Annotated in this window: 52 protein-coding genes (2 of these 52 cut by a window edge); 22 read left to right on the forward strand and 30 right to left on the reverse strand. The window is 69.5% G+C overall.

Features of this window, described 5'->3' with window-relative positions; all coding sequences use genetic code 11:
* From U9J39_RS13140 to U9J39_RS13175, 8 genes are all read right to left on the reverse strand, one after another.
* Window positions 1–553, reverse strand: the 5' portion of a protein-coding gene (locus U9J39_RS13140; RefSeq protein ID WP_326347242.1) for an enoyl-CoA hydratase/isomerase family protein. The gene continues 251 nt to the left of window position 1, outside the view; the window shows 553 of its 804 coding nt (coding positions 1–553); the start codon lies at window positions 551–553; its stop codon lies beyond the left edge, outside the window.
* A 10-nt stretch (window positions 554–563) separates the two neighbouring features.
* Window positions 564–1328 carry an SDR family oxidoreductase gene (locus U9J39_RS13145; RefSeq protein ID WP_115712931.1) on the reverse strand — a complete coding sequence of 255 codons (765 nt, stop codon included), beginning with the start codon at window positions 1326–1328 and terminating at the stop codon, window positions 564–566.
* Between the two features lies 1 nt (window position 1329).
* Window positions 1330–2475, reverse strand: coding sequence for a thiolase family protein (locus tag U9J39_RS13150; RefSeq protein ID WP_326347243.1), 1146 nt, complete (start codon window positions 2473–2475; stop codon window positions 1330–1332).
* Between the two features lie 29 nt (window positions 2476–2504).
* On the reverse strand, window positions 2505–2858 hold the full coding sequence (locus U9J39_RS13155) for a Zn-ribbon domain-containing OB-fold protein (protein WP_116314634.1): 354 nt from the start codon (window positions 2856–2858) through the stop codon (window positions 2505–2507).
* 231 nt (window positions 2859–3089) lie between these two features.
* A complete protein-coding gene (locus U9J39_RS13160; RefSeq protein ID WP_326347244.1) occupies window positions 3090–4019 on the reverse strand; it encodes a LysR family transcriptional regulator in 930 nt (309 codons plus the stop codon).
* Window positions 4020–4088: 69 nt separating this feature from the next.
* On the reverse strand, window positions 4089–6200 hold the full coding sequence (locus U9J39_RS13165) for a xanthine dehydrogenase family protein molybdopterin-binding subunit (RefSeq protein WP_326347245.1): 2112 nt from the start codon (window positions 6198–6200) through the stop codon (window positions 4089–4091).
* The gene (locus tag U9J39_RS13170; RefSeq protein ID WP_116314631.1) at window positions 6197–7174 is read right to left on the reverse strand and encodes an FAD binding domain-containing protein; all 978 of its coding nucleotides are present in this window, start codon (window positions 7172–7174) and stop codon (window positions 6197–6199) included. Before U9J39_RS13170 ends, U9J39_RS13165 begins: the two co-directional genes overlap by 4 nt.
* On the reverse strand, window positions 7171–7704 hold the full coding sequence (locus U9J39_RS13175; RefSeq protein WP_326347246.1) for a (2Fe-2S)-binding protein: 534 nt from the start codon (window positions 7702–7704) through the stop codon (window positions 7171–7173). Before U9J39_RS13175 ends, U9J39_RS13170 begins: the two co-directional genes overlap by 4 nt.
* Window positions 7705–8103: 399 nt before the next feature.
* On the opposite strand from U9J39_RS13175, the gene U9J39_RS13180 reads away from it, so the two are divergent.
* Both U9J39_RS13180 and U9J39_RS13185 read left to right on the forward strand, forming a co-directional pair.
* A complete protein-coding gene (locus tag U9J39_RS13180; protein ID WP_326347247.1) occupies window positions 8104–9057 on the forward strand; it encodes a helix-turn-helix transcriptional regulator in 954 nt (317 codons plus the stop codon).
* A gap of 541 nt (window positions 9058–9598) precedes the next feature.
* Entirely contained in the window at window positions 9599–10372 is a 774-nt protein-coding gene (locus U9J39_RS13185) for an SDR family NAD(P)-dependent oxidoreductase (RefSeq protein ID WP_326347248.1), read from the forward strand.
* On the opposite strand, the gene pdeM is transcribed toward U9J39_RS13185, so the two are convergent.
* The 8 genes from pdeM to U9J39_RS13225 form a co-directional block, all read right to left on the reverse strand.
* Window positions 10357–11064 carry a ligase-associated DNA damage response endonuclease PdeM gene (gene pdeM, locus U9J39_RS13190; protein WP_115712940.1) on the reverse strand — a complete coding sequence of 236 codons (708 nt, stop codon included), beginning with the start codon at window positions 11062–11064 and terminating at the stop codon, window positions 10357–10359. The two genes, U9J39_RS13185 and pdeM, sit on opposite strands and share 16 nt — an antisense overlap.
* On the reverse strand, window positions 11061–13778 hold the full coding sequence (locus tag U9J39_RS13195; protein WP_326347250.1) for a ligase-associated DNA damage response DEXH box helicase: 2718 nt from the start codon (window positions 13776–13778) through the stop codon (window positions 11061–11063). The genes pdeM and U9J39_RS13195 overlap by 4 nt, the downstream gene beginning before the upstream one ends.
* Window positions 13775–15448 carry an ATP-dependent DNA ligase gene (locus U9J39_RS13200; RefSeq protein WP_326347252.1) on the reverse strand — a complete coding sequence of 558 codons (1674 nt, stop codon included), beginning with the start codon at window positions 15446–15448 and terminating at the stop codon, window positions 13775–13777. The genes U9J39_RS13195 and U9J39_RS13200 overlap by 4 nt, the downstream gene beginning before the upstream one ends.
* The gene (locus U9J39_RS13205; protein WP_326347254.1) at window positions 15445–16560 is read right to left on the reverse strand and encodes a ligase-associated DNA damage response exonuclease; all 1116 of its coding nucleotides are present in this window, start codon (window positions 16558–16560) and stop codon (window positions 15445–15447) included. Before U9J39_RS13205 ends, U9J39_RS13200 begins: the two co-directional genes overlap by 4 nt.
* Before the next feature lie 284 nt (window positions 16561–16844).
* Window positions 16845–18290: an NAD(P)/FAD-dependent oxidoreductase gene (locus tag U9J39_RS13210; protein WP_326347255.1), complete on the reverse strand. Its 1446-nt coding sequence runs from the start codon at window positions 18288–18290 to the stop codon at window positions 16845–16847.
* Window positions 18291–18306: 16 nt separating this feature from the next.
* Entirely contained in the window at window positions 18307–18708 is a 402-nt protein-coding gene (locus U9J39_RS13215) for a nuclear transport factor 2 family protein (RefSeq protein ID WP_115712944.1), read from the reverse strand.
* 118 nt (window positions 18709–18826) lie between these two features.
* The gene (pdxR, locus tag U9J39_RS13220) at window positions 18827–20389 is read right to left on the reverse strand and encodes a MocR-like pyridoxine biosynthesis transcription factor PdxR (RefSeq protein WP_115712945.1); all 1563 of its coding nucleotides are present in this window, start codon (window positions 20387–20389) and stop codon (window positions 18827–18829) included.
* Between the two features lie 131 nt (window positions 20390–20520).
* Complete coding sequence (locus U9J39_RS13225; protein WP_116314624.1) at window positions 20521–21957, reverse strand: amino acid permease; 1437 nt, start codon at window positions 21955–21957, stop codon at window positions 20521–20523.
* 334 nt (window positions 21958–22291) lie between these two features.
* Between U9J39_RS13225 and U9J39_RS13230 the strand changes: the two genes are divergently transcribed.
* From U9J39_RS13230 to U9J39_RS13240, 3 genes are all read left to right on the forward strand, one after another.
* The gene (locus tag U9J39_RS13230) at window positions 22292–23140 is read left to right on the forward strand and encodes an IclR family transcriptional regulator (RefSeq protein ID WP_115683709.1); all 849 of its coding nucleotides are present in this window, start codon (window positions 22292–22294) and stop codon (window positions 23138–23140) included.
* 61 nt (window positions 23141–23201) lie between these two features.
* Window positions 23202–24221 carry an AAA family ATPase gene (locus tag U9J39_RS13235; protein WP_115712947.1) on the forward strand — a complete coding sequence of 340 codons (1020 nt, stop codon included), beginning with the start codon at window positions 23202–23204 and terminating at the stop codon, window positions 24219–24221.
* On the forward strand, window positions 24218–25939 hold the full coding sequence (locus U9J39_RS13240; RefSeq protein WP_326347256.1) for a cobaltochelatase CobT-related protein: 1722 nt from the start codon (window positions 24218–24220) through the stop codon (window positions 25937–25939). The genes U9J39_RS13235 and U9J39_RS13240 overlap by 4 nt, the downstream gene beginning before the upstream one ends.
* Window positions 25940–25952: 13 nt before the next feature.
* Here U9J39_RS13240 and U9J39_RS13245 read toward each other — a convergent pair whose 3' ends face one another.
* From U9J39_RS13245 to U9J39_RS13260, 4 genes are all read right to left on the reverse strand, one after another.
* The gene (locus U9J39_RS13245; RefSeq protein WP_115682790.1) at window positions 25953–26282 is read right to left on the reverse strand and encodes a 2Fe-2S iron-sulfur cluster-binding protein; all 330 of its coding nucleotides are present in this window, start codon (window positions 26280–26282) and stop codon (window positions 25953–25955) included.
* Between the two features lie 32 nt (window positions 26283–26314).
* Window positions 26315–26632, reverse strand: a complete 318-nt coding sequence (locus U9J39_RS13250) for a ferredoxin (RefSeq protein ID WP_326347257.1) — start codon at window positions 26630–26632, stop codon at window positions 26315–26317.
* Between the two features lies 1 nt (window position 26633).
* Window positions 26634–26969 carry a 2Fe-2S iron-sulfur cluster-binding protein gene (locus tag U9J39_RS13255; protein ID WP_111517151.1) on the reverse strand — a complete coding sequence of 112 codons (336 nt, stop codon included), beginning with the start codon at window positions 26967–26969 and terminating at the stop codon, window positions 26634–26636.
* A gap of 61 nt (window positions 26970–27030) precedes the next feature.
* Window positions 27031–28569 (reverse strand): hypothetical protein, encoded by a 1539-nt coding sequence (locus U9J39_RS13260; protein ID WP_326347258.1) that lies wholly within the window; start codon window positions 28567–28569, stop codon window positions 27031–27033.
* 389 nt (window positions 28570–28958) lie between these two features.
* Between U9J39_RS13260 and U9J39_RS13265 the strand changes: the two genes are divergently transcribed.
* The 10 genes from U9J39_RS13265 to U9J39_RS13310 all read left to right on the forward strand — a co-directional run bounded on the left by U9J39_RS13265 (window position 28959) and on the right by U9J39_RS13310 (window position 38774).
* Complete coding sequence (locus U9J39_RS13265) at window positions 28959–29654, forward strand: sulfite exporter TauE/SafE family protein (protein WP_115714217.1); 696 nt, start codon at window positions 28959–28961, stop codon at window positions 29652–29654.
* A gap of 63 nt (window positions 29655–29717) precedes the next feature.
* On the forward strand, window positions 29718–30650 hold the full coding sequence (locus U9J39_RS13270) for an ornithine cyclodeaminase family protein (protein ID WP_326347259.1): 933 nt from the start codon (window positions 29718–29720) through the stop codon (window positions 30648–30650).
* 173 nt (window positions 30651–30823) lie between these two features.
* Window positions 30824–31555, forward strand: a complete 732-nt coding sequence (locus U9J39_RS13275; RefSeq protein ID WP_115682785.1) for a TenA family transcriptional regulator — start codon at window positions 30824–30826, stop codon at window positions 31553–31555.
* 25 nt (window positions 31556–31580) lie between these two features.
* Window positions 31581–33026, forward strand: coding sequence for an aldehyde dehydrogenase family protein (locus tag U9J39_RS13280; RefSeq protein ID WP_326347260.1), 1446 nt, complete (start codon window positions 31581–31583; stop codon window positions 33024–33026).
* 26 nt (window positions 33027–33052) lie between these two features.
* Window positions 33053–33532 (forward strand): GlcG/HbpS family heme-binding protein, encoded by a 480-nt coding sequence (locus U9J39_RS13285; RefSeq protein ID WP_115682783.1) that lies wholly within the window; start codon window positions 33053–33055, stop codon window positions 33530–33532.
* A gap of 21 nt (window positions 33533–33553) precedes the next feature.
* Complete coding sequence (locus U9J39_RS13290; RefSeq protein ID WP_326347261.1) at window positions 33554–34555, forward strand: 2Fe-2S iron-sulfur cluster-binding protein; 1002 nt, start codon at window positions 33554–33556, stop codon at window positions 34553–34555.
* A gap of 70 nt (window positions 34556–34625) precedes the next feature.
* Window positions 34626–35336 (forward strand): GntR family transcriptional regulator, encoded by a 711-nt coding sequence (locus tag U9J39_RS13295; protein ID WP_115712955.1) that lies wholly within the window; start codon window positions 34626–34628, stop codon window positions 35334–35336.
* 164 nt (window positions 35337–35500) lie between these two features.
* Window positions 35501–35677: a hypothetical protein gene (locus U9J39_RS13300; protein WP_172583656.1), complete on the forward strand. Its 177-nt coding sequence runs from the start codon at window positions 35501–35503 to the stop codon at window positions 35675–35677.
* A 253-nt stretch (window positions 35678–35930) separates the two neighbouring features.
* The gene (locus U9J39_RS13305) at window positions 35931–37424 is read left to right on the forward strand and encodes an amidase (RefSeq protein WP_116314617.1); all 1494 of its coding nucleotides are present in this window, start codon (window positions 35931–35933) and stop codon (window positions 37422–37424) included.
* 45 nt (window positions 37425–37469) lie between these two features.
* A complete protein-coding gene (locus U9J39_RS13310) occupies window positions 37470–38774 on the forward strand; it encodes an MFS transporter (protein WP_115712957.1) in 1305 nt (434 codons plus the stop codon).
* 27 nt (window positions 38775–38801) lie between these two features.
* On the opposite strand, the gene U9J39_RS13315 is transcribed toward U9J39_RS13310, so the two are convergent.
* The 8 genes from U9J39_RS13315 to U9J39_RS13350 all read right to left on the reverse strand — a co-directional run bounded on the left by U9J39_RS13315 (window position 38802) and on the right by U9J39_RS13350 (window position 48310).
* The gene (locus U9J39_RS13315; RefSeq protein ID WP_326347262.1) at window positions 38802–39572 is read right to left on the reverse strand and encodes a sulfite exporter TauE/SafE family protein; all 771 of its coding nucleotides are present in this window, start codon (window positions 39570–39572) and stop codon (window positions 38802–38804) included.
* On the reverse strand, window positions 39569–40600 hold the full coding sequence (pta, locus tag U9J39_RS13320; protein ID WP_326347263.1) for a phosphate acetyltransferase: 1032 nt from the start codon (window positions 40598–40600) through the stop codon (window positions 39569–39571). Before pta ends, U9J39_RS13315 begins: the two co-directional genes overlap by 4 nt.
* A 215-nt stretch (window positions 40601–40815) precedes the next feature.
* Entirely contained in the window at window positions 40816–42582 is a 1767-nt protein-coding gene (xsc, locus tag U9J39_RS13325; RefSeq protein ID WP_116314808.1) for a sulfoacetaldehyde acetyltransferase, read from the reverse strand.
* A gap of 402 nt (window positions 42583–42984) precedes the next feature.
* Window positions 42985–44160 carry a c-type cytochrome gene (locus tag U9J39_RS13330; RefSeq protein WP_326347264.1) on the reverse strand — a complete coding sequence of 392 codons (1176 nt, stop codon included), beginning with the start codon at window positions 44158–44160 and terminating at the stop codon, window positions 42985–42987.
* A gap of 40 nt (window positions 44161–44200) precedes the next feature.
* Window positions 44201–45079: an ABC transporter ATP-binding protein gene (locus U9J39_RS13335; protein ID WP_326347265.1), complete on the reverse strand. Its 879-nt coding sequence runs from the start codon at window positions 45077–45079 to the stop codon at window positions 44201–44203.
* Window positions 45073–46152 (reverse strand): ABC transporter permease, encoded by a 1080-nt coding sequence (locus tag U9J39_RS13340; protein ID WP_116379969.1) that lies wholly within the window; start codon window positions 46150–46152, stop codon window positions 45073–45075. The genes U9J39_RS13335 and U9J39_RS13340 overlap by 7 nt, the downstream gene beginning before the upstream one ends.
* A 4-nt stretch (window positions 46153–46156) precedes the next feature.
* Window positions 46157–47170: an ABC transporter substrate-binding protein gene (locus U9J39_RS13345; protein WP_115682771.1), complete on the reverse strand. Its 1014-nt coding sequence runs from the start codon at window positions 47168–47170 to the stop codon at window positions 46157–46159.
* Window positions 47171–47212: 42 nt separating this feature from the next.
* Window positions 47213–48310 carry an LLM class flavin-dependent oxidoreductase gene (locus U9J39_RS13350; protein ID WP_326347266.1) on the reverse strand — a complete coding sequence of 366 codons (1098 nt, stop codon included), beginning with the start codon at window positions 48308–48310 and terminating at the stop codon, window positions 47213–47215.
* Window positions 48311–48500: 190 nt separating this feature from the next.
* Between U9J39_RS13350 and U9J39_RS13355 the strand changes: the two genes are divergently transcribed.
* From U9J39_RS13355 to U9J39_RS13365, 3 genes are all read left to right on the forward strand, one after another.
* Window positions 48501–49712, forward strand: coding sequence for an acyl-CoA dehydrogenase family protein (locus tag U9J39_RS13355; protein WP_326347267.1), 1212 nt, complete (start codon window positions 48501–48503; stop codon window positions 49710–49712).
* A gap of 106 nt (window positions 49713–49818) precedes the next feature.
* Complete coding sequence (locus U9J39_RS13360) at window positions 49819–50436, forward strand: cysteine dioxygenase (RefSeq protein ID WP_116314610.1); 618 nt, start codon at window positions 49819–49821, stop codon at window positions 50434–50436.
* Window positions 50433–52046 carry a rhodanese-related sulfurtransferase gene (locus U9J39_RS13365; RefSeq protein ID WP_326347268.1) on the forward strand — a complete coding sequence of 538 codons (1614 nt, stop codon included), beginning with the start codon at window positions 50433–50435 and terminating at the stop codon, window positions 52044–52046. The genes U9J39_RS13360 and U9J39_RS13365 overlap by 4 nt, the downstream gene beginning before the upstream one ends.
* A 68-nt stretch (window positions 52047–52114) precedes the next feature.
* Here the strand turns inward: U9J39_RS13365 and U9J39_RS13370 are convergent, their stop codons facing one another.
* Window positions 52115–52474, reverse strand: coding sequence for a type II toxin-antitoxin system PemK/MazF family toxin (locus U9J39_RS13370; RefSeq protein WP_326347269.1), 360 nt, complete (start codon window positions 52472–52474; stop codon window positions 52115–52117).
* On the reverse strand, window positions 52467–52697 hold the full coding sequence (locus U9J39_RS13375) for an antitoxin of toxin-antitoxin stability system (protein ID WP_115682765.1): 231 nt from the start codon (window positions 52695–52697) through the stop codon (window positions 52467–52469). Before U9J39_RS13375 ends, U9J39_RS13370 begins: the two co-directional genes overlap by 8 nt.
* Window positions 52698–53006: 309 nt before the next feature.
* Between U9J39_RS13375 and U9J39_RS13380 the strand changes: the two genes are divergently transcribed.
* The 4 genes from U9J39_RS13380 to U9J39_RS13395 form a co-directional block, all read left to right on the forward strand.
* The gene (locus U9J39_RS13380) at window positions 53007–53417 is read left to right on the forward strand and encodes a cobalt-zinc-cadmium resistance protein (protein WP_116314607.1); all 411 of its coding nucleotides are present in this window, start codon (window positions 53007–53009) and stop codon (window positions 53415–53417) included.
* 217 nt (window positions 53418–53634) lie between these two features.
* A complete protein-coding gene (locus U9J39_RS13385) occupies window positions 53635–55083 on the forward strand; it encodes a TolC family protein (protein WP_116314606.1) in 1449 nt (482 codons plus the stop codon).
* A gap of 2 nt (window positions 55084–55085) precedes the next feature.
* Window positions 55086–56246 (forward strand): efflux RND transporter periplasmic adaptor subunit, encoded by a 1161-nt coding sequence (locus tag U9J39_RS13390; protein WP_115712969.1) that lies wholly within the window; start codon window positions 55086–55088, stop codon window positions 56244–56246.
* A 6-nt stretch (window positions 56247–56252) separates the two neighbouring features.
* Window positions 56253–56438, forward strand: the beginning of a protein-coding gene (locus tag U9J39_RS13395) for an efflux RND transporter permease subunit (RefSeq protein ID WP_115712970.1). Its footprint extends 2931 nt past the window's final position; the window shows 186 of its 3117 coding nt (coding positions 1–186); it begins with the start codon at window positions 56253–56255; its stop codon lies beyond the right edge, outside the window.

The following is a 56438-nucleotide window of genomic DNA, read 5'->3' on the forward strand; positions in this document are numbered from 1 at the left end:
GCCCGATGCGGGCCGCGTGTTCCGTATCGATCCGCTCGCCGGTCAGCACCATCTGCATTGCATGCGCCGCCGGCACGGCCTTCAGCAGCCGGTGCAGTCCCGAGACCGCCGGGATCGAGCCAACCGCCGTTTCGGGCAGGCCGAAGCTCGCCTGTGCCGATGCGATCCGCACATCGCATTGCAGCGCGAGCTCCAGACCCGCGCCGAGACAGTGGCCGTTGATCGCCGCGATCAGCGGCTTGCACAGGCCCAGGTCGGTCAGGTCCATCAGGCGAATATAGAGTCCCAGTTCGGCGGCCGGATCCGGGGCGCGGAACAGCGCCTGCGCGTAGCTGGCAGGCGATTCGCGCGTGCCTTTCAGGTCCGCGCCCGCGCAGAAGGCGCGCGTGCCGGCGCCGGTCAGCACCGCCACGCGCAGGTCGTCGCGGTCGCGCACTTCGGCCAGGTGGTCGCGCAGTTCGCGCAGGGTGGCAACGTCCAGCGCATTGAGCGCTTCGGGCCGGTCGATGGTCAGCACCGCGACCGCGCCTTCGAGATGGCGTCGTACAGTCATGGCGGACTCCTTATACGCTGGGCGACGACAGGCTGCGCCCGCCGCAGACATAGAGCACCTGCCCGGTCACATACGACGCGCGCGGGTCGAGGAAGAAGCTGACCGCATTGGCGATATCGTCGGCGGTGCCGATGCGCTGCACCGGCACCGATTTCTGCAGCCTGGCCTGCACGTCCGCCGCAAAACCGCGGAACAGCGGGGTATCGACAATGCCCGGCGCCACCGCGTTGACGGTGATGCCCTTGGCCGCGAATTCAATCGCCAGCGAACGCGTCAGGCTGACCACGCCGCCCTTGGCCGCGGCATAGTTGGCCTGCCCGAAGCCGCCCAGCCAGGCGCGCGACGAGATATTGACCACGCGGCCGTAGCCGCGCTCGACCATGCCCGGCAGCGCCGCGCGGCAGCACAGGAATTGCGAGCGCAGGTTGGTGTCGACGACCAGGTCCCAGTCTTCGTCGCTCATCTTCAGGAAGCGCATGTCGCGCACCGCGCCGGCGTTGTTGACCAGGTAGTCGACGCGGCCAGTGCGTGCCTGCACCTGCGCGAAGGCGTCGTTGACGGCGGCCGAGTCGGTCAGGTCGGCACTGGCGCCGAAGGCATCGAAGCCCTCGGCAACCAGCGCGCCGACGGCGGCATCGAGCGCGGCCGCGTCGCGGTCGAGCAGGGCCACGGCCAGGCCCTGGCGCGCCAGCTGCGTGGCGATGCCCAGGCCGATGCCGCGCGCGGCACCGGTCACCACCGCCACGTGCGCGGGATTGAAGTTTTGTGTGCGCATCTCAGACTCCCAGCAGGTGTACGGAAGAGGCGGCATGGTCCACGCCCGCGATGCCGCCGCCGGTGCATTGCGTCAGGCCGATGCGGGCCTCCGCCACCTGGCGTGCGCCGGCGCGGCCCTGCAGCTGCCACAGGATCTCGACCATTTGCGCCACGCCGGTGGCGCCGAGCGGATGGCCCTTGGCCAGCAGCCCGCCGCTGGGGTTGACCGGCACGCGCCCGCCCAGGCGCGTGGCGCCGGACCTGAGCAGGGCCACGGCCTCGCCGCGCGGCGCCAGTCCGAGGGCTTCGTAGTAGAGCAGCTCGGCGATGGTGAAGGCGTCGTGCAACTCGACCACGTCGACGTCCTGCGGCCCCAGTCCGGCCTGCACGTAAGCCTGGCGCGCGGCACGCGCGGTGATCTCGGCATCGAGGATGTCGTCGTCGGCCTCTTCGCGCATCCCCGACACCACCACCGACGACAGCACCTTCACCGGCCGCGCCTGCGCCGGGCGGTGCGTGCTTAGCACCAGCGCGGCGGCGCCATCGACCTGCGACGGGCAGCATTGCAGCAGCGTCAGCGGCTCGGCGATCATGCGCGAGGCCAGCACTTCTTCGACCGTGGTGGTGTTGCGCTGCTGCGCGTACGGGTTGAGCGACCCGTGGTGGCGGTTCTTGACCGCAACCTCGGCCAGGTCGGCCGGCCGGGCGTCGCGCTCGTACAGGAAGCGCGTGGCGCGCATCGCATAGACCGCGGGCAGCACCATGCCGGACCTGGCATAGAGCTCGGTCTTGTGGTCGTTGCGCTGCAACGGGATGGTGCCGCCGCCGAGCGCCGTGAGCTGCTCGATGCCGAACACCAGCACCGTGTCGTATTGCCCGGCCAGCAGCGCGTGCCGGGCCAGGTGCACGCCAGTGGCGCCGCTGGCGCAGGCGTTCTCGACGTTGTAGACCGGGATGCCCTTGAGCCCCAGGTCGCGCACGATGAGCTGGCCGAGGATCATGCCGCCCAGTACGTTGGCGCAATAGACCGCCTGGATGCGGCCGGCCGGCACGTCGGCGTCGGCCAGTGCCTTCAGGATGGCCTTTTGCGCCAGTTCCGGCGCCAGCACGCCAGGATGGCGGCCGAACGGCGTCATTGCGCCGCCGTGGATGTAGATGTCCTGCATGGTGCTTACCTTTTCCTTCTCTCGATCGTTCAGGCGGGGACGGCTTCGAACACATAGCCAAGCTCGGCGTCATGCCGCGGCGCGTAGCGCGCGCCGATGACCGGGCGCGCGGCGCCCAGCAGGCGACCGAAGATGCGTACCGGCCCGACGAAATCGACATAGCCGAGCGCGTACGGCGGCTGCCCGGTCTTGGGCGCGGGGTGGATCACGGTATAGCTGTAGAGCGTGCCCGTGCCGGCGATGGCGACGGCCTCATGGCCCTCGGCCAGCGGCGAGTCGGCGGGCAGCGCCGGGAAAGTCCAGGCGCCGGTGGCGCGCTCGCGCGAGGCAAGCAGATGGGGGACGGGTTCCGCGCTCCAGAGCGGATAGGGCTGGTCTGACATGGCTGTCTCCTGCGGTTGGGCCTGGTGTAATGGTTGTCGCCGGCGGGCCGCGCGACAAACGATATTTCAGGCGCTTTCGGTTGAGAAAAAGTCAAGCGAAAGGCAACGTGCAGGGGGATAGAAGGAAATGGGAGTCAGGCCCGGGAGAAGGAGAGGGCGCTTGTGGCCGCTGATCTATGCGGGTGGTGGCGCCGGCTGAGAGCGCGGTGGCACCAGCCGGCGATGGACGCCTTAGTCCACCACCCCCACCAGCCGTGACAACGACTGTTCCGCGCCGCGCGAGGCCGCCACCACGAAGTCGATGAAGCGCCGGACCCGCACCGGCATCTGGCTGCGGTGCGGGTAGTACATGTACAGCCCGACCTGGCTGCTGCTGTATCCGGGCAGGATGGCCCTGAGGCGTCCGCTGACCAGGTCGGCATGGACCATGTAGGCGGGCAGCTGGCCGATGCCGATGCCGGCGCGTACCGCCTCGACCTCGGTTTCCACGTCGTTGAAGCTGGCCACGGCCGGCAGCTCCTGGTACACCAGGTTGCCGTCCACCTGCAGTTCCCACGGCACCATGCGGCCGGTGGCAGGTCGGCGGAAGCCGGTGCACTGGTGCCGCAGCAGGTCGTCGAGCGTAGTCGGCTCGCCGTGCCGGGCCAGGTACTCCGGCGCGGCGCAGATCACCAGCGGCAGGTCGCACAGGCGCCGCGCCACCAGGTTCTGGCCGGGGCTGGTGCCGACGCGGAAGCCCACGTCGATCCTGGCTTCGACCAGGTCGGTGAAGAGATCGCTCAGTACCACGTCGAAGCCGATGCCGGGGTGCTGGTCGCGGAAGCCCTTGACCAGCGGCACCAGCACCCGGCTGCCGAGCGACGGCGGCGCGGTCAGGCGGATCAGCCCGTCGTCGTCGCCGCGGCTGGCGCGGACCTGCTCGAGCGCCTCGTCGAGCTGGCGCATGCCGGGGGCGGTCAGTTCGAACAGGCGCGCGCCTTCCTCGGTCAGGCTGAGCTTGCGCGTGGTCCGGTGCAGCAGGCGCACGCCCAGGTGGGCCTCGAGCGTGCGCACCGCCTTGCTCGCCGCCTGCGGCGTGACGCCGGCCTCGACCGCGGCACGCCGGAAGCTGCCGGCGCGCACCACGCCGAGAAAGAGGGTGAGGACCCGGGCCTTGTCCATGACTGGCAACCAGAGGTTGGGAATGCACCCATCATAGCGCCAGTCATGGCCACGCAGGCGGTCAGGCCGCTAGTGCTCCACCAGGTGCTCGATGCGGATCGGCAGCTCCCGCACACGCTTCCCGGTGGCGTGGAAGACGGCGTTGGCGATGGCCGGGGCGACCCCCACCAGCGCGATCTCACCGAGTCCCTTGACGCCCAGTTCGTTGACGTGAGGATCGACCTCGTCGACGAAATGCGCCTCCAGCCCCTGGATATCCAGGTTGACGGGCACCAGGTAGTCCGCCATGTGCGCGTTCACCGGGCGGCCGTCGCGCGGGTCCAGCGCGGTTCGCTCCATCAGCGCCATGCCGAGGCCGCCGACCATGCCGCCGGTGCACTGGCTGGCGGCCAGCCGCGGGTTGACGATGCGGCCCGCGCCATAGGCGCCAACCACCCGCCGGACCCGGATGGTGCCGACATCGGGATCGATCGCGACTTCGACGAACACCGCACCGAAGGCGTGCATGGAGAACCGGCCACGCACCGCCGCATCCGGCCCTGCGGTGGCGCTGGCCTCGATGATGCCGCTGCCATGGCTTGCCTCGCGGCGCCGGTCCAGCGCCGCGAGGCAGGCAGCGCGCACCGCCGAGCCCACCGACGCGAGCGTCATCGAGCCCCCATGCGGCGGGGTCGGCGGAAAGTCAGAGTTGCCCAGGCTGAAGCGCACGCGCTCCAGCGGCAGCATCAGCGTTTCCGCGGCGATCTGGGTGATCGAGGTATAGGTGCCGGGCCCCATGTCGCTGGCCGCGGCCTCGACTTCGGCCGTGCCGTCGGCCAGCAGGCGCACCCGCGCGCTGGCCTGGCCATGGAACACCGGGTAGCTCGCGCACGCCATGCCCCAGCCGATGCGCAGGCGGCCGTCGCGCATGGAGCCGGGCGCGAGCGTGCGGCGCGACCAGCCGAACGCATCGGCGCCGCGCTCGTAGCAGGCCAGCATGGAGCGGCTCGAGAACGGCAACTGCAGGCCCTCGTCAAGCCCGGGCTCATTACGCCGGCGCAGCTCGAGCGGATCCATCCCGAGCGCGTGCGCCAGCTCGTCCATCGCGCATTCCAGCGCAAAAATGCCGGTGGCCTCGCCCGGGCCGCGCATATACGTGGGAGTGCTGATGTCCAGCGGCACCAGCCGGTAGCGCGTGCGCACGTTGGGACAGCTATAGAGGAACGGCGTGACCGCTGTCAGCGCCTCGGCGAACTGCTCGTAGCGGCTGGTTTCGCCGCTGCCTTCATGCACGATGGCGGTCAGCCGTCCGTCGGGCGTGGACGACAGCGCCACGCGCTGTACCGTGCGCGGTCGATGCCCCGCCAGATGAAACGTCTGCCGACGCGACAGCACCAGCTTGACCGGCCTGCCCACCACGCGCGCGGCGATCGCCGCGAGCGTGACGTGGGGCCAGGTGCGCAGGCTGGTGCCGAACGCGCCGCCGATGAACGGGCAGACCACGCGGACGTTCCCGGCCGGGAGGCCCAGGATCGCCGCTATCTCGGCCTGCTCGTTGACCACGAACTGGCTCTTGCTCCAGAGCGTCAGCCGCTCGCCTTCCCAGGCGGCAATGGTGGCGTTCGGCTCGATCGGCACGTGGTTCTCGCGGGCGGCATCGTAATGCGCATCGATGCTGACGGCCGCGGCGGCAAGTGCCGCGTCGGGGTCGCCGCGTACGCGGTCCGCCGCGTGCGGCCCCGGCTCGCGTCCCGCCTCCGGCACCACGGCTTCGGCGCGCGGGTCGAGCGGGTCGCAGACCGGGGTTTGCGCGGTATAGCCGATCCGCAGCAGGGTGGCGGCATGTTCGGCCTGGTCCAGCGCCTGTGCCACGACCACGGCCACGGGCTGGCCATAGAAGCGCACGCGGTCATCCTGCAGCACGTGCAGGCGCTCGCCATGCTCCGGATCGATAAAGCCCTTGTGCGGCGCGTAAGCCAGCTTTGGCGTGTTTTGGTGGGTCAGGACCGCCAGCACGCCGGGCACGCGCTGCGCGGCTTCGGTGTCGAGTTCCGTCAGCCGCCCCAGTCCGATCGAGGCGCCGACGATGACGGCGTAGGCCTGTCCGGGCTGGTTGAAGTCGGCGGCGTACTGCGCGCTGCCGCTGACCTTGGCGCGGCCGTCGACGCGGGCGTGCGGCTGGCCGATGTGGTTGGTGTTCATTTGCATTCTCCTGCCAGTTCGAGGGCCCGTACCACCGTGCGTTGCAGCAGGGCCACCTTGTACCGGTTGCCCGGCAGCGCCGTGGCGTCGGCAATCGTGGTCAAGGCCGCCGCCTCGAAGCTCGCGCGCGTCGGCGGCTTGCCCTGCAGCGCCAGCTCGGCCGCGCGCATGCGCCATGGCCGCGTGCCAACCCCGCCGCAGGCAAGGCGGGCGGCGCGGATCACGCCGTCGCCGAGCTCGAACGCCGCCGCGGCCGATACCAGGGCAAACTCATAGGAGGCCCGGTCCCGCACCTTCAGATAGCGCGCGGTGCGCCCGCACGAGAGCGCCGGAACCCTGACCTCGACGATGAGTTCGCCCGGTGCCAGGGTGTGCTCCAGATGCGGCGTGGTGCCGGGAAGCCGGTACAGGTCTTCCACGGCGATGTGGCGCGCGCCGTCCGGGCCGCGTACCTGGACCACCGCATCCAGTGCCACCAGCGCGACCGCAAGGTCGGACGGGTGCGTGGCGCTGCAATGCGCGCTCGTGCCCAGGATGGCATGGCCTGCGTGCAGGCCGTCGACGGCCGCGCAGCCACTGCCCGGCGCGCGCTTGTTGCAGGCCGCGTCGAGCATGCGGAAGTAGGGACAGCGCACGCGCTGGAGCAGGTTGCCGCCGATGCTGGCCATGTTGCGCAATTGCGGCGAGGCGCCTTCGATCAGCGCCTCGGCGATCACCGGCTGCAGCCGCAGCACGTCCGGATGCGCGGCCACGTCGGCCATGCGGGCCAGCGCGCCGATGACCAGCTCGTCGCCTTGCGCGCGGATATGGTTCAGCGGCAGCGCGTTGATGTCCACCAGGCGCGCGGGCTGTTCCACGTGCTCGCGCATCAGGTCCACCAGCGTGGTGCCGCCGGCGATGAAGCGGGCGCCGGCAGCGGCGGCCGCCAGGGCTTCGGCTTCCGAGCCGGCCTTGTGCAGGGTGAAGGGAATCATGGCAGCTTCCTTTGCCCGAGTTCGGCGATCGCGGCGACGATGCCCGGGTACGCCCCGCACCGGCAGATGTTGCCGCTCATCCAGAAGCGCACCTCGTCGGCCGAGCCGGCATGGCCCTCGTCGAGGCAGGCAACGCCCGACATGATCTGGCCGGCGGTGCAGAACCCGCACTGGAAGCCGTCGTGCGCGATGAACGCGGCCTGCAGCGGATGCAATGCGCCGCCGGGGGCCGACAGGCCTTCGATGGTGTGGACCTGCGCCTCGTGGCACAGCGCGGCCAGGGTCAGGCAGCTGTTGATGCGGCGCCCGTTCACCAGCACCGTGCAGGCGCCGCATGCGCCCTGGTTGCATCCCTTTTTCGCGCCGGTGAGGTCCAGGCGCTCGCGCAGTACGTCAAGCAAGGATTCGCGCGGATCGATTTCTAGCTGATGCGGCGTGCCGTTGATCGTCATGCGCAGCGGCATGCGGGGCGAGCCGCCGGCATCGCCGGGCTGTTGCTGGCTGCCGTTGGTACGAACAGGACTTGACATGGTTGACATTCCTCTTTGCTGGGCCCAATGGACTTGAGCGGTGGGGACGGACGCTCTGCAGGCTTGCACCCGTTCGTTGAATCCGCTGCGGCAACGACCGGGGCGACGCATTCTGCAAGTTGCAGCAGGGTGAGCGTGTTCGGCCGTCGCGATTACGGGAGGGTGCATGGCGACTTCGGACTGGCGGGCAGTCGTCGCAACGCTACCGCCACAGGCGGTCATCGAAATAGAACGACGTTGCGCTGCGGTGGACGATTCTTGCGTCTTCGACCGCGGCACGCGCCGGGCGTGTGCAGGCCGGTTTACTTCGCCCCGATAACTTCATATGCTTCCATGCGCAGCGGGGACTTGGCCCTGGCCCCGACGCTACCGACCTGGGCCTTGCGAGGTTGAGTGCCTATGCGAGCGTCGACCAGACATGGCGTTATCGATGCGGAGTTGCCGGTTAGTCCCGATGTCAGCAGCCGCGGACGGCCGTGGGCGGGCATCACCGTACAGGTCCACCACTGGCGCTCGGGCGGGGCGGTGTCGTCGCCGGAGCTGGACCACGACATGCTGGCGATGCGGCTGGCCGGACATGCCTCGCTGGAGCAGCGGCGCCTGGGCCAGGTCCATCGCAGCATCGTCTTTCCCGGCAATCTCAGCCTGCATCCGCGGCAAGTCGAGTCCAGCTGGAGCTGGGACCGGCCCGGCTCCATCGTCATTGCCCGGGTCCCGCCAACGCTGCTGGACGAAGCCGCCGATGCCACCATGCGCCTGCCACGCGGGACACAGCAGCTGCGCAATTGCTTCGGCGTGCGCGACGGCTTTGCCGAAACCCTGATCTTCACGCTCGCGCGAGAACTCCAGCTCACCGCGCATCCGGCGCAGCTGCTGATTGCCGAGTCCCTGTCCTGCGCGCTGTCCGCCCATCTGGTGCATCGCTTCAATGTCGGCAACCCGGGGGCCTCGCCGACGCCCGGCGGCTTGCATCCTCATGCGCTGAGCAGGGTCCTGGACTATATCCATGGCACCCCGGAGGTGGTGACGCTGCAGGCGCTGGCAGATCTCGCCAATGTCAGCCGCTTTCATTTCGCGCGCGTGTTCAAGCGCAGCATGGGTGAAACGCCGATGGCGTATGTCGAGCGCGTGCGCTTGTTGCGCGCGCGCGAGATGATCCGCTCTGGCGACTATCCGCTGGCGCTGGTGGCCACGCTGGTGGGGTTCTCCGACCAGTCACATCTGGGGCGGCGCTTCAAGCGGCATTTCGGCTGCACTCCCGGCGAACTGCTCAGGTACGGCACCACGCCAGGCGCGGAGGCGTCGCCACAGCTGCAAGTGCCGCAGCCCGCCATGTCATGCGGTTGTAATTAAGACCCTGGCTTTCCTTGTAATCCGTGGATTCGTGGCGCACGCAGCGTGTACTGGCACCTGCAACGGTCGCTGGTGCGCCGCCCGATGCACCGGGAACGCAAGGCACGAATGTTGCGGGAGTTCCTGACAGCGATGGGTATATCGCTGGCCCGAGAGTCATGTGACCGGGTCGACCATCCACCCGCCACAAGGCGTCGGTAGAGGCCGCGTCGGGACCTTTGGGACAAGGAGAGCTGTCATGAATATCGTCTGGCTTGTTGGAGCCGTGGTCATCATTCTCGCGGTACTCAGCTTCTTCGGCTTGCGCTAGACCACATCGCGTAGCGTGCCGTGCCGCGCCGCCGGCGCATCGCCGCGGCATGCGCGTACCGCGGGCATCGCATGATGCCCTTGCTGCAGTGCGGCGTGGCGGCGCCACGCCCGCTTCCCTGATTTCCCCTTCCGCTGGGTCAATTTCATCTGTTCCGACGACGAGTTTTTGCGCCTGTCTTGCCAACAATGTCCGGCCAAGACAGCGACAAAACCATCCGAGGAGACAGACATGAGCACGCATCCGTTCGACCTGACCGGCAAGGTGGCACTGGTGACCGGCGGTAACGGCGGCATTGGCCTGGGCATTGCCGAGGGGCTGGCCGTGGCCGGCGCCGATATCGCGATCTGGGGCACCAACGCGGACAAGAATGCCGCCGCCGCGGACCGGCTGGGCCGGCACGGGCGCAAGGTGCATACGGAGCTTTGCGACGTGGGCGAAGAGCAGGCGGTCGACGCCGCAATGATGCGCACGGTGGCGGCGCTGGGACGCATCGACGGCTGCTTTGCCAACGCCGGCGTGGGCAGCGGCAGCAAGGCACCGTTCGACCAGATCGCCACCGAGGCCTGGCGCCGGACCCTGCGCGTCAACCTGGACGGCGCCTTCTTCACGCTGCGCGCGGCGGTGCGGCAGATGCTGGCGCAGGGCGACGGCGGCGTGCTGTGCAGCACGGCCTCGGTCGCCGCCATCGAAGGCGCGCCGCGCGCCGAGCACTACGCCGCCACCAAGGGCGGCGTGATCTCGATGATGCGGGGGCTCGCGGTCGAGTATGCGCGCAAGGGCATCCGCGCCCATTCGATCCTGCCGGGCTGGATCAAGACCGAGATGACGAGCGCGGCGCAGGGCAACGATGCCTTCCAGGAGATGGTGCACAAGCGCGTGCCGATGCGCCGCTGGGGCGAGGGCAGCGACTTCGCCGGCATCGCGGTCTACCTGATGAGCCCGGCCTCGGCCTACCACACCGGCGATACCTTCGTCATCGACGGCGGCTATACGTTGTTCTGACGCCCCGGGCCCACTGGCCAGACCCTGCCGCCGCCGACCACATAGGCGCGCTCGTCGGCCTGCGGCCGCACCGTGGCATGGCCGGTGAAGGCGCCGAACGCAGGCAGGATGGCGCCGCGCGGCCCGAACAGGAAGCAGGGCAGGCGCAGGCTGTCGGCGCCGCTGCCGCGCAGCCGGCAGGCCGGGTGCAGATGGCCCGCCAGCACATAGCCCAGCGGCGACGTGCCGGGCATATGGCAGAGCGCGAACGGGCCCGCCACCGCGGGCTCGGACACCACGGCAATGCCGAGCGACGCGGGCGGGTCGCCGGCGCGCGCGTCGTGGTTGCCGCGCACCAGCGTGCAGCGCAACGGCGCCGGCAGGTCCTGGCGCCAGTCGTATAACGCCTGCAGCACCGCTGGCGTGCGCGAGGCGCGCGCGTGCAGGAAGTCGCCGAGGAATACCAGTTCATCGACCGGCAGTTGTCGCACCAGCCGGGTCAGCACTGACAGGTTGTCGCCGGTGGTGCCGTGCGGTACCGGTTGCCCGAGCGCGCGGAACGCCGCGGCCTTGCCGAAGTGGACGTCGGCCACCATCAGCATGTCGGCCGCCGGCCACCACAGCGCATGTTCGGGCAGCAGCCAAAGCGTTTCGCCGGCGGCCTCCACCGCCATCGCGCCGCCCTGCTGCAAGGTGCGGGCGTCGGGCGTCATAGCAGCGGCAACGGCTTCGACGGCTTGCGTGGCCGGCGCGCCCGGCGCGGTGTTCTGGCGGACGGGCCGGCATGGTCGGCCATGCCGAAGCGCGCGGCCTCGGCAACGGCATCGGCCGTCGCTTCGGCCGGCATGCCCGCGGCTTCGCCGGGCTCGGGTCCGGCCGCCAGTTCCAGGTCGGCCAGCATCCGGGCGATGCGGTCGGCGAGCTTCTCGGTGCTGAGCTTCTCGCGCAGGAACTCCACCACCAGCGGGAACGACAGCGGCGTGGGCCGCTTCAGCGCGTGCAGGTCCAGCTTCAGCGCCGCCAGCCGCTCCAGCGTTGCGGCGAGCCGATGCGCGTCCAGCTCCTGCATCAGCACTTCGCGTTCGGCCTGGCCCAGCAGCAGGTTGCCGGGGTCGTGCTTGCGGAAGACCTCGTAGAACAGGCTGGACGACGCCTGCAGCTGGCGCGCGCTCTTGGGCGCGCCGGGGTAGCCCTGGAAGATCAGCCCGGCAATGCGCGCGATCTCGCGGAAACGCCGCAACGACAGTTCGCCCGCGTTGAGGCTGCCCAGCACGTCGGCGGCCAGGTCGCGCCGCCGCTCGTCGGCCAATACCTGCGGCAGCCAGCGGGCCCAGTCCACCGGCGCCGACGCCAGCAGTTCCAGCCCGTAATCGTTGACGGCCACCGAGAACGTGGCCGGCACCTGTTGCCCCAGCCGCCATGCCAGCAGGCTGCCCAGGCCAAGGTGGACCGAGCGGCCGGCAAACGGATAGAGGAACAGGTGCCAGCCCTCGCGCGAATGCAGCGATTCGGCCAGCAGGGTGTGGCGCGTGGGCAGGGCCGACCATTGCGCCTGCAGGTCCACCAGCGGCTGGATCAGCGGCAGCTCGGGGGTGTCGCGCGGATCCAGCCGGCCCGCCGCGGCAGCGGCGAGCGTGTCGATCACGGCCTCGGCCAGCTCGGTCGACATCGGCATCTTGCCGCCGTTCCAGCGCGGCACCACCGGGCGTCGGCCGCTCGCACGGCGCACGAAGGCGGTCATCTCCTGCACCCGCACCAGTTCCAGCAGCCGGCCCCCGAACAGGAAGCAGTCGCCGGGCGCGAGCCGGGCGATAAAGCCTTCTTCCACCGACCCCAGCGAGGCGCCGCCGCTGCCCGCGCGGCTCCAGTAGCGCACCTGCATGGTGGCATCGCTGACGATGGTGCCCACGCTCATGCGGTGGCGCCGCGCCAGCCCCACGTCCGGCACGCGCCAGACGCCTTCGTCGTCGGGCACCGCGCGGCGGAAATCCGGGTACGCCGTCAGCGTGGCGCCACCCTGGCGCACGAAGTCCAGGCACCACTGCCATTCCTCGCCGGTCAGGCCGTGGTAGGCCCAGGCGGAGCGCACCTCGGCCAGCAATGCTTCGGGCCGGAAGCCGCCGCCCAGCGCCACCGTGACCAGGTGCTGCACCAGCACGTCGAGCGGTTTGTCGGGCGACTCGCGCGCCTCGATCCGGCCGGCCTGCACCGCATGCCGCGCGGCCACGGCCTCGACCAGTTCCAGGCTGTGCGTGGGAACCACCGTCACGCGCGAGGCGCGGCCCGGCGCATGGCCGGAGCGCCCGGCGCGCTGCAGCAGGCGCGCCACCCCTTTGGGCGATCCGACCTGCAGCACGCGCTCCACCGGCAGGAAGTCGACACCAAGGTCCAGGCTGGAGGTGCACACCACCGCGCGCAGCGCGCCGTTCTTCAGGTTCAGCTCGACCCATTCGCGCACCGCGCGGTCGAGCGAGCCGTGGTGCAGGGCAATCTCGCCCGCCCAGTCCGGGCGCGCGTCGAGCAGCGCCTGGTACCACAGCTCGGCCTGCGAGCGCGTATTGAGGAACACCAGCGTGGTGCCGCCGTGCGCCAGTTCTTCGACCACGTGCGGCAGCATCGACAGGCCCAGGTGGCCGGCAAACGGGAAGCGGCTGGCGTTGTCGGGCAGCAGGGTATCGATCACCAGGGCCTTCGGCGTATGGCCGTGCACCAGCACGCGCCGCTCGCCGGGCACGCCGCTCAGCAGCACGTCGGCCGCGTGCGGCAGATTGCCGAGCGTGGCCGACAGCCCCCACACCATCAGCGCGGGCTGCCATTGCCGCAGCCGCGCCAGCGCCAGCTGCACCTGCACGCCGCGCTTGTTGCCGAGCAGCTCGTGCCATTCGTCGACCACCACCATGCGCACGCGCCGCAGGGTGTCGTGCGCGTCGGCACGGGTCAGCATCAGCGTCAGGCTTTCGGGCGTGGTCACCAGTGCGGTCGGCAAGCGCCGCTGCTGCGCCGCGCGCTCGGCACTGCCGGTGTCGCCGGTGCGCAGCGCGACGGTCCAGTCGAGGTCCAGCTCGGCCAGCGGCGCCTGCAGCGCGCGCGTGGTGTCCGCCGCCAGCGCGCGCATCGGCGTCAGCCACAGCACGGTCAGCGGCGGCGCGGGCTTGCCGTGCGACGGGGCCGCGCGCGGCGTGGCGAACGCCATCAGCGCGCCGAGCCACGCCGCATAGGTCTTGCCGGTGCCGGTGGTGGCATGCAGCAGCCCGCTCTGGCCGCGCGCGATCGCGGTCCAGACTTCGCGCTGGAAGGCGAAGGGCTGCCAGCCGCGCGCGTCGAACAGCGCCTGCATGCCCTGGGCCACGGTCAACGCAGGCGGGTCGGGCAGGGCCGGGTCGACCGCCGCCGTCGCTTGCCGGCTTGCGCCACGGGGCGGGTTCATGCCGCATCCTCGCGCGGCGTGCCGGTGGCCGGCAGCATCGCTTCGAGCGTGGCCAGCGTGTCGGCCTCTTCGATCGGCTTGTCGGTGCGCCAGCGCAGCATGCGCGGAAAGCGCACCGCGATGCCGCTCTTGTGGCGGCCGCTGCGGGCAATGCCTTCGAAGCCGAGCTCGAACACCTGGGTCGGCTCCACGCTGCGCACCGGGCCGAACTTCTCGACCGTGGTGCGGCGCACGATGGCGTCGACCGCGCGCATCTCGGCGTCGGTCAGCCCGGAATAGGCCTTGGCGAACGGCACCAGCGCCCGCCCCGGCGTTCCGGGCGGGCCGTTCCAGACGGCGAAGGTGAAGTCGGTATAGAGGCTGGCGCGGCGGCCGTGGCCGCGCTGCGCGTAGACCAGCACGGCATCGACCGAGTACGGGTCGATCTTCCACTTCCACCAGACCCCCACATCCTTGGTGCGGCCCGCGCCATAGGCCGCGCCGGCGGCCTTCAGCATGAAGCCCTCCACGCCCAGCTCGCGCGATGCGTCGCGCAGGCGGGCATAGTGTTCCCAGCTGTCGGCGTCCACCAGCGGACTCAGTTCCAGTGCGGGGTGGACGTGCGCGGCGACCACCTGTTCCAGCCGCGCGCGGCGCTCGGCCTGCGGGCGGCTACGCCAGTCCTCGCCCTGCCACTCGAGCAGGTCGTACGCCATCAGGATGGCGGGCGCTTCGCGCAGCAGCCTGGCGCTCAGCGTCTTGCGGCCGATGCGCTGCTGCAGCAACGCGAACGGCTGCACGCGCCCCTGCTGCCAGATCACGATCTCGCCATCGAGCACGGTGCCGTTTGGCAACGTCGCGGCGGCCTGCTGCAGTTCCGGGAAGCGCTCGGTGATCAGTTCCTCGCCGCGCGACCACAGCCAGGTCTGGCCGCCGCGCCGCACCAGCTGGGCGCGGATGCCGTCCCACTTCCATTCCACCAGCCACGCGCCGGGCGCGCCCAGCACGGTGTCGAACTGCTCGGCCGGGGCCTGCAGCGGATGGGCCAGGAAGAACGGATACGGCTGGCCGCCGGCGCGCAGGGCGCGGTCGTCTTCGTCCTCGGGCGCCAGCAGGGCCAGCAAGCGCGCCGCGTCGGGGCGCGCCGAGAGATCGGTGTAGCCGACCATGCGCTCGGCCACGCGCTTGGGGTCGATGCCGGCCACCTCGCCCAGCGCGCGCGTGACCAGCAGGCGCGACACCCCCACGCGGAACGCGCCGGTGATCAGCTTGAACAGCACCAGCCGGCCATGCGCATCGAGCGGGCGCCACAGCGCATCGAGTCGCGGCAGCAACGCTTCCGGCGGCAGCCCGCGCAGCGGCAGCAGCCGCTGCTCGACCCATTCCGCCAGGCCGGCGTGGTCGGCATCGCGCGGCTCCGGCAACAGCAGCGCGATGGTCTCGGCAAGATCGCCGACCGCCTGGTAGCTTTCCTCGAACAGCCAGTCGGGCAGGTCGGCGGCCTGCCGTGCGAGGTCGCGCAGCAGCGATACCGGCACGATCTGGCGCGGCTTGCCGCCCGCCAGGAAATAGACGGCCCAGGCGGCATCCTCGGGCGGCGCGACGCGCAGGTATTCGACCAGCGCGGCCAGCCGGGCCTTGGTCGACGTGGTGCCGTCCAGCGCGGCGTAGAGGTCGGCAAAGGCCTTCATGGCGCGGCCTTTTCGTGGCCCGCTTCCTGGCCCGCTTCGGCGGACACCGCCGGGTCCGGGCGCGCGGCTTCATCGTCGTCGCCGTACTCGGTGTCGAAGGCCTGCGCCTGCCAGCCGCGCTCGCCGAGGTAGCGCACCATCACCGGCACGTTGCCGTGGGTCACGATGATGCGGGCCGCGCCGGTGGCGCTGATCGCCTGCAGCAGTCCGGGCCAGTCGGCATGGTCCGACAGCGCAAAGCCGCGATCGACGCCGCGCCGCCGGCGCGTGCCGCGCAGCTGCATCCAGCCGCTGGCGAACGCGTCGGAGGCATCGCCGAAACGCCGCAGCCAGGGCGAGCGCTGCGCCGATGGCGGCGCCACCACCAGCGCCTGGCGCAGCAGCGGGCTGCGCGCGGGCAGTTCGGAGACCAGTGCCGTGGGCGGCAGCGCGACGCCAGCCTCGGCATAGGCGGCGTTGAGCTGCGTCAGCGCGCCATGCACGATCACCGGGCCGGGCATGCCATCGCCGCCGGCATGCCGCAGCAGGCCATGCAGGATGCGCTGCGCCTTGCCGAAGGTATAGGCGTAGACGACGCTGGCGCGCCCGGCACGGGCATTGGCCTGCCACCAGTCGAAGATTTCGGCCATCAGCGTCGCCTGCGGCGGCCAGCGGTAGATCGGCAGGCCGAACGTGCTTTCGGTGATGAAGGTGTCGCAGGGCACCGGCTCGAACGGGTCGCAGGTGCCGTCGGCTTCCAGCTTGTAGTCGCCCGAGGCCACCCAGACCTGCCCGCCATGCTCCAGCCGCACCTGCGCCGAGCCCAGCACGTGCCCGGCCGGATGCAGGCTCAGCGTGACGCCGTGGTGGGTGATGCGTTCGCCGTAGCGCAGGGTATCGAGTTGGATGCCGGGGAGCCGCGCCAGCAGCACGCCGCGGCCGGGCGCCGCGCACAGGTAGTGCGCATGGCCGAAGCGCGCGTGGTCGGAGTGGGCGTGGGTAATGACGGCGCGCTCGACCGGGCGCCACGGATCGATGTAGAAGTCGCCGGGCGGGCAATAGAGGCCTTCCGGCCGGGCGACGATGAGGTCGCCGGGGCGGGCGGAATCGGGTAGCGGCCGGGTCGGGTCCAAGCGTGCCTCCTGATGCACTGCGGCCGCTGCGTGGCCGCGATGCTCCCGCGGAGGGAGACCTGGGCATCATACTGCGCAGCGCTGCCGGGTGTGGAGGCGGTGGGGGCTGGTTCGGGTGTCGGTGGGGGTCTGACAAGCGGGGTCGCGCTTGACGCATCGATTCAACGCAACGCGGCTGACGGTGTGCTCCCCTCTCCCGCGTGCGGGAGAGGGAGTACGCAATCGCGAGTTCGAAGGTCGGTGGCAGGGATGGCGTGCGCTTTCAGCCGGCAGCGCCAGACTGCTTACAGCACGTCGTCCTTCAGGTGATACCAGTGATACAGCACCCGCTGCCCCAGCCTCCGGAACGGTGCGAACATCTGCGATTCCACCATCTCGCGCACATTGGGGAACGGCAGCGGCGAGCCGAAGATGGGCAGTTCCGGCAGCGCCGACGACTTGCCGGCGATCAGCGCCGCCAGGCGCTTGCCGGCCTGGGCGGAATACATCACGCCGTTGCCGCCGTAGCCCATGGCGTAGTAGATCGACTGCGCCGGGTCGGGCTGGGTGATGCGCGGCATCATGTCATGGCTGACGTCGACCCAGCCCCACCAGGAATAGTCGATCTGGATACCCTGCAGCGCGGGGAATTTGCGGTGCATGTCGGCGATCAGCTTCTGCTTGTACTGGTCCTGCGGCGCGTCGTTGCCGGTGATGGCGCTGCGGCTGCCGATCTGCAGGCGGCCGTCGGGCATGAGCCGGTAGTAGTGGCGCAGGATGCGGGTGTCGGTGATGACCTGCGTGGTGCGGAAGTTGCACGCGGCCAGTTCATCGGCGGTGAGCGGGCGCGTGACGATGGAGTTCGACAGGATCGGGAACAGCCGGTTCTTCAGCTCGCGGTGCAGCGACTGCGAAGTATAGCCGCCGGTGGCCACGCCCACGGCGCGGGCGCGCACGATGCCGCCCGGGGTGCGCAGGTAGTGCACGCCATTGCGCGTTTCCCAGCCCGTCACCGGGCTGGACGGATGCACCTTGGCGCCGAGCGCGCGCGCGCGGCGCAGATAGCCGAAGGCGAGCTTGCCGGCATGGATGCCGATGCCCTCGGGTTCGTGCATGGCGCCCGCGGCTTCCTTGTCGTCGACGTATTCGCGCCGCACGGTGTCGGCATCGAGGATGCGCGCGTCGTAGTTGAACACCTCGCGCAGGATCTTCGCTTCCTTCTCCAGCGCGGGCATCACCTTGTCGCGGTGCGCGATATACAGGTGGCCGCCGGGCTGCGGATCGCAGTCGATGTCCTTGATCAGGCCCTTGAAGGTCTCCATGCCGTCGCAGACCTCTTGATGCAGGCGCAGCGCGGTATCGAGGCCGTAGCGCTGGATCCACTGCGAGCGCTTGAGCCGCCCCGACGCGCATTGCGCCTGGCCGCCGTTGCGCGTGCTGCAGCCCCAACTGACGCGGTTGGCCTCGAGCACGGTGGCCTTGATGCCGTATTCCTGCGCCAGGAAGATGGCGCAGGTCAGGCCGGTGAAGCCCGAGCCGATGATGGCCACGTCGACGTCGATGTCGTGCGTGATCGGGCCGTCGTCGGCGGGCGGCTCGCCCGCGGTGCCGATCCAGTAGGTGGGCGCATATTCCCGGCCATGGCCGGGCGTGGGCGTGTGCAGCGGGTCGTAGGCGGGGTCGTACGGCCGGGTCGGGGCGGTCGACTGCTCGCCGGCCAGGAGGCTGCTGCGGGGGGCTACGGCTTGCATGGCGCGTCTCCTCGCTTCAGGCTGCGGCCACCACCGGCGGGCGGTCCTTGCGGTAGGCATTCTTCACCGCGATCTTGCCGCCGCGGAAGGTGAACACGTCGACCATGCGCGCTTCGATGCGGGCGCCGTCGGCGCGGGTGCCGCGGAAGGTCGATTCGCTGACGCCGCGGTCGCCCGTGACGAAGTGGTCGCCATCGACCCATTGCGCATCGGGGAAGGTCTGCCAAGCCAGCTGGAAGCCTTCGCGCACCGCCTCGCGGCCGACAAAGCTGCGGCCGAGCAGGTCGGGGCCGGCCACGCCGTGGAAGACGCAGTCATCGGCCATGCAGTCCATCAGCGCGTCGATGTCGTGGCGGTTCCAGGCGTCGTTGAAGGCTTGCAGCAGTTCGATGCCGGCGGCGGTGTTGTCCTTGGACATGGCTTGGTCTCCGTGAGTGTTGTGTGCCGGTCCATCGGGAACCGGCCATGACTCGAGGATAGGGAAACCGGCCGCAGCGCTGTAGCGCCAGTTCGGGACTATCGCTTGGGCCAGCCGCTCAGGCGGCGGGGCGGGCCCGGGAAGTGACGGCGGCGGGGGCGCTGGCACTGCCGGCGGTGGCCTGCAGTTCACGCGCGACGCCGGCCAGCACGCGGATGCCGGGCTCGATGCGGTCCAGCGAGATCGACGAGTAGCCCAGCCGGAAGCCGTTGCGCGGCGCGGGCTCGGCCATGAAGAAGACGCTGCCGGGCTCGATCAGCACGCCCTGCAGCTCTGCCAGCCGTGCCAGCGCATCGGCGTCGAGCCAGGACGGCCCCTCGATCCAGCACGACGCGCCGCCGGCGATCGGCACCGCGCGGAAGTCGGGCATATGCGTGGCCAGCGCCGCCAGCACCGCTTCGGCGCGCTCCCGGTGCGCGGCGGCCAGCCGGCGCAGGTGCGCGTCATAGTGGCCGAGCGACAGGAACAGCGAGAACGCGCGCTGGATATACGCCGACGGGTGCCGCAGCATCAGCCGGCGCGCGCCGCGCAGTTCCGCGATCAGCGCGGCCGGGCCGACGATGTAGCCGATGCGCAGGCCCGGCGCCAGGCTCTTGGACAGGCTGCCGACGTAGATCACGCGGTTGCTGCGGTCCAGGCTCTTGAGCGTGGGCGTGGGATCGCCCTCGAAGCGGCTCTCGGCCTCGTAGTCGTCCTCGATCAGCACGAAGTCCGCTTCCTCGGCCTGGCGCAGCAGCGCCTGGCGCCGCGCCAGTGGCATGGTGACGGTGGTCGGGCACTGGTGGCCGGGGGTCACGTAGACGTAGTCGCAGGCGCGCTGCGCGTCGGATAACGTCAGGCCGTGGTCATCGACCGGCAGCGGCACCAGGCTCGACGTGTGCGAGCCGAAGATATTGCGGGCGTCGGGATAGCCGGGGTCTTCGATGCCGACCGGGGTGTCGGGGCTGACCAGCAGGTCGGCCAGCAGGTACAGCGCCTGCTGCGCGCCCACGGTGATCACGATCTCGTCGGTGCCGGCCCAGACCCCGCGGCGCGGCAGCACGCGGGTGCGGATCTGCTGCACCAGCGACTCGTCGTCGCGCAGGATCATGTCCTGGGCCCAGTCGTGGATGTCGAGCACGCTCAGCGCCTTCAGGCAGCATTCGCGCCAGTCCGCGGTGGGGAACAGCGCCGGGTCGTACTGGCCGTAGATAAAGGGGTAGGGATAGTCGCGCCAGTTGGCGCGCTTGACGATATTGCGCTGCTGCGTGGGACGGAACACGAAGCGCCGTTCCCAGTCGGGCTCGCCCGCGCGCGCCGGCACCGGTTCGCCGCGCAGCGAGGCGACGCCGCTGACGCGGGTGCCCAGGATTTCCGGGTTGACGAAGTAGCCGCTGCGCTCGCGCGCGACCAGGTAGCCCTCGTCGACCAGCTGCTGGTAGGCCAGCACCACCGTATTGCGCGCCACCCGCAGCTGCGCCGAAAGCTCGCGGCTGCTGGGCAGCGGCTCGCCTTGCGGCAGCTGCTCGTCAAGGATCGCCGAGACCAGCATCTGGCGGATCTTGCCCTGCAGGCTCAGGCCCGAATGCACATGCTGCTGGAACAGCTGCGACCAGAGGGTGGTGGGAGACTTCAGGCTCATGGGGCAGGGGGCGTTTGCCGAATGACGAAGCGCGCCAGCATACCGCACCGGCGCGCCACGTCAGTCATGGTTAAGTTGCTTCGGGCATGTCGGCGCCAGGCATCGGCGCTTCCTTGCGCCTTGATTGCGCTTCAATACTTGCGCAGGTCGCGGCGCGGCAGTTCCGCCAGCGGCACTACAGGCTCCACGCCACGCCGAAACAGTTGCCGCGCGAAGTAGGCCACCAGCAGCAGCGCAAGGCTCACCACGCCCAGCGCCAGGGGCGTGCGCTGGTCGGGAATGAAGGCCATCGCCACCACGATGCCGAGCATGCCCAGGATTGCCACATAGGTGAGGTACGGATAGCACCACATGCGCACGCGCAGCTGGTCCGGCGCCTCGCGCTCCAGCCGCGAACGCAGGCGCAGCTGCGAGATCGCGATCAGGATGTAGACGAAGATCGCCACCGTGCCGTACGAATTCACCAGGAAGGCGAACACCGTGTCGGGCGAGACATAGGACATCACCACCGCGCCGTAGCCGAACAGCGTCGCCACCAGGATGGCGCGCACCGGCACGCCGTTGCGGCTGACGCGGGCCAGCGACTGCGGCGCGTCGCCGCGACGGGTCAGCGCAAACAGCATGCGCGAGGACGCGTACAGGCCCGAGTTGAGCGCCGACAGCACCGCGGTCAGCACGATCGCGTTCATGATCTGCGCGGCCGCCGGCACGCCCATCACGTTCAGCGCGCTGACGTAAGGGGTGGCGATGCTGGTGGAGTTCCACGGCACCAGGCAGACCACCAGCAGGATCGAACCGACATAGAACACCAGCACGCGCGTGATCACCGAGCTGGTGGCCTTGGCCACGGCCTTCTGCGGCTCGGCGGTTTCGGCGGCGGCGATGGTGACGATTTCGGCGCCGAAGTAGAAGCCGGTGGCCGCCACCGCGCCGGTCAGCACCGGCACGATGCCGTTGGGCATGAAGCCGCCGTTGGCGGTCAGGTTGGCTACCTCCATGCCGTGCGACCCAGGGGCCAGGCCCAGCACGTAGACGCCGGCGACGAACAGGAACACCATGATTGCCGCCACCTTGATCGAGGCGAACCAGAACTCGAACTCGCCGAAGGACTTGACCGATACCAGGTTGGTCAGGGTCAGCATCACCAGCAGCACCAGGCTGATAATCCAGTTGGGCACGTCCGGCAGCCAGTAGCGCACCAGGTCCGCGCCCGCCACCGCTTCCAGCGCCACCACGATGACCCAGAAGTACCAGTACATCCAGCCGGTCAGGAAGCCGGCCAGGTTGCCCACCGCGGGGCGATCGCGCCAGGCCTCGCGTGCATACTCGTAGAAGCCGCCGCTGCCGGGCATGGCGCAGGCCATCTCGCCCAGCATGCGCATCACCAGCACCACCAGCAGGCCGGTGATCAGGAAGGAAAGGACCGCGGCCGGGCCGGCCGACTTGATGACGACGCCGCTGCCGACGAAGAGCCCCGCGCCGATCACGCCGCCGAGCGCGATCATGGTCATGTGGCGTTGCTTGAGGCCGTGGGATAGTCCGTTGCCGGACGGTGATTGTTGGATCATGTTGTGTCTCCTGTGCTGCGCTTGCTGTCGGTACTGCATTGCAGCCAGTCCAGCGATTAAGGCAGGCGCCACGGCTTCTCTTCGGTATAGGTGGCGGGGCAGTAAATGCCAGCCTGGGGCCGTGGTCGTTCAGTATTTGCAATCCCGGGAGAGGATGGCCTATCCGTACATGTCGACTTGTCTCCGGTGTTCGCTTAAAAAATGGAACCAGAAGTTCCAAAAAATTATTGTTTAACCGGAATGTAGGCCGTCCGAGCGGGAAGGTCAACCAGAAGTTTCGATAATTGATATGATTTGACTCTGAAAATGAAACTTACCTATGATGGAGCCAGGCATGAACGATATGCGCCTCGCCAAAAGTGAAGCCAGGCCGGACGGAGATACGCCGGCGCTGCGCTTGTTCGGCCTGCTCGAGGTCATCGCGGAGAAGGACCAGTCCTTCAACCTGCAGGCACTGGTGGAAGAGACCGGCCTGCCCAAGCCCACGCTGCATCGCATGCTGCAGCAGCTGGAGGCGGCCGGACTGATCCAGCGCAACGGCGACGGGCGGCAATACGGCACCGGCCTGCGGCTGCGCCGGCTGGCGGAGAACCTGTTGCTCAACAGCACCTCGCACGGGGCGCGCCACATGGTGCTGCGCCGGCTGGTGGAAGAGGTGGGCGAGAGCTGCAACCTGACCGCGTTCTCCGGCGGCGAGGTGCTGTACCTGGATCGCGTCGAGACCGCGGCGCCGCTGCGCTTTTACCTGCATCCGGGTTCGCGCGTGCCGGCGCACTGCTCGGCCACGGGCAAGCTGTTCCTGGCGCAGCTTGCGCCGGCGCAGCGGCAGCGGCTGCTGGCCAATGTGGAGCTGGAACGCTACACGCAGAACACGCTGACCGACCATGGCCAGCTGGAAGCGGAACTGGAGCGCGTGAAGCGCGACGGCTACGCGATGGATGACGAGGAATTCCTGCCGGGGCTGGTCTGCATCGGCGTGCTGGTGCCGGCCGCCGACGGTGGCAAGTCCAACCTGGGGCTGGCGCTGCAGGCCCCGGTGATGCGCGTGTCGCGCGACAAGGCAGTGCAGCTGCTGCCCGCGCTGCAGCGGGCGGCGGCGGCGCTGGCGGCAATCGAGGCCGACAGCGCGGGCAGCTGGCAGGGCGGCGCCGAGGCCACGGACGCCGCGGAAGAGGACGAATAGAGGCACGGCGTTACGCGGCACCGCTCCGCTTGCCGCCGTGCCGATGGCATGGCGTGCCCCGATGGGGCAGCGAGGCAACGAGGAGCACAAGGTGACGCAAGAGCAGTTTGGCAAGCCGGACCGGATGATTCCGGTGCGCAGCGTGTTCGGCATCGATTCCGGCCTGATGGTGCCGGCCTTCAGCCAGCGCGACGACCACGTGCCGGAGATCGATCCGGCCTACCGCTTCCAGCCCGAGGTGACGCTGGCGATCCTGTCGGGCTTCATGCGCGACCGGCGCGTGATGGTGCAGGGCCTGCACGGCAGCGGCAAGTCGACCCATATCGAGCAGGTGGCCGCGCGGCTGAACTGGCCCTGCGTGCGCGTCAACCTGGACGGCCACATCAGCCGGCTCGACCTGGTCGGCAAGGATGCCATCGTGGTACGCGACGGCCGCCAGGTCACCGAGTTCCAGGAAGGCATCGTGCCGTGGGCGCTGCAGCGTCCGGTGGCGCTGATCTTCGACGAATACGACGCGGGCCGGCCCGACGTGATGTTCGTGATCCAGCGCATCCTGGAGCGCGATGGCAAGTTCACGCTGCTGGACCAGAACCGCGTGATCCGCCCCCATCCTTCCTTCCGTCTCTTTGCCACGTCCAATACCGTGGGGCTGGGCAACGTCAACGGGCTCTATCACGGCACGCAGTTGCTCAACCACGCGCAGATCGACCGCTGGAACGTGGTGGCGACGCTGGACTACCTGCCGCACGACGAAGAGGCGGGCATCGTGCTGGCACGCGTGCCCGAGCTGGACGACGCCGGCGGCCGCGCGCTGGTCGATGCCATGGTGGCGCTGGCGGGCCTGACCCGCCGAGGCTTTGCCGCGGGCGATGTGTCGGCGCTGATGTCGCCGCGCACCGTGATCAGCTGGGCCGAGAACTGCCAGATCTTCCGCGACCCCGCGCTTGCGTTCCGGCTGACCTTCCTGAACAAGTGCGACGAGGCCGAACGTCCGGTGGTGGCGGAGTACTACCAGCGCTGCTTCGGTCAACTGCCTGGCGAGGCCGCTGGCGCCAGCGCGGCATCGGAGCCCGTGCAATGAATGCGGCGGCGCTGGCCCAGCGCTTGCGCCGGCGCCAGCGGCAGGATGAGTTGTCCGGCGCGGCGGTGCGCGCGCTCACCGGCGATGCGGCGCTGCATTTCCGCGACGGCCAGCTGTGGCGCGCGCTGCTCCCGGTGCCGCAGCATGCGCCGCACCTGCGCACCGATCCGGACACCGACACCGCCGCGTGCCTGCGTGGTGCCGCCGATGGCGCCGCGCTGCGCCAGGCGCATTCCGACGCCGCCCTGCATCGGCGGCTGTGCCCGGCCGATGCGGTCGAGCGCCTGGTGTTCGAGCTGCTCGAGCAGCTGCGCTGCGAGACCCGCCTGCCGCGCGGCATGGCCGGCGTCGAGGCCAACCTGCGCCACCGCTTCCTGGCGTGGTCGCGCGCCTTCCATCGTTCCGGCCTGACCGACGGCCACCTCGGCATCCTGCTCTATACCGTGGCGCAGGTGGCTTGGTCGCGGCTGACCGGCGCGCCGGTGCTGGCAGAAACAGAAGACCTGATCGAGGCCACGCGCGCCGCCATCGTGCCGATGCTGGGCAACCAGCTGGCGGGGCTGCGCGCGCAACGCCACGACCAGGCCGCGTACGCCGTGCACGCGCTGGCGCTGGCGCATGCGGTGGCGCAGATGATCCGCACCGAAGCGCCAGGTGCCGGCGAAGAGGATGAGCATGCTGCCTCCGCCGCGCGCGCCGGCTTCGCGCTGTGGCTCGACTTCGACGAACCGCCCGCGGAGGACTTTGCCCTGGCCGACAGCGGCCATAGCCGCGTGCTTGCCGACGCCACCGATGGCTACCGCATCTACACCGCCCGCTACGACCGCGAAGTGCGCGCCGCCACGCTGGTGCGCCGTGCCTTGCTGGACGAGTACCGCACGCGGCTGGACGCACGCATCGCGCGCGCCGGCGTCAACATCGCCCGGCTGGCGCGCCGGCTGCGCGCCGCGCTGTCGCAGCCGCGCGTGGACGGCTGGTCGTTCGGCGAGGAAAGCGGCCGCATCGACGGCCGCCGCCTGGCGCAACTGGTCAGTTCGCCGGCCGAGCGACGGCTGTTTCGCCAGGAAGCGCACAAGGCCCATGCCGATTGCGTGGTCGGCTTCCTGGTCGACTGCTCCGGCTCGATGAAGGCGCAGGCCGAGCCGCTGACCCTGCTGGTCGACCTGCTCACCCGCGCGCTGGACCAGGCCGGCGTCGCCACCGAAGTGCTGGGCTTTACCACCAACGCGTGGAACGGCGGGCGGGCGCGCAGCGACTGGCTCGCGCGCGGCCGCCCGCAGCACCCGGGCCGGCTCAACGAAACCTGCCACATGGTGTTCAAGGACGCGCAGCGCAGCTGGCGGCGCGCGCGCACCGACATCACCGCGTTGCTGAAGGCCGACCTGTTCCGCGAGGGCGTCGACGGCGAGGCAGTGGAGTGGGCCTGCGCGCGCCTGCACGCCAGCGGCAAGGCGCGCCGCATCCTGGTGGTGGTGTCCGACGGCAGCCCGATGGATACCGCGACCGGGCAGGCCAACGACGCCTGCTACCTCGACAACCACCTGAAGGCCGTGGTGGCTCGGCACGAGGCGCTGCGGGATGTGGAAATACTCGGGCTGGGGGTCGGGCTGGACCTGAGCCCGTATTACCGCCACACGCTGGCGCTGGACCTGTCGCAGCCGGTGGATATGGCGATGCTTGATGAGGTCGCGGGGCTGGTAGGGGCCAGGCGGCGCTAGCGGCGGCGCCCGCTTATTCGCCGCTGGCGGCGGCCGGCTGCGGCCGCCCGGCCATCGCCTTCGGCTGCCACGAGACCGCGACATCGCCGGCCATGAAGGTCTGGCATGCCAGCCGGAAGCCATCGGCCAGCTCTGCTTCCGTCAGCAGCTTCCGCTCCTTCGGCTTGACCGCATCGGTATGCTCGCGGCCTTGCTCGATGCGGCATTTGCAGGTGCCGCACAGGCCGCCGCCGCATTTGAACGGGATGCCGCCCTGTTCGCGCAGCGACACGCGCAGCAGGTTGCTGTTGGCCGGTGCCGTGACGGTCTTGCCGTGGTTGGTGAGGAAGGTGATCTGGATCATGGCGATAGATGCCTGGCGGCAGGTGTAAGGCTTCAGGAGCGGCCGTCCGCGGCAACCGGCACGGCTACTAAGGCGATATCCATGCTGCCGAAGCTGGCCAGCTGGCGCAGAGCGTCGCGGGCGGCTTCGAGCGTGGCGTACTTGTCGAGGAAACGGGTCGAGACCAGGTTGACGATGCCGGGCGGCGCTTCCTCCTGTATGCGGACCCTGGTATCGGCGGCCAGCTCGGCAATGACGAAGCGGGCGGTGGGCTTGCCGTAGAAGACGTAGTCGTAGGCCTCGACGACGGTCATGCCGTCGGTGGGCTCGGTACGGAACTGGCCGGGGCGGCTGGTCAGCAGCACGAACATGTCAGGCCCCCGCGCTTGCCCCGGCCAGCGCGGCCGCGGCCGGCACATCGTCCTGGGCCAGTTCGATGTCATGCTCGATCCACAGCTGGCAGGCCAGCCGGTAGCCCTGTTCGAGCCGTTCGCCAAGCTGCTTCTTTTCCTTCCAGTTGGGCGGCGGCAGGTGCTCGGCGCCGGCGATCACGCGGCACGCGCACTTCGAGCACTTGCCCATGCCGCATTCGTAGCGCAGGTTGGGGTAGGGGAACTGCCGGATGCCGGCGCGGACCACCAGGTTGGTGTTGGGGCCGACCTCGTCGGTAAAGGTCTGGCCGAACTTGTGCAGGATGACTTTTGGCATCGTTGGTCTGGGCAAAGGTCGCGAAACAGGTCAGGGAAATTCGTCGCGGTGCCGCGTCCGCCTACGACCACAGCACCATAGCCGCCACGGTGGAGCAGGCCAGCCCGATCAGCACCGGGATCAGCAGCGCGCGCACCGCTTCGAGCACCGGCACGCGGGCAAAGCCGGCCACCGCGATCAGCGACGACCACGCCACCAGGGTGCCGCCGCCGGTCCAGACCGCGCCCATCTGGCCGACCGCCGCCAGCGTGGCGGGGTCGAAGCCGACCACCGGTCCCAGTGCGCCGGCCAGCGTGCCGGTCAGCGGCAGGCCGGCGAAGCCGGAGCCGTCGATGCCGGTGATCATGCCGACCAGCAGCACGCCGAAGGCGACCAGCATGTGGTTGTCGGGGATCAGGTGCTGGTACGCCTGGATCAGCTCGAACAGCAGGCTGGGCGCCTTGCCCGGCGGCAGGCCCAGGATGTGCGCCGCGGTCTCGCCGGCGCCGACGAAGAAGAAGCCCGCGATCGGCAGCACCGAGCCCATCGCCTTGAAGGCGAAGACGAAGCCGTCGGTGATGTGCTCCGGGCAGACGTCCAGCATGCGGCGCGGGCCTTCCGCGGCCAGCGTCGCGAGCATCATCAGCACCACGGCGACCCCGCCCACCAGCGCGGCGGCCTCGCCGCCCTTCAGGTCCTGCACGCCGGCGCCCAGCTTGGGCAGCACCATCACGGCGACCACCGCGAGGAAGGCCAGCGGCGTCACGATGGCAAAGCACTTGGACCACTTCACCCGCCGCAGTGCGACCATCGACAGGCTGGCTTCGATATTGCTGTCGGTGACGAGCGGTTCGGCGTGGGCGGTGCCCTTCGCGATCTCGGCCTTGTCGAAGGTGATGCCGCCGTCGATGGCTTCGGCGCTGCCGCCGGCGCGCGCCTGCCAGCGGTCGAGCAGCGTGCCGCTGGCCGGCACGATGTGCTTGCGCATCGACAGGTAGGCCAGGCACAGCGCAATGCCGCCGGTGATCAGCGACAGCGCCAGCGCGCGGTCGGCCACCACCGCGGCGCTGACCGCCGCGCCGGCGGCCTTGGCGCTGATGCCGGGCGCGACCCCGATCACGTAGTCCGACGACAGCGCCATGCCTTGTCCGGCGATGGCAATCGCCATGGCCCCCGCCAGCGGCGGCAGCCCCGCTGCGATCGCGGCCGGCAGCAGGATGGCCGATACCAGCGGCACCGCCGGCGTCGGCCAGAAGAACAGCGAGATCACGTAGGTGATGCCGGCCAGGATAAAGAACGCGGAATGCCCGTTCTTCATCACCACGCGGAAGGGCTCGACCATGCGGATGTCCGAGCGCAGCGTCTTGAGCGCATTGAGCAGCGCCGTCATGAAGGCGATCACCAGGAAGATGTTGAACAGCTCGCGCGCGGCGACCAGGCTGGCCGAGAACACCCCGGCCAGCGCCGACACCGGGCTGCCGGTCAGCGCAAACACGACCAGGGCGGTACCTACGATCGAGGGGACGACGACATTGGCGCGCAGGATCATCGTCAGCACGATGACTGCTACCCCTGACAGATAGATCCAGTGCGCGGCACCGATCACGACTTGTTGTGACATGAAGACTCCCTGGGGGCGGAGGGGTTTGGGGGCGGTTCCATGGGACTGCGTGGGGCCGTGGCGGTATACTATATTCCATGCTTGTTGCGCGCCAAGCGATTTTTCATCGGGACTTACGCGCATTCCGGGTCGTGCAATGTGCCTGTGAGCCGCACATTTATTGGGCTTTTCAGGGCTGCCTAGTGCTGTACGATGGTGAATCGTCCGTCCATACGTTGCCGGCGATCGGGGCAATATGTAGACTGTATACCGATGCAGCCCAGTAAAAACCGGAGAGATGCGCGCCAGCCGTCCCGCCGCCATGCTGTTCCCTGCCTATGACCGACGCCATGCCCGCGGCCTTCCTGATGCTTCTGCCTCCAGGCCTTTCCGCTCCGGATTACCTGTGGATGGGGGCGCTCGTCCTGGTCGGCGCGTGCCTGCAAGGCGTGGGCGGGATCGGCTTTGCCATGCTGTGCGCGCCGCTCGGCGCGATCTTTTTTCCGGAACTGGTGCCGGGACCGCTGCTGGCGATGGGTTGCTGCCTGTCGCTGATGGGCGCGCTGCGCGAGCGCCAAGCCATCGTCTGGCCTGTGGCCGGCTTTGCGCTGGTGGGGCGGGCCGTCGGCGGCGCGGCAGCGGTGCTGACCATCGCCTGGCTGGCGCCGGGGCCGCTGGCGGTGCTGTTCTCGCTGTCGATCCTGGCCGCGGTGGCGCTGAGCCTGCTTGGCTGGCGCTTGTTGCCGGGCCCGCGCAACGTGGTGATCGCCGGCACGCTGTCCGGCTTCATGGGGACCATCACTTCGGCCGGCGCGCCGCCGTTCGCGCTGGTCATGCAGCACATGGCGCCCGCGCCGATGCGCGCAACCATGGGCACCATCCTCTCGGGCGGCGCCGTGCTGTCGCTGGCCATGCTGACGCTGGCCGGGCGCTTCGGCATGCCGCAGCTTTTACTGGCACTGGCGCTCGCGCCGTTCCTGGTGGCCGGCTTTGCGCTGTCGAACCGGCTGCGCGGGCGCGTTTCCGCCCACGCCGTGCGCCGCTTGCTGCTGGGCCTGTGCGCGGCCGGCGCGCTGGGCGTGCTTGGCCGCGCGGCATTTGCCTGAGACGGCGTGCCCACACGCCACGGACCTTCTCGCTTTGCCAACTAACCCACCAGCGGAGTTTCCATGCAGCACATCACTGATGCCATGATCGATGCCCATGTCACGCCGGAAGCGGCCCTCGACGTCATGGCGTCCGCCTTTTCCAGCTTCGGACGCGGCGATGCCGCGATGCAGGCGCGGATACGCACCGAGGCGGGCGGGGTCAAGCTGTCGACGCTGGGTGCGGTGATTCCACAGCACTGCGTGGCCGGGGCCAAGATCTACACCACCATCAACGGCCAGTTCTCCTTCGTCATCCTGATTTTCTCCACCGACGACGGCCGCCCGCTGGCTTCGTTCGACGCCGGCGCCATCACGCGGCTGCGCACTGCCGCCTGCACCACGCTGGCGGCGCAGCGGCTGGCCCGCGCCGGCGCGCGCACGCTGGCCCTGTTCGGTGCCGGCACGCAGGGCGCGCAGCACGCGCGCCAGCTCAGCGCCACGCTCGGGCTCGAGCGCATCCTGGTGTCCGATCCGCATGCCGACGCCGGCATGCCGGAACGGCTGTCGGCGCAGTGCGGCATTCCGGTTGCGCTGGCCGAGCCCGATGCCGCGGTGGCCGAGGCCGACATCATCGTCACGGCCTCGCGCGCGACCACGCCGCTGTTTGCGGGGGCGGCGATCCGGCCAGGCGCCTTCGTCGCCGCGATCGGCTCCAGCCTGCCCCATACGCGCGAACTGGACGACACCGCGCTGCGCCGCGCCGCCGCCGTGGTGGTGGAGTGGCGGCCGCAATCGACCCGCGAGGCCGGCGATATCGTGCTGGCCGGTCCCGGCGCGCTGCCGCCGGAAAAAATCGTCGAACTGGCCGACGTGGTCACCGGCAAGGTGTCGCCGCGACAGCGCGATGACGACATCGTGATCTACAAGTCGGTCGGCGTGGGGCTGGAAGACGTCGCGCTGGCGGGATACGCGTGGTCGCGTATCGCGGGCGAGGCGGAGCGCCGCGCCGGCTGAATCCTCGCGCGCCAACGCTCGCGGGTAAACACTGAGGTGATGAGTCAACAGAGCCCTTGTCGTCGCTGAATGAATGTATATAGTATACAAATATGCCGGAACGACTTCGAAGCGAACTGGATTCCGGCATTCCGACCCACTGCATCGTCCCCTCGACACCAAGGAGTCCCGTTATGGCCGAACTGATGAACCGCGAAGCATTCCGAGCCGCCCTCGAACAAGCGATCAAGGGCAAGAGCGCCAACCAGGCGCCGTTCAGCGTGGCCTGGGCCAGCGGCAAGCTGACCCGTGCCCATCTCGCGCGCTGGGCCGAAAACCACTACCACTACGTCGGACCGTTCGCGGATTACCTTGGCTATATCTATGCGCGCACGCCGGACCGCTACACCGAGGCCAAGGATTTCCTGCTGGCCAATATGTACGAGGAAGAGATCGGCGGCGACCGCCACACCGACCTGCTGATCCGTTTTGCCGAAGCCTGCGGCACCACCCGCGAACGCGTGCTCGACCCGGACAACATGTCGCCCACCACGCGCGGCCTGCAGAGCTGGTGCTACGCGGTGGCGATGCGCGAGGATCCGATCGTGGCCGTGGCCGGCCTGGTGGTGGGCCTGGAATCGCAGGTCCCGTCGATCTACCGCAAGCAGACGCCGACGCTGCGCGACAAGTACCAGTTCACAGACGAAGAGGTCGAGTTCTTCGACCTGCATATCGTCTCGGACGAGATCCACGGCGAGCGCGGCTACCAGATCGTGCTGGAGCACGCCAATACGCCGGAACTGCAGCAGCGCTGCCTGAAGATCTGCGAGATCGGCGCGCAGATGCGGCTGCTGTATACCACCGCGCTCTATCACGACTACGTCGAGCAAGAGCTGCCGCTGCCCGAACTGGACATGGCGGCCTGAGCAGCGCCACGCAACGGGACCGACGATGACTGTGTTCTTGAACCATATCGACGGCGAATGGACGGCCTGCCAGTCGGGCCGGACCTTCGACAACATCAACCCCGCCGACACCGCCGACCTGGTGGGCCGCTTCCAGGCCTCGTCCGCGGTGGACGGGCAGGCCGCCGTGGCGGCCGCGGCAGCGGCCTTTGCCGGCTGGAAAAAGACGCCGGTCGGCAAGCGCGCCGCCATCCTCAACCGCGCGGCGGAGCACCTGGGGGCCAATGCCGACAGCATCGCCGCCGAGCTGACCCGCGAGGAAGGCAAGGCGCTGGCGCTGGCGCGCGACGAGGTACTGCGCTCGGCGCAGACGCTGCGCTTCTATGCCGTGGAAGGGCAGACCTTCACCGGCGAGGTGTTTCCCAACGACGATCCCGACCAGCTCGTCTACAGCCAGCGCGAGCCGCTGGGCGTGGTGACGGTGATCGCGCCGTGGAATTTCCCGCTATCGATCCCCGCGCGCAAGATCGCGCCGGCGCTGGTGACCGGCAACACGGTGGTGTTCAAGCCGTCGTCCGAGGCGCCGCTGTCGGGCTACCGGCTGGCCGAGGCGCTGGTCAAGGCCGGGCTGCCCAAGGGCGTGCTGAACTTGATCACCGGCAGCGCCGCCGAGATCGGCGCAGCCATCACCGAAGCGCCTGCGGTGCGGGCGATCTCGTTCACCGGGTCGTCGCGCGCCGGCGAGCAGATCCACCGCGCGGCGCCGCTGACCACGCGCACGCAGATGGAACTCGGCGGCAAGAATCCGCTGATCGTGATGGAAGACGCCGACCTGGACCGCGCCGTCGACCTGACCATCAAGGGCGGCTTCTCGCTGTCGGGGCAGGCCTGCACCGGCACCAGCCGCGTGCTGGTGGACGAATCCGTGAAGGCCGCCTATACCGAACGCCTGCTGGCGAAGGTCGCAACGCTCAAGGTCGGCAGCGGCATGACGCCGGGCATGGATCTGGGGCCGCTGGCCTCGCAAAAGCAACTGGAAACCGTGCTGCGCTACATCGACATCGGCAAGTCCGAGGCGACGCTGCGCTGTGGCGGCATGCGCCTGACCGGCGGGGAGTTCGACCAGGGCTACTACGTCGCGCCGACGGTATTCACCGACGTGACGCAGCAGATGCGGATCGCGCGCGAGGAGATCTTCGGCCCGGTGATCGCCATCATCGGCTTCACCGGCTACGCCGACGCCATCGCCAAGGCCAACGATACCGAGTACGGCCTGGCCGCGGCCATTGTCACCAGCGACCCGCGCTACATCCACCACTTCGCCAACGACATCGAGGCGGGCACGGTCAAGATCAACCGCACCACCACCGGCAACCTGGTCAATGCGCCGTTCGGCGGGGTCAAGCGGTCGAGCACCTCGACCTTCCGCGAGTCGGGCCGCACCGGGCTGGAGTTCTACACGCAGGTCAAGACGGTCTACCGCGGCGCCTGAGCCCGGCCGCCGCAAGGAGTCACAACATGAAGAAAGCCATCAAGCTGGAGTTGCGCGAAGCGCGCCACATGGTTGCCGCCGCGATCCGGCGCTCGGAAGAGATCGGCGTGCTGGAGTCGATCTGCGTGGTCGACGAGGGCGGTTATCCGCTCGCGCTCGAGCGCATGGACGGCGCCCGCATCACCGGGCCCCAGATTGCGTGGAACAAGGCGTTCACCGCCGCGGGCCACAAGCGCTCGACGCACCTGTTCACTACGCCGCCGAACGGTCCGGCGCTGCCGGGCAACGAGGCCTTTGGCATCCAGTGGAGCTTCGAGGGCAAGTTCGCCGCTTTTGTGGGCGGCTTCCCGATCGTGGTTGACGACGAAGTGATCGGCGGCATCGGCCTGTCCGGCGGCAATGGCGAGCAGGACACGCAGGCCGGCCTGGCCGCGCTGCAGGCGCTGGCCGAACTGCTGGCACCGCAGGACCTGAAGGTGCTGGTGCAGGCCGACATCAAGAAGTAAGCACGCTTGCCGGGAGGTTCCATGTCGTACCGCATCCAGATCGCCGAAACGGAGCAGGTCTTCTTTGTCGAGCGCGGCGAGACGCTGTTGCAGGCCGCGCAGCGCGCCGGCGTTGCCTTGCGCCACGACTGCCAGCTGGGCGGCTGCGGCACCTGCCGCATCCGGCTGCTCGACGGACAGGTGCGCTACGACGAGGAACCGTTCGGCCTGGCCCCCGACGAAGCCGCTGCCGGTTACGCGCTGGCGTGCCAGGCGCAGCCGCAGGCCGACCTGGTCATCAGCACGGCGCGCGACGACGAGGCCTGGGCCGAACCGGCGCGGCATCGCGCGGTGGTGCGGGCACTGCGCGCGTTGTCGGCCGACGTCATGCACGTCGAGCTGGAGGTGCCCGGCGCGGGTGCGCTGGACTACCGGCCCGGCCAGTATTTGAAGCTGTTGAGCGCTGACGGGCTCGCGCGCAGCTTCTCGATGGCTTCGGTGCCGCGCGACGGGCGCATCGACCTGCACGTGCGGCGCATTCGCGGCGGCGCCTTTACCGATGGCATCCTGCCGCGCATGCGCGCCGGCGATGCGATCGAGGTCGAGTTGCCGCTGGGCACCTTCTTCTACCGCGAGAGCGACTACCGGCCGCTGCTGATGGTGGCCACGGGCACCGGCCTGGCGCCGATCAAGGCAATCCTGGAATCGCTGATGGACGATCCCGACTGCCCGCCGGTGTCGTTGTACTGGGGCATGCGGCAGGCGCAGGACCTGTACCTGCACGGCGAGATCCCGGCCTGGGGCGAACGGCTCTACGAGTTCCGTTACGCGCCGGTGTTGTCGCGCGCCGGCGCGGACTGGCAGGGCCGGCGCGGTTATGTGCATGACGCGGCGCTGGCCGACCTGGGCGACCTCAGCGATCATGCGATCTACCTGTGCGGTTCGCCCGACATGATTCGTGACGCGCGTGCCGCCTTTATTGCGCATGGCGCCAGTCCCGACCACCTCTACGCCGACAGCTTCACGTTCCAGCACCCTTGTTAAGACATGGCGGTATGCATAAATGGCTGGTATACAATGACGCCAGCCTTTCCGCTTACGCCTCTGCCGACCCATGTCCCTCACTCCGCCTCCTGCCGCGCCCGCCGAGCCGCTGAGCCTCGGTGCCAGCCACTCGCCGCTGTTCGCCCTTGTTACCGACAAGCTGCGCGAAGGCATCCTGAACGGCAAATACGCTCCGGGCGAACGACTGGTGGAGAACAAGCTCTCGGCGGAACTCGGCGTATCGCGCATCCCGGTGCGCGAGGCACTGCGCGCGCTCGCCAGCGAAGGGCTGGTGGTGATCGAGCCGCGCCGCGGCGCGACCGTGGCCAGCCTGTCGCCGGTGATTGCGCGCGAGATGGTCGAAGTGCGCGCCACGCTGGAGGGCCTCAACGCCAAGCTCGCCGCGCAGCGGCGCGACCCGGCGCTGGTGGCGGAGCTGGAAACCGTATTGCGGCAGGGCATGGAGGCCGCGGCGCAGGGCCGCGCGGATGAACTGCTGGCGCTCAATACGCGCTTCCACGAAGTGCTCGGCACCATCGCCGCCAACAGCGTGCTGCAGGAAATGATGCGTTCGCTGCGCGAGCGCACCGCGGTGCTGTTCGGCCCGGCCAACGTGGTGCGCGCGCGCCAGAACTGGGACGAGCACGCGCAGATCCTGCAGGCGGTCATCGCCGGCGACGCCGATTTGGCGGCCCTGCTGGCCGCGCGCCATGTCTACAGCGCCGCCAAGGCGGCTGACCTGCCGGTGGAAGGGCAGGGCAGCGCGGCGCAGGCAGCCTGAACGCTCCGGCTGCCTTCTCCTGGTTGTCCCGTCGTGGTACCGAAGCGTGGCCCATCCCGGCTCCGCATGCATGGATGCCCTTGAGCAGGGCATGATGTGCCCTGATATGACGCACTGCACCAATTGAGTGTATACTGTAGTCATTCAAGGTCACGAGATTTGCCATGCAGTCCTCCGAACAACGCTACCTTTCGCAACCCGTCGGCCAGCAGTTGCTCGGCCACTTTGCCGCCCGCGATGCGGTGCGCCATGCCACCCCTCTGGTGCCGCTGCGGCTGCGCGATATCGGCCGCTTCTTCCGCGCGCTGGGCGGCCGCGCCCCGCGCCGCGGGCATTGCTGATCCTTGCTGACTGACGCGCGGCGGAGCTCCGCTGCGCGTTCTGGCTGTTCCGGCCTTCCTCCTTGGCACGCGTTCTGCGGGCCATCCTCTCCTGTCATCCAAAACTTGCGCACACCGCTCGCGGGTGCCCGCGCGCATTGTCCTTGCACTGCGCGCGATACGGAATATAGTATACCAACGCAGCCGAAGTACGCGTGAGCCCCTCATACGCCCCCACCGCGCCGAACGGCGCGGATAACGACAAGGAGCCGATGTGAACCTGCCCGACTGGACGACTGGCGGATTTCCGCCGCTATGGGAGGTGGCGCAGCGGCTTGCCGACGGCACGGTGTCGTCGGAGCAATTGGTGGACGCGTGCGAGGCGGCGCAGAGGCAATGGCACGGCATCATCAATGCGATGGTGCTGTCGGATTTCGACGCGGCGCGCGCGGCCGCGCGCGACAGCGACCGGCGCCGCCGTGCCGGCCAGGCACGCGGCGTGCTCGACGGCGTGCCGTTCTCGGTCAAGGAGTCGTTCGATGTCGCCGGCTGGCCGACCACCTGCGGCAATCCGGCCCTGCGTGGGCACGTGGCCGGGCGCGACGCGGTGGTGGTACAGCGGCTGCGCGATGCCGGCGCGATCTTGCTTGGCAAGACCAATGTCCCGCTTGGCCTGCGTGACTGGCAGAGCTACAACGCGATCTACGGCACCACGCGCAACCCGCACGATCCGGCGCGCACGCCGGGCGGCTCGTCCGGCGGCAGCGCCGCGGCGGTGTGCGCCGGCCTGTCGTTCTTCGACGTAGGTTCCGACATCGGTTCGTCGCTGCGCAATCCGGCGCACTACTGCGGCATTTTCTCGCTCAAGCCCAGCCACGGGCTGGTGCCGCTAGCCGGCCACGGCACCGGTGCCGCGCGCTTCGGCGAGCAGGACATCAATGTCGCCGGCCCGCTGGCGCGCAGCGCGCGCGACCTGGAACCGGTATTGCGCGTGATCGCGGGCCCGGACGGTGACGACGCGCTGCCATACCGCCTGCAGTGGCCGCAATGCCCGCACCGCCGGCTCGCCGACTTCCGCATCGCCGTGTTGCCCACCCATGCGCAGGCCGAAGCGGACGGCGAGGTCGCCACGCAGATCGGGCAGCTGGGCCACTGGCTGGCGGAGCAAGGTGCCCACGTCGGCTGGCATGAACGGCCGGACTTCGACGCCGGCGAGTTGTGGCATGCCTACGTGACGCTGCTGCGCGCCACCACCTCGGTGCACATGGATGACACGGCCTTCGCCGATGCGCTGGCCCGCAGCGCCACCGCCACCGTTGGCGACCGCGACTACGCGACCCTGCAGTACACCGGCGCGACGCTGCACCACCGCGACTGGCTGCGCCTGCAGGTGGCGCGCGAACGCTTTGCCGCTGCATGGCGCAGCTTCTTCACCCGCTACGACGTGCTGCTGTGCCCGGCCGCCGCCACCACGGCGTTTGCGCTCGACGAGGCCGGCGAGCCGTGGCAGCGCACGCTTAGCGTCAACGGGGCCCCGCAGCCGATGACCACGCAGTTGTTCTGGGCCGGCCACTCGGGTCTGTGCGGCCTGCCGTCCGCCGTGGCGCCGATCGGCCCCGGTGCCGGCGGCCTGCCGGTGGGCGTGCAGATCGTCGCCGGCCGCTACCGGGATCTCACCGCCTTGCGTTTTGCCTGCCTGCTGGAGGAAGCAGGCTATGCCTACCGGCCGCCGCGGCCGACCGCCTTGCCGGCGGCGCACCACACCTGATTACAACCGACCACAAACACATCACACACCACTGGGGAGGGGATCATGTTCGATTGGTTCCGTGATTTGTCGCGCATGGAGCGCAAGGGATTCTATGGCGCGTTCCTGGGGCATGCCGTCGACGTGTTCGACTTCATGATTTATTCCTTCCTCATTTCCACGCTGCTGGGGCAGTGGGGCATGAGCAAATCGACGGCGGGGGCGATCGTCACCTGGACGCTGGTGTCATCGCTGGTCGGGGCCATCGGAGCCGGCATCCTGGCCGATCGCTACGGCCGCGTGCGCGTGCTGCGCTGGACCATTATCGTGTTCGCGGGCGCGTGCTTCCTGTGCGGGCTGGCGCAGTCGCCGGAGCAGCTGATGGTATTCCGCATGATTCAGGGACTGGGGTTCGGCGGCGAGTCGTCGCTGTGCATGGTGCTGGTGACCGAGATGATCCGCAACCCGGCACACCGCGGCAAATACTCGGGTTTCACCGCGAGCAGCTACTCCTTTGGCTGGGGCGCGGCGGCGATCGTATATGCCATCACGTTCAGCGTGCTGCCGGCGGAGACGGCATGGCGCGTCTGCTTCTTCCTCGGCATCCTGCCGGCGCTGGTGGTGATCTACCTGCGCCGCAACCTGGAGGAGCCCGAGATCTTCCTGAAGAGCCGCGCCGCCGGCCACCACGGCTCGGCGCTGGCCGGGCTGGGCCGGCTGTTCCGCGGGCCGCTGCTGGCCAAGACGCTGCTGTGCAGCCTGCTGTCCGGCGGCATGCTGGGGGCGTACTACGCCATTGCCACGTGGCTGCCCACCTTTCTCAAGACCGAGCGCGGCCTGTCGGTGTTCGGCACCAGTTCCTACCTGACGGTCACCATCATCGGCTCACTGGCCGGCTACGTGGCGGGCGCCTATGCCACCGACCGCTGGGGCCGGCGGCTTACGTACATCGTCTTCGCGGCGGGGGCGTTCATCGCCGCGCTGGTCTACATGGTGATCCCGGTGTCCAATACATCCATGCTGTTCCTCGGCTTCCCGCTGGGCGTGCTGATGCAGGGTGTGTTCGCCGGCATCGGCGCAACCATCGCCGAATCCTATCCCAACGATATCCGCGCGACGGGGTACGGCGTCTCGTACAACGCCGGCCGCGTGATCGGCTCGCTGTTCCCGCTGTCGGTGGGGTGGCTCAGCTCGGGCCACACCTCGCTGCCGACCGCGATCGCGATCGTCGCGGGCGTCGGCTATGCGATGGTGGTGGTGGCCGCGGCACTGTTGCCCGAAACCACCGGCATGGACCTGGAGCAGGCCGGCGGCAGCGGCGACAAGGAAGACGCGGCGCCGCTGGGGCGGCCGGCGGGGACGGTGGCCTGAGAGCGAAGGGAGGACGCTGCCGGCACCTCAGCGCACCCACGCCGATATCGCCGGCAGCATCAAACTCACCCCGATCCCGATCAGCACCCCAAACGCGACCCGCCGCGTCGTGGTCGGCGATAAGGGCGGCGGAAAGCGCCGCCCGAGCAGCGTGGCAAGCACTACCACCGGCACCCCGATCGCGGCCTGCAGACAGATCGCGGCGTCCAGTTGCCCCTGCCAGGCCGAGAACAGCGTGCGCACGGACGAGGTCACGGTAAACACCAGGATCAGCGCGCAGCGGATTTCCACCGGCTTCATCGGCTGTCGGTAGAACTGGAAGATCAGCGGCGGCCCCGAGACGCCGAACATGCCGCTCAGCAAGCCGCCGAAAACGCCGCTCATGAAGAAGCTGCCGTCGCCGGAACGTTGCGGCAGCGGCTCGGGCTTGAAGGCGGCGCTCAGGCCGCCATACAGGATCACCGCACCAAGCAGCAGCTGCAGCAGGGTGGCGGCGGTACTGCTCAGGTATTCCAGCACCAGCACGCCGACCAGCACCGAAGGCAGGATGCCGATCGCCGCCGCGCCCACGGCGCGCCAGTCGATATGCTGGAACTTGCCGGGCAGCGCGCAGGCGCTGTTGGCCAGCGTCACCAGGCTGACCACGGCGGCCACGGTGGCTACCGGGGCCAGGCCCAGGCCGCTGGTGGCGCCCATCACGATCATGCCGAGGCCAAAGCCGGTCACCGTCTGGAAATAGGTGCCGGCACCGAGCAGGGCCTGCAGGCCCAGCAGCGGCAACAACAGTTCTGCCTTCATGCTGCCTGCTCGCCCTTGGTGGCTGTTTCCGCGCTGGCTTGCGCCTGGACCACGGTGACGGCGATCACATGGAAGACGTCGTCGGCGCTGCAGCCGCGCGAGAGGTCATTGGCCGGCTTGTTCAGTCCCTGCAGCATCGGGCCGATGGCCTTGGCGCCGCCGACGCGCTCGGCCAGCTTGTAGCCGATATTGCCGGCCTCCAGGCTGGGGAACACCAGCACGTTGGCGTGGCCGTTCACCTGCGAATGCGCGACCTTGCGCGCGGCGATCTCGGCGACGATGGCGGCATCGAGCTGCACGTCGCCGTCGATGGCCAGGCCGGGGCGCTGCGCGCGCACGCGTTCGGTGGCGGCCACGACCTTGTCCACGGCGGCATGGTGTGCGCTGCCGCTGGTCGAGAACGACAGCATCGCCACGCGCGGCTCGTCATTCAGCAGGGCGCGCGCGCTGTCGGCGGCGGCCATGGCGATATCGGCCAGGGCCTCGGCATCCGGGTCGACCACCAGTCCGCAGTCGGAGAAGATCAGACCGCCCTTGAGGGTGTGGAAGGGCTCGCACAGCATCATCAGGAAGAAGCTCGACACCAGCCGGAAGCCCGGCGCCAGCCCGATCAGCTGGATCGCGTTGCGCACGACGTCGGCGGTGGTGTGGGCGGCGCCCGCGACCGAGCCGTCGGCATGGCCGAGGCGCACCATCAGGTTGGCAAAGCACAGCGGGTCCAGCACGGCGCGCTTTGCGTCGTCGAGCGTCATGCCTTTTTTCTGGCGCAGCGCGAAGAGCTGCTGGGCGAAGGAGGGCGTCAGCGCCGAGGTGGCGGGATCGACCAGCGTCATGGCGTCGAGCGCGATGCCGTGGATGGCCGCGGCGGCGTTGATCTGGCGCGGCTCGCCAACCAGCACGATGCGCGCGATGCCTTCCTGCGTGGCGCGCTGCGCGGCCTGCAGGACGCGCGGGTCGTCGGCCTCGCACAGCACGATGCGGCGGGGCGCGGCGCGGGCGCGGTCGATGATGCGGAGGATGGGTTTCATGGTGGTTGGCTCGGTGAAACTGAAAAAAGGGCCGGAGCCCTTGTCATGCTGGTGGTTTGCTCCCCTCTCCCGCTCGCGGGAGAGGGGCAGGGGGTGAGGGCAGGCGGTGGCTATGCGAGGCGCTTCACTTCGTGGTTGCGCCCACCCTCACCCCGGCCCTCTCCCGCATGCGGGAGAGGGAGCACCCAATCGATATCGACAGGGTCCGACTTTGATCAGACGTAATCCTTGTACTTGTCCAGGTAACGCACCGGCTTGGCCAGCGCATCGCGGCGGAACGGGTCGCCCAGTTCGCGGGTGCACATGATCTCGATGATGGTGGTCTTGCCGTGGTTCATCTGCAGGTCGATGGCGCGCTTCAGTGCCGGGCCCACGTCTTCCAGGCGGTCCACCACGATGCCTTCCGCGCCCATCGCCTTGGCGATCTCGGCGAAGCTCTGGTTGTCGAGCTCGCCCGCGACGAAGCGGCGGTTGTAGAAGTCCACCTGGTTCTTCTTCTCCGCGCCCCACTGGCGGTTGTGGAACACCACCGCGGTCACCGGGATGTTGTGGCGCACGCAGGTCATGGTTTCCATCAGGCTCATGCCCCAGGCGCCGTCACCGGCGTACGACACGGCCGGGCGATGCGGCGCCGCGACCTTGGCGCCGATGATGGTGGGGAAGGCGTAGCCGCAGTTGCCCCAGCTCATCGCCGCGAAGAAGCTGCGCGGCTTCTCGAAGCGCAGGTAGCTGTTGGCGACCGAGTTGATGTTGCCGATATCGGTGGACACCATGACATCTTCCGGCATGGCCTTTTCCAGCTCGCGCAGCACCTGGCGCGGATGCAGGTAGTGGCCGCCGGTGGGCGTGCGCTCGTTCTTCTGCTCTTCGATCATGTCGAGCGAGTACGGGTCGCGCTCGTGGGTCCAGTCGTCCAGCTCCTTCTCCCACGCTGCCTTCTCGTTGGCGATTTCGGTGGCACGGCCGTCGCGGGTCGCATCGCAGGCGAGCGTGCGCCCGGCCAGGCGCTGGGTCAGCGCGATCGCGGCGGCCTTGGCGTCGCCGCAGATGCCGACCGAGATCTTCTTCACCAGGCCCAGCATCTTGTGGTCGGCATCGATCTGGATGATCTTGGCGGTCTTGGGCCAGTAGTCCATGCCGTGCTGCGGCAGGGTGCCGAACGGTCCCAGGCGCGAGCCCAGCGCCACCACCACGTCGGCGCGCGAGATCAGCTTCATCGCCGCCTTCGAGCCCTGGTAGCCCAGCGGGCCGCACCACAGCGGGTGGCTGGCGGGGAACGAATCGTTGTGCAGGTAGCTGTTGACCACCGGTGCGCCGAGGCGCTCGGCCAGCGCCTTGCATTCCTCGATGGCATCGGCCATCACCACGCCGCCACCCGAGATGATCACCGGGAACTTGGCGTTGGCCAGCAACTCGGCCGCTTCGTTCAGGCTCTGCTCGCCGCCGGGGCCTCGGTCAAGGTTCTGCGGCTTCGGGATCTCGGCGGTGATCTTGCCGTAGAAGTGGTCGCGCGGGATGTTCAGCTGGGTCGGGCCCATCTCGGCCTTGGCGCGGTCGAAGCAGCGCGCGGTGAACTCGGCCATGCGCGCCGGGTTGGTGACGTGGCCCTGGTACTTGGTGAACTCCTGGAACATCGGCAGCTGGTTGGCCTCCTGGAAGCCGCCCAGGCCGATACCCATGGTGCCGGCTTCCGGGGTGACGATCACCACCGGGCTGTGGGCCCAGTAGGCGGCGGCGATCGAGGTCACGCAGTTGGAGATGCCGGGACCGTTCTGGCCGATCACCACGCCGTGGCGGCCCGACACGCGGGCGTAGCCGTCGGCCATGTGGCCGGCGCCTTGCTCGTGCACCACCGGGATCAGGCGGATGCCTGCCGGCGCGAAGATGTCCATCGCGTCCATGAAGGCCGAGCCCATGATGCCGAACATGTCGGTCACGCCGTTGGCGGCCAGCGTTTCGACGAAGGCTTCGGACGGGGTCATGGTCTGCGGGCCGGCCGGCACCTGGCCGTCCTTCGCGGCGGCCGAGCCACCGGAAACGGCGGGATTCGAGGTGGTTTCGAGGTCGCGCATGGCGTTGTCTCCTGATGAAGGTGTTATAAAGTGGAACATGGCGTTCCGGAAAATTGCTTGTTGGGGGAAATGTAGGCGGAAGACTTCCGTTGGTCAATAGAAAGTTTTGATTTACGGAATGAAAATAACAAAAAATCGAGACGAAGCGTTGGGCCTGGTGCCTCATTCGGCATTTATTGGGGCTGGAATGCGGCAGTCGACGCCCAGGCAGCCATCGGTCGGCGCAACGAGGCCCAGCGGTGGTTGTAGAAAAAAAGCGGGAAGGTCAATCAGATGGACCGCACGCGAACGGTGCGGCCCGGTGACGGCTGCTCAGTGAATGAGGCCGCCCTTGACGAAGCGCACCGGCTCGGCGTCCATGCGCAGCAACAGCGTTGTCAGGCCGTCGGCGCCGGCGGAGGGGGGGCGTGGAGCGGCGGCCGCCGGGCCGGAGACGCAGACCAGGTCGGCGTCGGACCAGGCCCGGCCGGGGATGCCGCGGGCTCGCAGCCAGCCGGCGCGGTCGGCCAGCAGTTGCGTGCCGGCCAGGTCCGTGGGCGCCAGGCCGGAGATCGCCGCGACGGCCTGCCAGGCCTGCGCCGAGGCCGCGGTGCAGCCGGCCCGGAAGCGTGCCACCTGCGCCGGCGGGCGGCCGTCGGGCGTGAGCAGCACGGTCAGGAAGCGAGGATCGTCGAACGGCAGCGCGGTGGTGCCGTCAACCGCCACCAGCCGCACGCGCTGCCCGCCGCGCCATGCGGACAGGGCCACCGGCGCGGCGCCGGGGCAACGGACCGCCATCTCCGGCAGTTGCAGTGGCACGGGCCAGTTGCCCGCGCTGCCGCTGCCGGCCGAGAGCGCCTTCATGTAGTCGATCACGGCCCAGGCCTCGCCGTCGCCAAGCCGGTCACGGAAGGCGGGCATGGTGGGCTGTCCGTGGCGGTCGCGCATGCCGGCCAGCACGTGCCAGAACAGCTCGCCGTCGGCGCGCCGTGCCAGCAGCGGACCGGCCAGCGTGGGCGGCCACACCGCCAGGCTGGCGGCGAGCGGTCCTTCGCCGCGCCCGTCGGTGCCGTGGCAGGCGGCGCAATGCTGTGCATAGACGCGCGCGCCGAGGGCGATGGTGTCGACGGAAAACCGTGCCGGGCTGGCGTGGAAGCTGGTGGGCGCGGCTGGCACCAGCAGCAGCGCTGCGCTGGGCCACGGAGCCGCTGCCAGCGCCAGCGCGCCGGCCGCCACCAGCACGCCGCGGCGGCGACGCCAGGTGAGCGCCAGCGCCATGGCCAGCACGGCGACGGCCACGGCGCACAGGGTCAGGCCGACCTGGCGGGCAAGGCCGAGGTCGATCAGCAGGGTCTCGCCGGCGATGCGCCGCGCCCATGGCCAGGCGGGCTGGCCGTGGCTGTCGGCGGTCAGGCCCAGCGCATGCCAGAGCCAGAGCAGGCCGCGCTGCAGCGCCTCGACCAGCACCAGCAGCGCATTCAGCCATGCCTGCGGCGGCGGGCCGCTCATTGGCCGGCCCGCGCGCGGAAGGTCGGCGCCATGCGTTGCATTACCAGCTGGCGTCGAGTCCCAGGTGGCGCAGCGCCTCATGGCGCAACGCGGTCAGGCGCGGATCGCCGCGATGTCGGGGATAGGGAAGGTCGACGCGGATCTCGGCCGCGATGCGCGCGGGGCGCTGGCTGAACACGATGACGCGCTGCGCCAGGAACAGCGCCTCTTCCACGTCGTGCGTGACCAGCAGCGCCGAGAAGCGCGAGCGCTGCCACAGCTCGACCAGGTCGCTCTGCATTGCCAGCCGCGTCAGTGAATCGAGCTTGCCCAGCGGCTCGTCCAGCACCAGCAGCCGCGGATCGTTGACCAGCGCGCGCGCCAGTGCCACGCGCTGCGCCATGCCGCCGGACAGCTGGTGCGGGAAAGCGCGCGCGAACGATTCCAGCCCGACCCGGCGCAAGGCGTCGTCGACGCGATGGCGCTGCTGCGCGAGGATGCCCTGCGCCTGCAGCCCGAGCGCGACGTTGTCCCAGACACGGCGCCACGGGTACAGCGTGGGATCCTGGAACACCACGATGCGCGACGGGTCCGGCTCGGTAATCGGCACGCCGTCCTGCAGGATGTCTCCCGACGTGGGCTGCTCCAGGCCCGCGACCAGCCGCAGCAGCGTGGACTTGCCGCAGCCGCTGGGGCCGAGCAGGGCGACGAATTCCCCCGGCGCGACGTCGAGGCTGACATCGTCAAGGACCTGCAGCCGCTCGTTGCCATGGCCCAACCAGTGGCTGACCTGCCGGATATCGATACGGGCGCCAGTTCGTGCTGTCGAGTCCTCACCTGCCGCTGCGTTAACTCCCCTCTCCCGCTTGTGGGAGAGGGGAGCCTTCTTCAAGCGCGGAAAAGACCCCGATGCCTTCAACCGCTCCACCACGCTCACCATTTCACCGTCCCCTTTTGCCACGACAACACCCGGTCGCGCGCGGCGAACAGCAGCGTGATCACGCCCGAGAACAGCAACGCCATCACGATCAGCGCCGCATACATGTTCACGTACGAGGCCCAGCCCTGGGCCCAGGTCAGGTACCAGCCCAGGCCCGACTTCACGCCCATCATTTCCGCGGTGACCAGGACCGAGAACGAAGCGCCGAGCCCCATGAACAGGCCGACGAACACCTGCGGCAGCGCCGCCGGGATCGCCACGCGCAGCACCAGGAACCAGCCCGAGGCGCCCAGCGTGCGCGCGACGTCGTAATAGCTCTTGTTGACGCCGGCCACGCCCGACCACGTCAGCACCGCGACCGGGAACGCCGTGGCCAGCGCGATCAGGAACACCGCGGCGGAATAGCTCGACGGGAAGAAGTAGAAGGTCAGCGGCAGCAGCGCGGTCGAGGGCAGCGGCCCCAGCACGCGCAGCACCGGATGCACCCAGTAGCCGATGCGGCGCGACCAGCCGATCGACACGCCCACCAGGAAGCCCGCGAGTCCGCCGTACGCGACGCCCAGCCCCAGCAGTTTCAGCGTGTTCAGCGCACTCTCGCCCAGCCGCGGCCAGTCGTCCGCGTACACCTCGATCAGCGCTTGCGGCGGCGCGAAGAAGGGCGTGGGCAGGATCGCGGTCTTGGCGGTCAGGATTTCCCAGGCCGACAGCGCGACGGGCAGCGCCACCAGCCACGGCCCGGCGGTGCGCAACGCCGCCAGTGGGCGTTGCGCGGTCCGGGCCCGCTGGCCGGCCAGCGCCACCACGGCCAGCAAGACCGCGCCGGCCAGCGCGGCGATGCCCAGTTCCGCGGTATAGGCCCAGTCGCTGAAGCCCACGGCCTGGTTGGGCCATTGCCATGTCAGCGCACCAAACGCGGCCCACGCCAGCGCGGCGAGGATGCCGGTGGCCCAGATCGGGCCGGCGTGGCTGGATGCGGCTGCGGCTGCGGCTGCGGCTGCGGTCGCGTGCGATGCGGGCGCCGCAGAGGGCTGGCGCCCGAGGCCAGGCTCGAGCGCGCTTTGGCTTGTGGTCATGGCATTACCCCAGCACGTTGGCGTAGACATGCTGCGCCAGGCGTTTGGCATCGGTGGACTTCTTCAGCACGCCGATGCGGCGGAAATCGTCGGCATAGAAGGCGATCTCGTCGCGCAGGTCGACGCCGGTCGGGTGGTGGGTATAGGTCAGCGTGGCGTAGAGCTTGCGCAGGTCGTCCGGATTGATCTTGGGCGAGTACTTGGCGAACACCTTCGCGGCCTCGTTGGGATTCTCGTTGACATAGTCGGTGGCCTGCACGATGGCGCGCGCCAGCGACGTCGCCGCGGGGCGATCGTTGCGCACCAGTTCGCCGCGCGCGCCGACCACGCAGCAGACCTTGCGCGCGTATTCGCCGGTGAGGTTGGTGGCCAGTTCCACGTAGGCGCCGTTGGTGCGCTTTTCCAGCAGGTAGAGATTGGGGTCGCCGTCGGCGATGGCCTGGATCTCGCCCTTGTCGACCGCCACGCCCAGCAGGTCGGCCGGATACTGGCGCCAGGTGACGTCCTTGTCGGGGTCGATGCCGTGCTTGGCCAGCAGGATGGTGAAGAAGTGCTTGCCCGGCGCCGCCAGGTCGCTGACGCCGACGGTCTTGCCCTTCAGTTGCTGCAGCGTGGTGACCCCCGCGGCCTTCGCCCCCACCAGCCGCACGCAGCCCCCGTGCGAGCTGCCGATGATCTTGACGTCGAAGCCGGCTTCGAGCGGCTTGAGCCAGCGGTGGATCATGCCGACCGCGGCGTCGGCCTTGCCGGTGGCGATCGATTCCAGCAACTGGTCGGTCGAGCCGCTGTAGTTGATCAGGTCGACCTGCAGGCCGTTCTTCTCGAAGAAGCCTTTCTCCTGCGCCACCACGACCGGCGTCAGGCAAAAGGAATTCTGGTTCCAGGCAAAGGTCAGCTTGCGCGGCGCCGACCAGGCTTGCCGGCCAAGGATCAGCGCGGGCGCGGCCACGGCCGCGGCGCCGGCAAGCCGCAGCACGCGGCGTCGGCGCGGGTCGGCATGGTTAAGGTTCTGGCTCATGTGGGATTCCCGTCTTCGTGGTGTGGTGGGGTGGGGATGCGCTCAGGCGGCCTGGCGCTGTGTCCCTTGCGCGGCGTCGTGCTGCGCCACCAAGGCACGCACGCGCGGGATCAGTTCGCGGCCGTAGTCGACGGCGTCTTCGAGCGGATCGAAGCCGCGGATCAGGAAGGTGGTGACGCCCAGTTCGTAGTAGGCCAGCAGCGCCTGCGCGACCTGCTCGGGCGTGCCGACCAGCGCGGTGGAGTTGGAGCGCCCGCCGGTCTCGCGCGCGATCGCGGTCCACAGGCGCTGGTCGACGCGGTCGCCTCGCTCGGCCGCCGCGAGCAGGCGGCGCGCCCCCTCGCTCTGCTGCGGGCCGCCGCGGCTGTAGCCGGCCTGTACGCGCAGTGCGCGGGTGCGTTCCAGGATGCGGTCGGCGCGGGCCCAGGCCTTGTCCTCGGTATCGGCCAGGATCGGGCGGAACGATACCGAGAAGCGCACCGTGCGGCCGTGGCGCGCGGCTTCGGCGCGCACGCGTGCGGTCAGCTCGCGCACCTGGTCGAGCGATTCGCCCCACAGCGCGTAGACGTCGGCATGCTTGCCCGCGACCGCCAGCGCGGCGGCCGAGGCGCCGCCGAAATAGATCGGCACATGCGGCTGCTGCGCGGGCTTGACCTCGGAGAAGCCCTGGGTAAAGCGGTAGAACTCGCCTTCATGGTCGAACGGCCTGGCCTCGGTCCAGATCCGGCGCAGGATGTGCAGGTACTCGTCGGTGCGCGCATAGCGCTGGTCATGGTCGAGGAAGTCGCCGTCGCGCTGCTGCTCGCTGTCCGAGCCGCCGGAGATGACATGCACGCCCAGGCGGCCGCCGCTGAACTGGTCGAGCGTGGCGATCTGGCGCGCGGCCAGCGTCGGCGCGGTAAAGCCGGGGCGATGCGCCAGCATGAAATGGATGCGCTCGGTCACGCTGGCGGCGTAGGCGATGGTCAGCGTCGCCGATGGTCCGGTGGAGTGGTGCGGCACCAGGATGCGGTCGAATCCGGCCTGTTCATGGGCCTGGGCAAACGCGCGCACGTAGTCGCGATCGATCACCGGACCTGACGGGGGATGGATCTCGGATTGCTTCTGGCTCTGGATCATGCCGATGAAATCGACGCTCATATGCGTTCTCCTGGAAGTCGGTGTCGGGCGGGATTGGGCTGAGGCAGAAAGTACGACAGCGGCGCGGCTTCGCTAACGAATAAAAACGACGCTCCATATTCAATAAGCATCGTTTTCGCCGGGCCACGGCGGCGCTACGCTAGGCGGCATTCGATGCGCACTGCGCTGATCTTTTCCGGAGTCCTGTTCCATGTCTTCGACGTCTGCCCTGCGCCGCCTGCCAGGCAGCGATGCGCGCCTTGGCGAGTCGCTGGCGGCGCTGTCGGCGCGCTTTGCCGGCGACGCCGGCGCGCACGATGCCGCGGCCAGCTTCCCGCACGACAACTTCGTGCTGCTGCACGACCATGGCCTGATCGCGCAGGTGGTGCCGCGCGCGCACGGTGGCGGCGGCGCGGGCCTGGCGCAGGCGCGCCGCATCGTGGCCGCGCTGGCCGGCGGCGACGCCGCGACCGCGCTGGTGCTGACCATGACCTACCTGCAGCATCGCGCCATTGCGCGCACCGATTCGCACTGGCCGGCGGCGCTGCGCGAGCAGGTCTTCGCCACCGCGGTGCAGGAGGGCGCCTTGATCAACTCGCTGCGCGTGGAACCGCAACTGGGCTCGCCCGCGCGCGGCGGCCTGCCGGCCACGGTGGCGACGCGCGTGGCCGACGGCTGGCGCATCAGCGGCCGCAAGCTGTACAGCACCGGCATCCCGGCCTTGCGCTGGCTCGCGGTGTGGGCGCGCACCGACGAGCCGCAGCCGCGCGTGGGCGTGTTCCTGGTGCCGGGGCCCGCGGCTGGTATCGCCGGCGTGCGCATCGTCGAGAACTGGAACCACCTTGGCCTGCGCGCCTCGGGCAGCCACGAGACCGTACTCGACAACGTCTGGATTCCGCCGGACCACGCCGTCGATATCCGTGCGCCATCGGCCTGGGCGCCGGCCGGCGCCAGCCAGGCGGACGCTGACGCCAACGCCGACCAGCAGGCCTGGATGGTAGTGCTGCTGGGCAGCCTCTATGACGCGGTGGCGCGCGCCGCATCCGCCTGGCTCAACGACTTCGTGCGCGAGCGCGCGCCCGGCAGCCTGGGCGCGCCGCTGGCCACGCTGCCGCGCGTGCAGGAGGCCGTCGGCGAGATCGCCGCGCTGCTGCGCGTCAACCAGGTGTTGCTCGACGACGCCGCGGCGCGCACCGACGCGGGCGAGCCGCCGGCCATTGCCGACAGCGGCCTGCTGAAGTTCACCGTGACCGGCAATGCCATCCGCGCGGCGGAGCTGGCGCTGCAGCTGTCGGGCAACCATGGCCTGAGCCGCCACCACCCGCTCGAGCGCCACTATCGCGACGTGCTGTGCAGCCGCATCCATACGCCGCAGAACGATTCGATCCTGCTCGCCGCCGGGCGCGCGCAACTTGGCGTGTAAGCGCCACCGTGCCCGCCGTGCTATGTTTGCGGGGCCAGCGCCCCGCAGAGGGCGCATGGCCGGCCCCGGCGGCCGGCAACCACAACGAGACACCCGGAGCATTCCCATGGGCAGTTCCCCCGATCCGAACGCGCTGGCACCGCTGCGCGATTTCATCACCGGCCTGGCCGCGCTGCTCGACCAGCATCCCGACGAGCCCCGCATCCTGCGTGAAGGCGGGGCCTTGCTGGCAAAGCTGGTCGCGCGCGATGACTGGCTGCCCGAAGCGTGGGCCCGGCCGCACCCCGAGTACTACCAGCAGCACCTGCTGCATTGCGATTCCGCCGAGCGTTTTTCCATCGTCAGCTTTGTCTGGGGACCGGGCCAGCGCACGCCGATCCACGACCACACCGTATGGGGCCTGATCGGCATGCTGCGCGGCGCGGAAGATGCGCAGGCGTTCGCGCTCGACGCCGCCGGGCGCCCGGTCGCCAGCGGCGCGAGCGTGCGCCTGCTGCCCGGGCAGGTCGAAGCCGTGTCGCCGGCCGTGGGCGATATCCACCGGGTCAACAACGTCTACGACGACCGCGTCTCGGTCAGCATCCATGTCTACGGCGCCAATATCGGCGCGGTGCGCCGCTCGGTCTACGCCGAGGACGGCACCCGCAAGCCCTTTGTCTCGGGCTATTCCAACCAGACCCTGCCCAACCCGTGGGACCGCTCCCGCGATTTTGCCCAGTCATGACCAACGTTTCCGCTACGCCGGCCTTTCCGACGGTTTCTCCCGAAGCCGTGCGCAACGCCTTGCGCAACCGCGACGAAATCGCACTGATCGACGTGCGCGAGGAAGATCCCTTCGCGCAGGAGCACCCGCTGTGGGCCGCCAACTTCCCGCTGTCGCGGCTGGAACTGGACGCGTGGGCGCGCATCCCGCGCCGCGATACGCAGATCGTGGTCTACGGCGACCATGCCGGCGCTGACCTGGCGCCACGCGCGGCGGCGGTGCTGCAAGGCCTGGGTTATACCCGCGTGCATCTGCTGGAGGGCGGGCTGCGCGCATGGATCGAGGGCGGCGGCGAGGTGTTTCGCGACGTCAATGTGCCGAGCAAGTCGTTCGGCGAAGTGGTCGAAGCCGCCCGCCATACGCCGTCGCTGGCGGCCGAGGAAGTGCAGGCATTGATCGACAGCCGCGCCGATGTGGTGATCGTCGATGCGCGCCGCTTCGACGAGTACCAGACCATGAGCATCCCCACCGCCACCAGCGTGCCGGGTGCCGAGCTGGTGCTGCGCGTGCGCGAGCTCGCGCCCGATCCGCGCACGCGCGTGATCGTGAACTGCGCGGGCCGCACGCGCAGCATCATCGGCACGCAATCACTGGTGAACGCGGGGATCCCGAACCCGGTGGCGGCGCTGCGCAACGGCACCATCGGCTGGACCCTGGCCGGCCAGCAGCTGGAGCATGGCGCCAGCCGCCGCGCCCCGGCCGCGGTCGGCGACGCCAACCGCGACAGCGCCCGCCGCGGCGCGCGCGAGATCGCCGACCGGGCCGGCGTGCGGCGCATCGCGCTGGCGCAGCTGGACACGCTGCAGGCGCCCGGGCGCACGTTGTACCGCTTCGATGTGCGTACGCCGGAGGAATTCGCCGACGGCCACCTGCCGGGTTTCGTCAACGCGCCGGGCGGGCAGCTGGTGCAGGAAACCGACCACAGCGCGCCGGTGCGCGGCGCGCGCATCGTGCTGGCGGACGATGACGACGTGCGCGCCGGCATGACGGGATCCTGGCTGGCGCAGATGGGCTGGGAGGTCTGGGTGGTGGAACCGGTGGCCGCGTCGGCGCGCAGCGAAACCGGAGCGGTCGCCGCGCCGGTGCCAACGCCAGCGCCCGTCGCCAGCATCGGCACGGCGCAGCTGGTCGCATGGCTGGATGCCGGTGACGGCAACACCGCCGTGCTGGATTTCACCACCAGCGCCAACTACGTCAGGCGCCATATCCCGGGGGCGTACTTTGTCATTCGCGCCCAGCTGGCCGACGCGCTGGCCCGCATCCCGCGCCCGCAGCGCTACGTGCTGACCTGCGGCAGCAGCCTGCTGGCGCGCTTTGCCGCCGCCGACCTGCGGCGCCTGACCGATGCGGAGGTGTTCGTGCTGGAAGGCGGCACCCAGGCGTGGATTGCCGCGGGGCTGCCGCTGGAGAGCGGCGAGACGCACCTGGCCTCGGAACGAACCGACCGCTATCGCCGCCCCTATGAAGGCACCGACAACCCGCGCGAGGCCATGCAGGGCTACCTGGACTGGGAGTTCGGCCTGATCGCGCAGCTGGAGCGCGACGGCACGCATGGGTTCAGGGTGGTGTAGGGCGGCTGCATGATATGCAGTGACGCTGCATATCATGCAGCGACGCAGCCGTCCTGCGTCGCTGCGGCCTACAGCCGCAGCAGCAGGCGCATGGCCTCTTCCACCTTGCGCAGGTGGTTGGGGGCCAATGTCACCACCGGATGGCTGCCCAGGAAACGGCGATTGGATATCGCGCGGACCTGGTCGATCAGAAGATCCGTTTCATGGGCCAGCCCCGGCAACTTCCCCAGCGCCACCCGCAGGGGAAAGCAATCCTCGGGCTCGATCTGTGATGTCCCGGGCACGACGATGGTGGTCGGATGGCCGGCATCGTTGAGCAGGTCTGTTTGCAGCACCAGCGCTGGCCGGTTGCGCTTGGCCGGCTCTTCCCGGTGGGTCTGGGGGTTGAGATCGACCTCCCAGACCTGTCCCCGCCTCAGCTCAAGCAAGGCCGTCTCCGGCGGTGCCGTCCATCTCTTCGTTGGCGGCCAGGTGCTTCGCCCCTAACTTGCGCGACAGCATCGCGATACGGTTGCCCATCTCGCGCTCGTTTTTCTCGCGGACGGCGTCGCGGATGTAGTCCGACGTCTTCTGGCCTGCCGCCGTCGCCAGCGCGCGGGTTTGCTCGGCCAGTTCTTCGCCTGCGCGGAATGACAGGGTCGTGCCTTGCATGAGTGGCTCCGACAATGGGTAATACGCAATTATACGCTCATTTGTCACGCGTTTCTGTATTACAAAGTTGCAGACGATAAACTCTTTAGCCGCTGGTCAAAGGGTCCATGAAGCCTACGGAGCCGGGGCAATAGCGGGGTAGGGGACAAGTCTGAAAGGCCTGCAAGGCGCGCGATCTCTCTACAGCAAGGGAACGAACGTAACGATTCCCTGTCAATCGTAATCGTTCAGTTACAATGCTGTCCTGCAGCATCCCGGTGGCCGTGACACACCCTGGTCCCCGGCGATGCCGTCAATGCCCCCGACCCAATGCGACTGTTGTTCCTGCTGCTGACTGCCATGTGCCTGTCGCTGCTCTCCTTTGGAGCAGCGGCGGACGCGCGCGCGGCGTTGCCAGGGTCGCAGCAGGCGGGGGTGGACCTGATCGACATGGCGGCGGCCCAGCCCGTCGACGATCTGGGCCGCATCGTGGTGCCCGGCGACGACGGGCTGCACGACGACGATATCTGCGATGACCCGCCCCCCGGGTACTGCAATATCTGGTCGGCCGACCTGCTCGATCCGCTCGACCTGCTCGACGAGATCGAGGAATCCAGCGCGCTCTTTGCATTACCCCCGGTGAAGCTGCTGCTGCCCACCGGCGACGTGGCCCAGCGCCCGCCAGGCCGCGCCGATCCGCCGCCTTCGGCCTTTTTCCGGCCGCCCATATTCCTGGCCTGACCGCTTTCCTGCGCCCGCATCGCGCGTGCTGCCGCATGCAGCCGCCCGGCCGCGGGCCGCGCCCCTTTGCCTGATATCGCCAGCCTGCCTGCCGCCTGACCGCGCGGGCATGCCGCCGCCGTTGTGCGTCCTGCCGTGACCGCGTCCCCGTGATGGCGTCACCCGGGGCGGGCGGCAGCGTGGCGAAAGGCAGACGTACTGCTTGCATTCCCGACTCATGACAACAACCAAGCTGACCCTGATCGCGTCGCTTTCGCTGATGGCGCTTGCCGCGGCCCCGGCCCAGGCCGGAGCCCAAGGCGAGACCTCCGCGAAGGCGACAGACCTGGCCGGTGCCGCGCCCGCGGCCCGCGCACCGCTGTCCAAGCCGGCTGCCGCGCCGCTGCCGGGCGCCGCCATCCTGGCGGCCGCCGCCGTACCGAAGACCGCTCCTGCCGGCGCCGCTGCCGCCGGACCCGCCTACTCGCTGCCCCAGTTGCTCGACCTGGCCCAGTCCACCAACAAGGGCGTGGCCGCCGCCGAAGCCAATGTCGATGCGGCCAGCGCCGCCATCAGCAGCGCCCGCGCCTATCCGAATCCGCAGGTCGAGGTGATGTATGGCCGCATGTCCGGCAAGCAGCCGGGCGTGGCCAGCGGCAATGCGCCCAGCTATGCGGTGGTGCAGAAGTTCGATTATCCGCACCAGCGCAGCCTGCGCGAGGCCATGGCGACCCGCGGGCTGGAGTCGTCGCAGGCGGTGCGGCAGGGCTTCCGGGCCGACCTGGCCGCGCGCGTGAAGACCGCCTACTACGACGTGCTGCGCCGCGAGAGCGAGTTGCACGCGGCCGAGGAAGACCTGGCGATGATGCGCCAGATCCATTCGCGCGCGCGCCTGCGCGTGGAGGTGGGCGAGGCCCCGCGCTACGAGCTGATCAAGGCCGAGACCGAACTGCTGGCGTCGCAGAAGAGCCAGCAGACCGCCGAGCTGCGCGTCAACCAGGCCAAGGCCGCGCTGCGCCAGCAGGTGGGCGGCGCCATGCCGGGCCAGTATTCGCTGGCGGGCATGCTGGGCCAGTCGCCCGACGTGCCGCCGCTGCAGGCGCTGCGCGACACCATGATCGCCGGCAACGCCGAACTGGTCCAGCGCCGCACGGAGCTGGAGCGCGCGCAGCTGGGCGTGGACTACCAGAAGTCGCTGCGCTGGCCGGAAGTGGCACTGCGTGCCAGCACCGACCGCCAGCCTGACAACAACGTCTCGCAGATCGGCCTGATCCTGACCATCCCGCTGTGGGACCGCCGCGGCGGTCCGGTGGGCGAAGCCACGGCGCAGGCCACCCAGGCGCGCAGCGCGCTGGAGATGCGCGAGTTCGAGCTGACGCAGGAACTGGAAGCGGCCTACCGCCAGTACGAGATCAACCAGGCCCAGGTGACGGCGCTGGAGTCCGGCATCGTGCGCGAGGCCGAGTCGGCGCTGGGCGTGGCCGAGGCCGCCTACCGCTTCGGCGAGCGCGGCATCCTGGACTACCTCGATGCCCAGCGCGTGCTGCGGGGCGCGCGCAATGAGCTGATCGCCGCGCAGTACGACCTGCAGCTGGCCGCGATCCAGATCGAAAAGCTTATGTCGACCGCCCCGGGCGCCACCGCCGCGCCGGGCCTGCAGCCGACGTCCAACATCGAACAGAAATAACCATGCGTCCCAATTTCCTGCTTTCGCTGACGGCCGCCGCCGTCCTGACGTTCAGCCTGGCGGCCTGTTCCGACAAACCTGAGCCGGTGGCCGAAGCGCCCAAGCTGCCGCCCGGCGTGATCCAGCCCGAGGGCAACCTGCAGAAGGGCCTGAAGGTGGCACCGGTGGCCACGTCCCCGTTCAGCGAGATGCTGCGCGTGGCCGGCCGCGTCGATTTCGACGAGCAGCGCGTGTCGCGCATCGGCGCCAGCGTGACCGGCCGCGTCACCGACCTGTATGCCACGCTGGGCCAGGAAGTGAAGGCCGGCCAGGTGCTGGCGCGCCTGCACAGCAGCGAGCTGGGCGCGGCGCAGATGGCGTTCCTGAAGAGCGAGGCCCAGACCGAGCTGCAAGGCCGCAACGCCGAGCGCGCGCGCCAGCTGTTCGCCGCCGACGTGATCGGCCGCGGCGAACTGCAGCGCCGCGAGAGCGAACTGGCGATCGCCTCGGCCGAGATGCGTGCCTACCGCGACCAGCTGCGCGTGCTGGGCATGTCGGCGAGCTCGATCGCGCAACTGGCCAAGAGCGGCAGCATCAACTCGCACTCGCCGGTGTATTCGAGCATCAGCGGCACCGTGGTCGAGCGCAACGTGGCGCAGGGCCAGGTGGTGCAGCCCGCCGACGCGCTCTATACCGTGGCGGACCTGTCGCGGGTATGGGTGGTGGCCGAGGTGCCCGAGCAGCAGGCCGCGCAGGTGGCCGAAGGCCAGAGCGTCGAGATCGAGGTGCCGTCGCTGGCCAACGGCGCCGGGCGCCAGACCATTACCGGCAAGCTGATCTACGTGGGCCGCACGGTCAACCCGCAGTCGCGCACGGTGCTGGTCCGCACCGAGCTGGAGAACCGCGAGGGCCGGCTCAAGCCTGCCATGCTGGCGAGCATGCTGATTGCCGGCAAGCCGGTCGACCAGCTGGTGGTGCCGGCGGCGGCGGTGGTGCGCGACGGCAATGACGAGCTGGTCTATGTCGAGATGCCGGGCAACAAGTACCGCCTGACCCGCGTCAAGCTGGGCGCCGAAAGCGACGGCATGCGCGTGGTCCAGAACGGCGTGAAGGCCGGCGACCGCATCGTGGTCGAGGGTGCCTTCCACCTGGACAACGAGCGCAAGCGCCTCGAACAAGGGTAATCGGCCATGATGAAATCCCTAGTCGAAGCCGCCATCAAGCAGCGGCTGGTGGTGTGCGTCCTTGCCGTGGTGCTGTTCTTCTTCGGCCTGCGCGCTGCCACCAAGCTGTCGGTGGATGCGTTCCCGGACGTGACCAACGTGCAGGTGCAGATCGCCACCGAAGCCGCGGGCCGCTCGCCCGAGGAAGTGGAG

Source organism: Cupriavidus sp. SS-3 (assembly GCF_035818815.1).
In the GTDB taxonomy this organism is placed as follows: domain Bacteria; phylum Pseudomonadota; class Gammaproteobacteria; order Burkholderiales; family Burkholderiaceae; genus Cupriavidus; species Cupriavidus taiwanensis_C.

Coding starts and splice junctions, on each gene's coding strand:
- U9J39_RS13230 (WP_115683709.1), top strand. CDS start 22,292: ATGAACGATATGCGCCTCGCCAAAAGTGAAGCCAGGCCGGACGGAGAT.
- U9J39_RS13195 (WP_326347250.1), bottom strand. CDS start 13,778: ATGAACCCGCCCCGTGGCGCAAGCCGGCAAGCGACGGCGGCGGTCGAC.
- U9J39_RS13240 (WP_326347256.1), top strand. CDS start 24,218: ATGAATGCGGCGGCGCTGGCCCAGCGCTTGCGCCGGCGCCAGCGGCAG.
- U9J39_RS13215 (WP_115712944.1), bottom strand. CDS start 18,708: ATGTCCAAGGACAACACCGCCGCCGGCATCGAACTGCTGCAAGCCTTC.
- U9J39_RS13345 (WP_115682771.1), bottom strand. CDS start 47,170: ATGAGCCAGAACCTTAACCATGCCGACCCGCGCCGACGCCGCGTGCTG.
- U9J39_RS13150 (WP_326347243.1), bottom strand. CDS start 2,475: ATGCAGGACATCTACATCCACGGCGGCGCAATGACGCCGTTCGGCCGC.
- U9J39_RS13155 (WP_116314634.1), bottom strand. CDS start 2,858: ATGTCAGACCAGCCCTATCCGCTCTGGAGCGCGGAACCCGTCCCCCAT.
- U9J39_RS13315 (WP_326347262.1), bottom strand. CDS start 39,572: ATGAAGGCAGAACTGTTGTTGCCGCTGCTGGGCCTGCAGGCCCTGCTC.
- U9J39_RS13295 (WP_115712955.1), top strand. CDS start 34,626: ATGTCCCTCACTCCGCCTCCTGCCGCGCCCGCCGAGCCGCTGAGCCTC.
- U9J39_RS13375 (WP_115682765.1), bottom strand. CDS start 52,697: ATGCAAGGCACGACCCTGTCATTCCGCGCAGGCGAAGAACTGGCCGAG.
- U9J39_RS13255 (WP_111517151.1), bottom strand. CDS start 26,969: ATGCCAAAAGTCATCCTGCACAAGTTCGGCCAGACCTTTACCGACGAG.
- U9J39_RS13285 (WP_115682783.1), top strand. CDS start 33,053: ATGAAGAAAGCCATCAAGCTGGAGTTGCGCGAAGCGCGCCACATGGTT.
- pta (WP_326347263.1), bottom strand. CDS start 40,600: ATGAAACCCATCCTCCGCATCATCGACCGCGCCCGCGCCGCGCCCCGC.
- U9J39_RS13385 (WP_116314606.1), top strand. CDS start 53,635: ATGACAACAACCAAGCTGACCCTGATCGCGTCGCTTTCGCTGATGGCG.
- pdeM (WP_115712940.1), bottom strand. CDS start 11,064: ATGACGCCCGACGCCCGCACCTTGCAGCAGGGCGGCGCGATGGCGGTG.
- U9J39_RS13180 (WP_326347247.1), top strand. CDS start 8,104: ATGCGAGCGTCGACCAGACATGGCGTTATCGATGCGGAGTTGCCGGTT.
- U9J39_RS13310 (WP_115712957.1), top strand. CDS start 37,470: ATGTTCGATTGGTTCCGTGATTTGTCGCGCATGGAGCGCAAGGGATTC.
- U9J39_RS13280 (WP_326347260.1), top strand. CDS start 31,581: ATGACTGTGTTCTTGAACCATATCGACGGCGAATGGACGGCCTGCCAG.
- U9J39_RS13260 (WP_326347258.1), bottom strand. CDS start 28,569: ATGTCACAACAAGTCGTGATCGGTGCCGCGCACTGGATCTATCTGTCA.
- U9J39_RS13390 (WP_115712969.1), top strand. CDS start 55,086: ATGCGTCCCAATTTCCTGCTTTCGCTGACGGCCGCCGCCGTCCTGACG.
- U9J39_RS13340 (WP_116379969.1), bottom strand. CDS start 46,152: ATGACCACAAGCCAAAGCGCGCTCGAGCCTGGCCTCGGGCGCCAGCCC.
- pdxR (WP_115712945.1), bottom strand. CDS start 20,389: ATGAGCCTGAAGTCTCCCACCACCCTCTGGTCGCAGCTGTTCCAGCAG.
- U9J39_RS13145 (WP_115712931.1), bottom strand. CDS start 1,328: ATGCGCACACAAAACTTCAATCCCGCGCACGTGGCGGTGGTGACCGGT.
- U9J39_RS13365 (WP_326347268.1), top strand. CDS start 50,433: ATGACCAACGTTTCCGCTACGCCGGCCTTTCCGACGGTTTCTCCCGAA.
- xsc (WP_116314808.1), bottom strand. CDS start 42,582: ATGACCCCGTCCGAAGCCTTCGTCGAAACGCTGGCCGCCAACGGCGTG.
- U9J39_RS13170 (WP_116314631.1), bottom strand. CDS start 7,174: ATGATTCCCTTCACCCTGCACAAGGCCGGCTCGGAAGCCGAAGCCCTG.
- U9J39_RS13235 (WP_115712947.1), top strand. CDS start 23,202: ATGGGGCAGCGAGGCAACGAGGAGCACAAGGTGACGCAAGAGCAGTTT.
- U9J39_RS13380 (WP_116314607.1), top strand. CDS start 53,007: ATGCGACTGTTGTTCCTGCTGCTGACTGCCATGTGCCTGTCGCTGCTC.
- U9J39_RS13270 (WP_326347259.1), top strand. CDS start 29,718: ATGCAGCACATCACTGATGCCATGATCGATGCCCATGTCACGCCGGAA.
- U9J39_RS13175 (WP_326347246.1), bottom strand. CDS start 7,704: ATGTCAAGTCCTGTTCGTACCAACGGCAGCCAGCAACAGCCCGGCGAT.
- U9J39_RS13245 (WP_115682790.1), bottom strand. CDS start 26,282: ATGATCCAGATCACCTTCCTCACCAACCACGGCAAGACCGTCACGGCA.
- U9J39_RS13200 (WP_326347252.1), bottom strand. CDS start 15,448: ATGAAGGCCTTTGCCGACCTCTACGCCGCGCTGGACGGCACCACGTCG.
- U9J39_RS13300 (WP_172583656.1), top strand. CDS start 35,501: ATGCAGTCCTCCGAACAACGCTACCTTTCGCAACCCGTCGGCCAGCAG.
- U9J39_RS13225 (WP_116314624.1), bottom strand. CDS start 21,957: ATGATCCAACAATCACCGTCCGGCAACGGACTATCCCACGGCCTCAAG.
- U9J39_RS13250 (WP_326347257.1), bottom strand. CDS start 26,632: ATGTTCGTGCTGCTGACCAGCCGCCCCGGCCAGTTCCGTACCGAGCCC.
- U9J39_RS13290 (WP_326347261.1), top strand. CDS start 33,554: ATGTCGTACCGCATCCAGATCGCCGAAACGGAGCAGGTCTTCTTTGTC.
- U9J39_RS13355 (WP_326347267.1), top strand. CDS start 48,501: ATGTCTTCGACGTCTGCCCTGCGCCGCCTGCCAGGCAGCGATGCGCGC.
- U9J39_RS13185 (WP_326347248.1), top strand. CDS start 9,599: ATGAGCACGCATCCGTTCGACCTGACCGGCAAGGTGGCACTGGTGACC.
- U9J39_RS13360 (WP_116314610.1), top strand. CDS start 49,819: ATGGGCAGTTCCCCCGATCCGAACGCGCTGGCACCGCTGCGCGATTTC.
- U9J39_RS13275 (WP_115682785.1), top strand. CDS start 30,824: ATGGCCGAACTGATGAACCGCGAAGCATTCCGAGCCGCCCTCGAACAA.
- U9J39_RS13160 (WP_326347244.1), bottom strand. CDS start 4,019: ATGGACAAGGCCCGGGTCCTCACCCTCTTTCTCGGCGTGGTGCGCGCC.
- U9J39_RS13210 (WP_326347255.1), bottom strand. CDS start 18,290: ATGCAAGCCGTAGCCCCCCGCAGCAGCCTCCTGGCCGGCGAGCAGTCG.
- U9J39_RS13265 (WP_115714217.1), top strand. CDS start 28,959: ATGGGGGCGCTCGTCCTGGTCGGCGCGTGCCTGCAAGGCGTGGGCGGG.
- U9J39_RS13165 (WP_326347245.1), bottom strand. CDS start 6,200: ATGAACACCAACCACATCGGCCAGCCGCACGCCCGCGTCGACGGCCGC.
- U9J39_RS13335 (WP_326347265.1), bottom strand. CDS start 45,079: ATGGTGAGCGTGGTGGAGCGGTTGAAGGCATCGGGGTCTTTTCCGCGC.
- U9J39_RS13350 (WP_326347266.1), bottom strand. CDS start 48,310: ATGAGCGTCGATTTCATCGGCATGATCCAGAGCCAGAAGCAATCCGAG.
- U9J39_RS13330 (WP_326347264.1), bottom strand. CDS start 44,160: ATGAGCGGCCCGCCGCCGCAGGCATGGCTGAATGCGCTGCTGGTGCTG.